General features: G+C 52.9%; 48 protein-coding genes (2 of these 48 only partly in view). 17 read left to right on the top strand and 31 right to left on the bottom strand.

The genetic code is table 11. The annotated features are described in order from the left end of the window. On the bottom strand, window positions 1-658 hold the 5' portion of the coding sequence (gene cysD, locus ETV65_RS18560) for a sulfate adenylyltransferase subunit CysD (protein WP_101078459.1). 251 nt of this gene lie to the left of the window's left edge; 658 of the gene's 909 nt are visible here — the first part of the coding sequence; its start codon is at window positions 656-658; its stop codon lies off the left edge, out of view. A 10-nt stretch (window positions 659-668) separates the two neighbouring features. Further along, window positions 669-2,093 (bottom strand): siroheme synthase CysG, encoded by a 1,425-nt coding sequence (gene cysG / locus ETV65_RS18555; RefSeq protein WP_129954583.1) that lies wholly within the window; start codon window positions 2,091-2,093, stop codon window positions 669-671. A gap of 251 nt (window positions 2,094-2,344) precedes the next feature. On the opposite strand from cysG, the gene ETV65_RS18550 reads away from it, so the two are divergent. Next, window positions 2,345-3,382, top strand: a complete 1,038-nt coding sequence (locus tag ETV65_RS18550; protein WP_129954581.1) for an aminopeptidase — start codon at window positions 2,345-2,347, stop codon at window positions 3,380-3,382. A 299-nt stretch (window positions 3,383-3,681) separates the two neighbouring features. Here the strand turns inward: ETV65_RS18550 and ETV65_RS18545 are convergent, their stop codons facing one another. The 4 genes from ETV65_RS18545 to ETV65_RS18530 form a co-directional block, all read right to left on the bottom strand. After that, on the bottom strand, window positions 3,682-4,419 hold the full coding sequence (locus tag ETV65_RS18545) for a phosphoadenylyl-sulfate reductase (RefSeq protein WP_129954579.1): 738 nt from the start codon (window positions 4,417-4,419) through the stop codon (window positions 3,682-3,684). Between the two features lie 24 nt (window positions 4,420-4,443). Then, complete coding sequence (gene cysI, locus ETV65_RS18540) at window positions 4,444-6,195, bottom strand: assimilatory sulfite reductase (NADPH) hemoprotein subunit (RefSeq protein WP_205951605.1); 1,752 nt, start codon at window positions 6,193-6,195, stop codon at window positions 4,444-4,446. A 130-nt stretch (window positions 6,196-6,325) separates the two neighbouring features. After that, window positions 6,326-8,128: an NADPH-dependent assimilatory sulfite reductase flavoprotein subunit gene (gene cysJ / locus ETV65_RS18535; RefSeq protein ID WP_129954577.1), complete on the bottom strand. Its 1,803-nt coding sequence runs from the start codon at window positions 8,126-8,128 to the stop codon at window positions 6,326-6,328. Window positions 8,129-8,462: 334 nt separating this feature from the next. Further along, window positions 8,463-9,458, bottom strand: a complete 996-nt coding sequence (locus ETV65_RS18530) for a hypothetical protein (RefSeq protein ID WP_129954575.1) — start codon at window positions 9,456-9,458, stop codon at window positions 8,463-8,465. A gap of 168 nt (window positions 9,459-9,626) precedes the next feature. Between ETV65_RS18530 and queD the strand changes: the two genes are divergently transcribed. Further along, on the top strand, window positions 9,627-9,986 hold the full coding sequence (queD, locus tag ETV65_RS18525; RefSeq protein ID WP_113877448.1) for a 6-carboxytetrahydropterin synthase QueD: 360 nt from the start codon (window positions 9,627-9,629) through the stop codon (window positions 9,984-9,986). Between the two features lie 130 nt (window positions 9,987-10,116). Here queD and queE read toward each other — a convergent pair whose 3' ends face one another. The 3 genes from queE to ETV65_RS18510 form a co-directional block, all read right to left on the bottom strand. Then, window positions 10,117-10,788 carry a 7-carboxy-7-deazaguanine synthase QueE gene (queE, locus tag ETV65_RS18520; RefSeq protein WP_129954633.1) on the bottom strand — a complete coding sequence of 224 codons (672 nt, stop codon included), beginning with the start codon at window positions 10,786-10,788 and terminating at the stop codon, window positions 10,117-10,119. A gap of 97 nt (window positions 10,789-10,885) precedes the next feature. Beyond that, window positions 10,886-11,575, bottom strand: a complete 690-nt coding sequence (locus ETV65_RS18515) for an N-acetylmannosamine-6-phosphate 2-epimerase (protein ID WP_205951611.1) — start codon at window positions 11,573-11,575, stop codon at window positions 10,886-10,888. An 8-nt stretch (window positions 11,576-11,583) separates the two neighbouring features. Further along, entirely contained in the window at window positions 11,584-13,137 is a 1,554-nt protein-coding gene (locus ETV65_RS18510; RefSeq protein ID WP_129954571.1) for a PTS transporter subunit EIIC, read from the bottom strand. Between the two features lie 204 nt (window positions 13,138-13,341). Between ETV65_RS18510 and ETV65_RS18505 the strand changes: the two genes are divergently transcribed. Beyond that, window positions 13,342-14,142: a MurR/RpiR family transcriptional regulator gene (locus ETV65_RS18505; protein ID WP_205951610.1), complete on the top strand. Its 801-nt coding sequence runs from the start codon at window positions 13,342-13,344 to the stop codon at window positions 14,140-14,142. 88 nt (window positions 14,143-14,230) lie between these two features. Here the strand turns inward: ETV65_RS18505 and eno are convergent, their stop codons facing one another. The 5 genes from eno to rlmD form a co-directional block, all read right to left on the bottom strand. Continuing rightward, on the bottom strand, window positions 14,231-15,535 hold the full coding sequence (eno, locus tag ETV65_RS18500) for a phosphopyruvate hydratase (RefSeq protein ID WP_129954567.1): 1,305 nt from the start codon (window positions 15,533-15,535) through the stop codon (window positions 14,231-14,233). A gap of 75 nt (window positions 15,536-15,610) precedes the next feature. Next, entirely contained in the window at window positions 15,611-17,248 is a 1,638-nt protein-coding gene (pyrG, locus tag ETV65_RS18495) for a CTP synthase (glutamine hydrolyzing) (RefSeq protein ID WP_013573994.1), read from the bottom strand. 347 nt (window positions 17,249-17,595) lie between these two features. Next, window positions 17,596-18,399 (bottom strand): nucleoside triphosphate pyrophosphohydrolase, encoded by an 804-nt coding sequence (gene mazG, locus ETV65_RS18490; RefSeq protein WP_129954565.1) that lies wholly within the window; start codon window positions 18,397-18,399, stop codon window positions 17,596-17,598. 76 nt (window positions 18,400-18,475) lie between these two features. Then, window positions 18,476-20,713 carry a GTP diphosphokinase gene (gene relA / locus ETV65_RS18485; protein WP_129954563.1) on the bottom strand — a complete coding sequence of 746 codons (2,238 nt, stop codon included), beginning with the start codon at window positions 20,711-20,713 and terminating at the stop codon, window positions 18,476-18,478. Window positions 20,714-20,722: 9 nt separating this feature from the next. Then, a complete protein-coding gene (rlmD, locus tag ETV65_RS18480; protein ID WP_129954561.1) occupies window positions 20,723-22,093 on the bottom strand; it encodes a 23S rRNA (uracil(1939)-C(5))-methyltransferase RlmD in 1,371 nt (456 codons plus the stop codon). Between the two features lie 63 nt (window positions 22,094-22,156). Here rlmD and barA point away from each other — a divergent pair, with 63 nt between their 5' ends. Beyond that, on the top strand, window positions 22,157-24,907 hold the full coding sequence (gene barA / locus ETV65_RS18475) for a two-component sensor histidine kinase BarA (RefSeq protein ID WP_129954559.1): 2,751 nt from the start codon (window positions 22,157-22,159) through the stop codon (window positions 24,905-24,907). A 65-nt stretch (window positions 24,908-24,972) separates the two neighbouring features. Here the strand turns inward: barA and ETV65_RS18470 are convergent, their stop codons facing one another. The 5 genes from ETV65_RS18470 to ETV65_RS18450 all read right to left on the bottom strand — a co-directional run bounded on the left by ETV65_RS18470 (window position 24,973) and on the right by ETV65_RS18450 (window position 30,757). Further along, on the bottom strand, window positions 24,973-26,280 hold the full coding sequence (locus ETV65_RS18470) for an amino acid deaminase (RefSeq protein WP_129954557.1): 1,308 nt from the start codon (window positions 26,278-26,280) through the stop codon (window positions 24,973-24,975). A 117-nt stretch (window positions 26,281-26,397) separates the two neighbouring features. Beyond that, window positions 26,398-27,537 (bottom strand): glycerate kinase, encoded by a 1,140-nt coding sequence (locus ETV65_RS18465; protein WP_129954555.1) that lies wholly within the window; start codon window positions 27,535-27,537, stop codon window positions 26,398-26,400. 118 nt (window positions 27,538-27,655) lie between these two features. Then, complete coding sequence (garR, locus tag ETV65_RS18460; RefSeq protein WP_255466764.1) at window positions 27,656-28,567, bottom strand: 2-hydroxy-3-oxopropionate reductase; 912 nt, start codon at window positions 28,565-28,567, stop codon at window positions 27,656-27,658. A gap of 10 nt (window positions 28,568-28,577) precedes the next feature. Beyond that, window positions 28,578-29,348 carry a 2-dehydro-3-deoxyglucarate aldolase gene (gene garL / locus ETV65_RS18455; RefSeq protein WP_129954551.1) on the bottom strand — a complete coding sequence of 257 codons (771 nt, stop codon included), beginning with the start codon at window positions 29,346-29,348 and terminating at the stop codon, window positions 28,578-28,580. A 62-nt stretch (window positions 29,349-29,410) separates the two neighbouring features. Next, window positions 29,411-30,757: an MFS transporter gene (locus ETV65_RS18450; RefSeq protein ID WP_129954549.1), complete on the bottom strand. Its 1,347-nt coding sequence runs from the start codon at window positions 30,755-30,757 to the stop codon at window positions 29,411-29,413. A gap of 550 nt (window positions 30,758-31,307) precedes the next feature. Between ETV65_RS18450 and garD the strand changes: the two genes are divergently transcribed. After that, window positions 31,308-32,879 (top strand): galactarate dehydratase, encoded by a 1,572-nt coding sequence (gene garD, locus ETV65_RS18445; protein WP_129954547.1) that lies wholly within the window; start codon window positions 31,308-31,310, stop codon window positions 32,877-32,879. Between the two features lie 71 nt (window positions 32,880-32,950). Here the strand turns inward: garD and exbD are convergent, their stop codons facing one another. Together exbD and exbB are read right to left on the bottom strand one after the other, a co-directional pair. Next, window positions 32,951-33,385, bottom strand: coding sequence for a TonB system transport protein ExbD (gene exbD / locus ETV65_RS18440; RefSeq protein ID WP_129954545.1), 435 nt, complete (start codon window positions 33,383-33,385; stop codon window positions 32,951-32,953). 9 nt (window positions 33,386-33,394) lie between these two features. Next, window positions 33,395-34,321, bottom strand: coding sequence for a tol-pal system-associated acyl-CoA thioesterase (exbB, locus tag ETV65_RS18435; RefSeq protein WP_235174233.1), 927 nt, complete (start codon window positions 34,319-34,321; stop codon window positions 33,395-33,397). A 522-nt stretch (window positions 34,322-34,843) separates the two neighbouring features. On the opposite strand from exbB, the gene ETV65_RS18430 reads away from it, so the two are divergent. From ETV65_RS18430 to ETV65_RS18410, 5 genes are all read left to right on the top strand, one after another. Further along, window positions 34,844-35,821: a TRAP transporter substrate-binding protein gene (locus ETV65_RS18430; RefSeq protein WP_129954541.1), complete on the top strand. Its 978-nt coding sequence runs from the start codon at window positions 34,844-34,846 to the stop codon at window positions 35,819-35,821. 56 nt (window positions 35,822-35,877) lie between these two features. Beyond that, entirely contained in the window at window positions 35,878-36,390 is a 513-nt protein-coding gene (locus tag ETV65_RS18425; protein ID WP_129954539.1) for a TRAP transporter small permease, read from the top strand. 12 nt (window positions 36,391-36,402) lie between these two features. Further along, complete coding sequence (locus ETV65_RS18420; protein ID WP_129954537.1) at window positions 36,403-37,695, top strand: TRAP transporter large permease; 1,293 nt, start codon at window positions 36,403-36,405, stop codon at window positions 37,693-37,695. A gap of 178 nt (window positions 37,696-37,873) precedes the next feature. Then, complete coding sequence (metC, locus tag ETV65_RS18415) at window positions 37,874-39,067, top strand: cystathionine beta-lyase (protein WP_129954535.1); 1,194 nt, start codon at window positions 37,874-37,876, stop codon at window positions 39,065-39,067. Window positions 39,068-39,280: 213 nt separating this feature from the next. Beyond that, a complete protein-coding gene (locus ETV65_RS18410) occupies window positions 39,281-39,940 on the top strand; it encodes a DedA family protein (protein ID WP_129954533.1) in 660 nt (219 codons plus the stop codon). Between the two features lie 9 nt (window positions 39,941-39,949). Here the strand turns inward: ETV65_RS18410 and ETV65_RS18405 are convergent, their stop codons facing one another. After that, window positions 39,950-40,885 carry an AraC family transcriptional regulator gene (locus tag ETV65_RS18405; RefSeq protein WP_129954632.1) on the bottom strand — a complete coding sequence of 312 codons (936 nt, stop codon included), beginning with the start codon at window positions 40,883-40,885 and terminating at the stop codon, window positions 39,950-39,952. A 306-nt stretch (window positions 40,886-41,191) separates the two neighbouring features. On the opposite strand from ETV65_RS18405, the gene ETV65_RS18400 reads away from it, so the two are divergent. Continuing rightward, window positions 41,192-42,232: an NAD(P)-dependent alcohol dehydrogenase gene (locus ETV65_RS18400; protein WP_129954531.1), complete on the top strand. Its 1,041-nt coding sequence runs from the start codon at window positions 41,192-41,194 to the stop codon at window positions 42,230-42,232. 126 nt (window positions 42,233-42,358) lie between these two features. Then, window positions 42,359-43,183 carry a 2,5-didehydrogluconate reductase DkgA gene (dkgA, locus tag ETV65_RS18395; protein ID WP_129954529.1) on the top strand — a complete coding sequence of 275 codons (825 nt, stop codon included), beginning with the start codon at window positions 42,359-42,361 and terminating at the stop codon, window positions 43,181-43,183. Between the two features lie 66 nt (window positions 43,184-43,249). Here dkgA and ftsP read toward each other — a convergent pair whose 3' ends face one another. The 3 genes from ftsP to parC form a co-directional block, all read right to left on the bottom strand. Continuing rightward, a complete protein-coding gene (gene ftsP / locus ETV65_RS18390) occupies window positions 43,250-44,665 on the bottom strand; it encodes a cell division protein FtsP (protein ID WP_129954527.1) in 1,416 nt (471 codons plus the stop codon). Window positions 44,666-44,800: 135 nt separating this feature from the next. Next, a complete protein-coding gene (locus ETV65_RS18385; RefSeq protein ID WP_129954525.1) occupies window positions 44,801-45,538 on the bottom strand; it encodes a 1-acylglycerol-3-phosphate O-acyltransferase in 738 nt (245 codons plus the stop codon). 217 nt (window positions 45,539-45,755) lie between these two features. After that, a complete protein-coding gene (gene parC, locus ETV65_RS18380) occupies window positions 45,756-48,029 on the bottom strand; it encodes a DNA topoisomerase IV subunit A (RefSeq protein ID WP_129954524.1) in 2,274 nt (757 codons plus the stop codon). A 330-nt stretch (window positions 48,030-48,359) separates the two neighbouring features. On the opposite strand from parC, the gene ETV65_RS18375 reads away from it, so the two are divergent. Both ETV65_RS18375 and ETV65_RS18370 read left to right on the top strand, forming a co-directional pair. Further along, a complete protein-coding gene (locus ETV65_RS18375) occupies window positions 48,360-48,947 on the top strand; it encodes an NAD(P)H-dependent oxidoreductase (protein WP_129954522.1) in 588 nt (195 codons plus the stop codon). A 30-nt stretch (window positions 48,948-48,977) separates the two neighbouring features. After that, on the top strand, window positions 48,978-49,283 hold the full coding sequence (locus tag ETV65_RS18370) for a putative quinol monooxygenase (protein ID WP_129954520.1): 306 nt from the start codon (window positions 48,978-48,980) through the stop codon (window positions 49,281-49,283). Window positions 49,284-49,367: 84 nt separating this feature from the next. On the opposite strand, the gene ETV65_RS18365 is transcribed toward ETV65_RS18370, so the two are convergent. The 6 genes from ETV65_RS18365 to nudF form a co-directional block, all read right to left on the bottom strand. Next, the gene (locus tag ETV65_RS18365) at window positions 49,368-49,979 is read right to left on the bottom strand and encodes a hypothetical protein (protein ID WP_129954518.1); all 612 of its coding nucleotides are present in this window, start codon (window positions 49,977-49,979) and stop codon (window positions 49,368-49,370) included. A gap of 125 nt (window positions 49,980-50,104) precedes the next feature. Further along, window positions 50,105-52,000 carry a DNA topoisomerase IV subunit B gene (gene parE / locus ETV65_RS18360; protein ID WP_129954516.1) on the bottom strand — a complete coding sequence of 632 codons (1,896 nt, stop codon included), beginning with the start codon at window positions 51,998-52,000 and terminating at the stop codon, window positions 50,105-50,107. Window positions 52,001-52,115: 115 nt separating this feature from the next. Beyond that, window positions 52,116-52,697, bottom strand: a complete 582-nt coding sequence (gene yqiA / locus ETV65_RS18355) for an esterase YqiA (RefSeq protein WP_129954514.1) — start codon at window positions 52,695-52,697, stop codon at window positions 52,116-52,118. Further along, window positions 52,694-53,524, bottom strand: coding sequence for a 3',5'-cyclic-AMP phosphodiesterase (gene cpdA / locus ETV65_RS18350; protein ID WP_129954512.1), 831 nt, complete (start codon window positions 53,522-53,524; stop codon window positions 52,694-52,696). The genes yqiA and cpdA overlap by 4 nt, the downstream gene beginning before the upstream one ends. 27 nt (window positions 53,525-53,551) lie before the next feature. After that, entirely contained in the window at window positions 53,552-53,977 is a 426-nt protein-coding gene (locus ETV65_RS18345) for a DUF1249 family protein (protein ID WP_015695861.1), read from the bottom strand. Further along, window positions 53,977-54,609: an ADP-ribose diphosphatase gene (gene nudF / locus ETV65_RS18340; protein WP_129954510.1), complete on the bottom strand. Its 633-nt coding sequence runs from the start codon at window positions 54,607-54,609 to the stop codon at window positions 53,977-53,979. The genes ETV65_RS18345 and nudF overlap by 1 nt, the downstream gene beginning before the upstream one ends. A 224-nt stretch (window positions 54,610-54,833) precedes the next feature. On the opposite strand from nudF, the gene tolC reads away from it, so the two are divergent. The 3 genes from tolC to ETV65_RS18325 form a co-directional block, all read left to right on the top strand. Continuing rightward, window positions 54,834-56,330 carry an outer membrane channel protein TolC gene (tolC, locus tag ETV65_RS18335; protein WP_269154566.1) on the top strand — a complete coding sequence of 499 codons (1,497 nt, stop codon included), beginning with the start codon at window positions 54,834-54,836 and terminating at the stop codon, window positions 56,328-56,330. Between the two features lie 185 nt (window positions 56,331-56,515). Next, window positions 56,516-57,187 (top strand): DUF1190 family protein, encoded by a 672-nt coding sequence (locus tag ETV65_RS18330; protein WP_129954505.1) that lies wholly within the window; start codon window positions 56,516-56,518, stop codon window positions 57,185-57,187. A 9-nt stretch (window positions 57,188-57,196) separates the two neighbouring features. After that, window positions 57,197-57,671: the 5' end (the start) of a glutathionylspermidine synthase family protein gene (locus ETV65_RS18325; protein WP_129954503.1), read on the top strand. Its footprint extends 686 nt past the window's final position; the window shows 475 of its 1,161 coding nt (coding positions 1-475); the start codon lies at window positions 57,197-57,199; the stop codon falls past the right edge of the window.

The following is a 57,671-nucleotide window of genomic DNA, read 5'->3' as shown; positions in this document are numbered from 1 at the left end:
CACGCTCCAGCACCGGACGTGGCGCGGCCAGATATAACGGAACAATCTCAATATTTTCCAGATAGATGTACTGCCAGATATCCAGCTCAGTCCAGTTGGAGAGCGGAAACACGCGGATGCTTTCACCTTTGTTAATCTGGCCGTTGTAGTTATGCCACAACTCAGGGCGCTGATTTTTGGGATCCCAGCGGTGGAAGCGGTCACGGAACGAATAGATACGTTCTTTGGCACGGGATTTTTCCTCGTCACGGCGCGCGCCGCCGAAAGCGGCATCAAAGCCGTATTTATTCAGCGCCTGTTTCAGACCTTCGGTTTTCATGATATCCGTATGTTTCGCGCTGCCGTGCACGAACGGGTTGATGCCCATCGCCACACCTTCCGGGTTTTTATGCACCAGCAGCTCAAAGCCGTAATTCTTCGCCGTGCGGTCGCGGAATTCATACATTTCGCGGAATTTCCAGCCGGTATCCACATGCAGCAGCGGGAAGGGCAAGGTTCCCGGGAAGAAGGCTTTGCGTGCCAGATGCAGCATCACCGAGGAATCTTTCCCGATGGAATACATCATCACCGGGTTGGCGAATTCAGCAGCCACTTCACGGATGATATGGATACTCTCCGCCTCCAGTTGCCGCAAATGAGTCAGTCGTTTTTCGTCCATAACAGATCCTTTAAGCCAAATTCACAACCGACGGGCGTTGGGTGCCGTCAGTCTCAGGATGATGCCCAAACCAGGCCAGTTGCTGATGAAGTGACACCACTTCACCAATCACCAGTAACGCCGGCGTCGGCGCCTGTTGAGCCAGATGTTCAAGATTATCGAGTGTTCCGGTCAGCACCTGCTGATCAGAACGCGTTCCCCGTCCGATGACCGCAACGGGTGTATGCGCTGCGCGACCATGAGCGATCAATTGCTGGCTGATTTCTGCCGCTTTAAGCGTGCCCATGTAAATCGCCAATGTCTGCTGGCCTTTCGCGAGAGTCTCCCACTGCACGCCGTTATTTTCCGGGCGGCAATGCCCTGTCACGAAGATCACGCTCTGTGCATAATCGCGGTGCGTCAGCGGGATCCCGGCATAAGCTGTCGCGCCGGCAGCAGCGGTTACGCCAGGCACAACCTGGAAAGGAATACCCGCCGCCTGCACTGCCTGTAATTCTTCGCCGCCGCGTCCAAAAATAAACGGATCACCGCCTTTGAGGCGCACGACTTTTTTCCCCTGCTGCGCCAGTTCGACCAGCAGACGGTTGGTTTCTTCCTGCGCAACAGAATGGCTGCCCGCACGTTTACCCACACAAATCTTGTCCGCATCGCGGCGCACTAAATCCAGCACTTCTTCGCTGACCAGGTGGTCGTAAAGCACCACATCTGCCTGCTGCATCACCTGCAGCCCGCGAAGGGTGAGCAATCCTGCATCACCGGGCCCGGCACCGACCAGCGTGACATGTCCGCTATGCGAGATGTCTTCCGCATTTTCTAACTGTTGTTGCAGTGCCCGTTCTGCTTCTGCGAGCTTTCCCGCAGAAGCGAGGCTGGCAAAGCGTCCGGCAAATGCATGCTCCCAAAAACGACGACGTGAACGCATGGAGCTGAACTGCGCTTTCACATTTTCACGCCAGCGTCCGGCGATATCGGCCATTTGCCCCAGGCTGTTCGGCAACAGAGTTTCCAGCTTCTCGCGCAGCATTCTGGCGAGTACCGGTGCTTTACCGCTGGAAGAAATCGCCACCACAATCGGCGAACGGTCGACAATCGAAGGGAAAATGAAAGAGCATTTCGGCTGATCGTCGACCACGTTAGCCAGCACATGTCGCAGATTAGCTTGCTCAAAAACTTCAGCATTCAGCGCAGCGTCGTCTGTAGCGGCAATCACCAGAAAGACATCGTCGAGCTGTTCCGGCAAAAATGCCTGTGCTGACCAGCTAATTTCGGCGGCCTGTCTGCGTTGTTCCAGCTCGGGAGAAAGTGCCTGTGCGACTATCCGTACTTGCGCACCCGCCCGCAGGAGAAGATCGATTTTGCGGGCAGCGACTTCGCCACCCCCAACAACCAGAACAGGGCGTTGTTTTAGGTCGGCAAATATTGGTAGATAGTCCACGAAAGCCTTAAATGATTATCAGGATTAATAAACAAACTATACGTGCAGGCAATAATTGATCTGAAATGACGAAAAAGAATGATTAGTTACTAAATGGAATATAGCCCGGCAAAAAGAGCGGTTTGGGATAACGGGAAATTGTCTAATCGCGCAGACAATCGCATACTGTATGCCCCAGAAAGACCGCCACACGCGGCCTGTTGTTTGATTGCCTTCCGGTCGTATTGACCGGCAAATAAGGATTTTTGGCTATGTTTTCTTTTTCACGCATGAAACAGACGCTGCTGGCGCTGAGCCTGAGTGGTGTCTGTATGGGTCATGCGATGGCGGCACCCGTCCCGCTTCCGGCGATGGGTATGATCGCCAGTCAGCAAATTCGCCATATCGCGACTTATTTCCCCGGGCGCATGGCCGGCAGCCCGGCAGAGCTGATCGCGGCGGATTATCTGAACCAGCAATTCAGCAAATTAGGCTATAAGAGCGATTTACGTGGCTTCGATACCCGTTATCTTTACACCAGCAATACGGGGAAAAAGAACTGGCAAAATATTCACGCCACGTCGGTGATTGCCGCTCGTGCCGGTGAAGTACCACAACAAATCATCGTGATGGCGCATTTCGATACCTATGTGCCGCAAAGTGACAATGATACCAACCACAATCTCGGCGGCCTGACGTTGCAGGGTGTCGATGACAACGCCTCCGGCGTCGGTGTGATGCTTGAGCTGGCCGAACGCATGCAGGCCATCCCGACACACTATAGCCTGCGTTTCGTGGCACTGAGCGCGGAAGAAACCGGCGCTAAAGGTGCGGAAGACTTTGTAAACCGGATGAGCGCTGAAGAGAAGAAAAATACGCTGCTGGTGATCAACATGGATTCGCTGATCACCGGCGACCGGTTGTATTTCAATAGCGGCGAGAATACTTCAGTGGCTGTGGCGAAACTGACCCGGATTAAGGCGCTGAGTATTGCCCGCAGTCTGGGTATTCCGGCACAAAGCCATGAAGGCACACATTGCTGCGATGGCATAAAAGCGCTGGATGACGCGCACCTGCCGCTGCTGAATGTGACGGCGACTAACTTTGCGCTGGGTAAGAAAGACGGCGTGCAGCAACGTGCGATCACCCGCCACTTCCCGCTGGGCAACACCCGTTATCAGAGCCAGTTTGATAGTCTGCAATATCTCGATAAAGCGTTGCCGGGCCGCATTGAGAAGCGCTCGCGCGACACGGTAAAAGTGTTATTCCCGCTGCTGAAGGATCTGGCAAAACCGGCAAAACACGCCTGATTAACTAGGGGGAGTTGAGACGCTAATAACAGGAATCCCTAAATAATTCGGGTTGCAGGCAGGCGGCAAGCGAAGAAGTCCCGATGAGCTGACATGAGTCAGTGATTCGGGCGGCTGAACGCAGCCAACGCATCTGCAACCCGAATAGGGGGAGTTGAGACGCTAATAACAGGAATCCCCTAAATAATTCGGGTTGCAGGCAGGCGGCAAGCGAAGAAGTCCCGATGAGCTGACATGAGTCAGTGATTCGGGCGACTGAACGCAGCCAACGCATCTGCAACCCGAAGTATGACGGGGATTTATTCGTGCAGGCCGCATTCGCGTTTGAGTCCGAAGAATCGCGTATCCTCTTCCTTCATCCCTTCTTCCCATTTTTTCGTCGTATGCGTGTCACCGACGGAAAGATAGCCCTGATCCCACAGCGGGTGATAGCTCAGGCCGTTGTCTTGCAGATAACGGAAAATCTGACGGTTATCCCAGTCAATAATTGGCAGGATTTTAAACACCCCACGTTGTACCGCCAGCACCGGCAGATGCGCACGGCTGCCGGATTGCTCACGACGCAGACCGGCGAACCAGGTCTGCACACCCAGCGTCTGAATCGCCCGATTCATTGGCTCGACTTTGTTGATGTGGTTGTATTTTTCGATACCCTCAACGCCCTGCTCCCACAGTTTGCCGTAACGCGCTTCCTGCCAGGCAGCCGAGTGTTCAGCGCGGAATACCTGCAGGTTCAGGTTTAGCTGTTCAGTTAACGTATCAATAAACTGATACGTCTCCGGAAACAGATAACCGGTATCGGTCAGGATCACCGGAATGTCCGGTTTTTGCTGAGTGACTAAATGCAGACAGACCGCCGCCTGAATGCCGAAGCTGGAAGACAGCGCGAATTCGCCGGGCATGTTTTCCAGCGCCCATTGCACACGCTCCTGCGCGGACAGTTTCTCCAGGCTGACGTTAATTTCCGCCAGCGCCATAGATTGTCCGGACTTCGGCATGTCATTCAGTTCAGCCAGAGTAAGATTCAGCAAACTCATATTGCCTCCAGTCGGTTATCGCGCTTAGTCATAAAAGTCGCGTGCCGGATCCAGCACCGGCTTAATGATCCCGGCGCGGATCACGAAGTCACCAAAGCCTTCACCGGTTTCGCGCTCTTTCGACCAGCGACCAACCAGTTCGTCAATGATGCTCAGGATCTCTGCATCAGAAATATTTTCACGATACATACGCGGAATACGTGTTCCGGCACGGTTACCGCCGAGGTGCAGGTTGTAACGGTTCAACGCCTTCCCTACCAGACCAATTTCCGCCAGCAGCGCACGGCCACAGCCGTTCGGACAACCGGTCACGCGCAGAACGATGTGTTCATCGCCCACACCGTGTCCGTGCATGATGCCTTCCACTTTGGTGACAAATTCCGGCAGGAAACGTTCCGCTTCCGCCATCGCCAGCGGACAGGTCGGATAAGACACACAGGCCATCGAGTTTTTACGTTGCTCAGTGACACTGTCGTCGATCAGGCCGTGATTACGTGCCAGAGTTTCGATCGCATCTTTGTCTTTTTCAGCCACACCGGCCACGATCAGATTCTGATTAGCAGTAAGCCTGAAATCCCCTTTATGGATCTTAGCAATTTCTGCCAGTCCGGTTTTCAGCGGCTTGCCCGGGTAATCGAGAATACGGCCATTTTCGATAAACAGCGTCAGATGCCATTGGTTGTCGATACCTTTTACCCAGCCGATACGGTCGCCGCGACCGGTGAATTCGTAAGGGCGGATATCAGCAAACTGAATACCGGCGCGTTTTTCAACTTCGGCTTTGAATACCGGTACGCCGACGCGTTCCAGCGTGTATTTGGTTTTGGCATTTTTACGGTTGGTGCGGTTACCCCAGTCACGTTGCGTGGTCACCACGGCTTCGGCCACGGCCAGCGTGTGCTCCAGCGGAATAAAGCCCAGTTCGCTGGCCGTACGCGCATAAGTGGCTTTATCACCATGGGCGATAGAAAGCCCGCCGCCGACCAGCACATTGAAACCGACCAGTTTACCGTTATCCGCAATCGCCACGAAGTTCAGGTCGTTGGCGTGCAAATCCACGTCATTTTGTGGCGGGATCACGACCGTTGTTTTGAACTTACGTGGCAGATAAGTCGCACCCAGAATCGGCTCTTCATCGGTGGTTTCAACTTTCTCCTGATCCAGCCACACTTCAGCGTAAGCACGGGTGCGCGGCAGCAGATGCTCGGAAATTTTCTTCGCCCACTGATACGCTTCCTGATGCAGTTCAGATTCCACCGGATTAGACGTACACAATACGTTACGGTTAACGTCATTGGCGGTCGCCAGCGCATCCAGTCCGAGTTTATTGAGCAACTGATGCACCGGTTTAACGTTCGGTTTCAGGATGCCGTGGAACTGGAATGTCTGACGGTTAGTAATACGGATGCTGCCATACAACGTGCTGTCTTCGGCAAATTTGTCGATCCCCAGCCACTGCGCAGGTGTCATCACTCCGCCCGGCAAGCGGCAACGCAGCATCATGGCGTGGCGCGGTTCCAGTTTCTGTTCAGCGCGTTCAGCACGGATATCACGGTCATCCTGCTGATACATGCCGTGGAAGCGGATCAGCAGGAAGTTGTCACCGTTGAAGCCGCCGGTCAGGCCGTCTTTTAAATCATCGGCAATCGTCCCGCGAAGGAAATTACTTTCCTTCTTCAGACGTTCAGCGTCAGCCAGCGGGGCATCGACGATCAGCGGGCCGGGGCCGGGATTGAGTTCACTCCACAACTTATTGCTCATCATTTTTTCACTCATAACATTATGCCCAAAATCATTCGAGTTGCAGGTAGGCGGCAACTGAAGGAATCCCGATGAGCTGACTCAAGTCAGTGATTCGGGTGATTGAAGGAAGCCAACACCCCTGTAATTTGAAGGATGCAGGGCATTAGTACACATCACGCTGATAACGGCGATCAAGGCGCAATTCACTGAGATATTCGTCGGCCGTTTCCAAATCCATTTCGCCATATTGCGCAATGATTTCCAGTAATGCCTGCTCGACGTCCTTCGCCATACGGTTGGCATCGCCACAAACATACACATGCGCGCCTTCCTGCAACCATTGCCAGACTTCGGCTCCCTGCTCACGCAGTTTGTCCTGTACGTATACTTTTTCAGCCTGATCGCGTGACCATGCCAGGGAGATATTCGTCAGCAGGCCGTCCTTGACGTAACGTTGCCATTCAACCTGATAGAGAAAATCATCGGTAAAGTGCGGGTTACCGAAGAATAACCAGTTTTTGCCGGTAGCTCCGTCGTTATCTCGCTGCTGAATGAAAGCGCGGAACGGCGCAATACCGGTGCCCGGCCCGATCATAATGACCGGCTTTTCAGGATCCGCTGGCAGGCGGAAGTTGTCGTTATGCTCGATGAAAACTTTCACTTCGCCGTCTTCTTCCAGGCGATCGGCCAGGAAACCTGAAGCGCCACCGGAGCGTGAACGCCCGTCGATTTCGTAACGCACCACCCCCACGGTAATATGCACTTCTGTTTCGGTTTCAGCCTGCGAGGAGGCAATCGAATACAGGCGCGGTGTCAGCGGACGCAGTAAATCCACCAGTTGCTGTGCATCCAGCTCCGTCGGTGCGCGGCGTACCATGTCAGCAAACGGTACGGTCTGTGCGTATTGCTGAAGCGCAGGTTTATCGGCCAGTAAACCGGTCAGATGTTCGTCGCGGCACAGCGCGGCGTATTTTTCAATAATCGGTGTCGTGTTCTGGGTCAGTTCAATGTGATGTTGCAGGGCCTGTGAAAGCGGCAGTTTTTTATCGTTCACCTCAACGATTTCATCGCCTTTCAGCCACAGCAGTTCAACGATTTCCTGCACCAGTTGCGGATCGTTTTCAAACCAGATCCCCAGCGCATCGCCCGGCTGGTAACGCAGACCGGAATCGCCGAGATCAATTTCCAGATGACGAACGTCTTTGTCAGAATCGCGGCCGGTAATTTTCTGATTAACGGAAAGTGTCGCGGTCAGCGGCGCTTCTTTCGTATAAGGGCTGCTGTCGACCTGATTCACACTGCCTGCCAGCGTCGGAGCCGCCTGCGCCGCAGTGTCAGCCGGTACGCGCTGTTTGAGCACATCGACAATACGTTTACGCCAGTTTTCGGCGGCTTCTTTATATTCAACGTCAGCATCAACGCGGTCTAACAGGCGTTCTGCCCCCAGTTCGCCCAGACGGGTATCAAAGTCTTTACCCGCCTGACAGAAGAATTCATAAGAGGTATCACCCAGCGCAAACACCGCAAAGGCGGTGTCTTTCATGTTTGGCGCTTTTTTGGATTGCAGGAATTTATGCAGCGCGACCGCTTCTTCCGCCTGCTCGCCTTCGCCCTGAGTAGAGGCCACAATCAGCAGCAGCTTTTCCTGGCCGATTTGTTTGAATTTATAGTCACCGGCATTCACCAGATTAACGTTAATTTTCGCGGCGATCAGGTCATCACGCAGTTGCTCGGCAACACGGCGGGCGTTACCCGTTTGCGAGGCGGAAATCAGGGTTACCGACGCGGCAGTCTGTGCCGGAGAAGGCGCTGCAACCGCGCCCGGTTGCTGATTCACCCTGCCCCAGAAATATCCGGACAGCCAGGCCATCTGAGTCGGTGAGTAATCACCAATCGCCGATTGAAGGCGGGCCATTTGCTCGGGGGTCAGCGGGAGCAGTGAAGTTGGAGGAGCCTGAGTCGTCATCGCGGTACGAATTCCCTTATGCAAAAGCAAGTCATCAATCCGGCCCCCTGCGCCTTTTACAGTGTGTTTTCGCGCGGGAAAGACCTTTCAGAGGATGTAGGTTAACGAGGCGGATAATAACAATTAAAGAAGTGATGGAAATAATAAATAACCAAAATGACTAAGAGGATTTAGAGGTAAGGTCTATCTGAAAAAGTGGTAAGCGATGATTTTTATCATACTGAAATCGCTAAAAATTTTCTTCGCTGTTCTCAGGCTCTCTGCAAAGTGCCGGATACATAAAGAAAAACCCCGCCGGAGCGGGGTGATGAATTTTTTTCAGGATTGAAGACTTTTAAAGATGGAAAGCATTGTGCTGCTCAAACCACGCAAACTGACCTGCGGCAAATACCGACATTTTACTGCCGCTGTGACCGATGTCTGACAAATCCATAAAGTGCCAGTTAAACGGCGTGTTGTTCTGTTCAGCGCGTTGCTGGGACGTGGTGAAATAACTCTCGGCGCGTTCCAGCCGGTTAGTGCCTTGCGCCATCGCCTGCTTGGATTTACGCAGCAGATGATTCTCAGGATCATCGTCTTCAGCCCCGACAGCAATCAGCACCGGTTTGGCAAAATAATCATTAAGTTGCTGCTGACTGACCACTACCGGCGCTTCACGTAAACCGTAAGGCCAGCGCTGATCGGTATCCGGCAATGTCCACCAGCCCGCGGCGGCACAGACTGCAGCTTTGACATTCGGCTCAGGCAACAGCGTCAGCATACGGTGGACAAACTGGCAGCCCGCACTGTTACCAAACAAATAGTACTGTTTCTGGCGGGTGATGCCCTGTTTTTGCAGCGTCGTAAACAGATTATCGACAATACTGAACGCCCACTGCGATTTCGGCAGGCGACGATGCGTTTTACTGTCCGTCAGGTTGCCCAGGTTATATCCCGCCGCACCGGGGAAATCCTGCTCGCTGAAATGTGGCACGATGACGCGCAAATGATATTGATCGGCGACGGTCATCCAGTCATTGCGATACGTGGCTGCATTACGGTCAACGCCGGTCATGACCATGACTACCGGCGTCGTCTCATCCGCACCGACCGGTTGATAGGTGAAAACGTCCAGCGGCTTTTTGCCCGGTGCCAGTGCGATATGCATCACCCCGGATCCTGGCGGGAAAATCAGAGGCGCTTTACTGACCGGAGTTTTGACAACCTGAGAGGTTTTCACCACCGGTTTAGCCGCAGCAGACGCGGGCTCCTGAGCAGGCGCCGTGGTTTCTGCCCGTACACCGGCAGAGAACAACAGCGCCAGAACAGCGCAACGAAGCACAGTAATCATTCACTATCTCAACAGGTTAGTTTCTACTGGCTCACTGTAAGCCAGCAATGCGGGTAGAGTAAAGAGAGGAGAAGTCAGGATTTGGTGAAGAAAAGCGCAGTTAAGTCATGGCACGTAAGCGGGTATTCCGGTACTATGCCGCGTTTTTTCGAGCAACGAGACTGCCTTATGACCACCACATTGTTTAAAGATTTTCAGTTTGAAGCCGCCCACCATTTACCCCATGTGCCTGCCGGGCATAAGTGCGGAAGGCTACACGGCCACTCTTTCACCGTCCGTTTAGAAATCACCGGTGAAGTGGATCCGCATACTGGCTGGGTGATGGATTTCGCCGATCTGAAAGCTGCGTTTAATCCGACGCTGGATCGTCTCGATCACTATAATCTGAACGACATTCCGGGTTTAGAAAACCCGACCAGCGAAGTGCTGGCCGCGTGGATCTGGAACGAGATGAAACCTAAGCTGCCACTGCTCAGCGCCGTGCGCGTCAAAGAAACCTGCACAGCAGGCTGCGTTTATAAAGGCTAACGCAGGATACCCACAATCCTTCGTGCGATGTCCGCGCGGCAATTGAATGATTCCCCCGGCGCTGACAATCGTCAGTGACTGGGGTGAATGAAAGCAGCCAGCGCAGAGGTAGCGCGAAGGATGCTGGGTATCAGGCGATATTTAAATATTTGTGCGTTTGCATCGACAGTCGCCAGTTCCTAGCAATACAGGTTGCGATGCAAAGTTTGGTGGCGTCTTCTTTTTGACTGATCGGCTGCAAGGCAATAATACGCGCTTTGCTGTCAGTCAGTGTTTCAAGCAAGGCATCCAGTGCGTCGATATCACGCTGACGCGCCACCGGATGTTTCACTTCATCTGCACGTTTCAGTGCCTGCGGCAGAATGTCGTACCCCCCGCGCATATTCACTTTCGGCGAAACGGTCACCCAGGTATTCACTGAACAACGCACTTCATGCGTGCCACTGGTTTCAATCTGGCAACTGAAACCGTTTTTTTCCAGCAATGACGTCAGTCCGGTGAGATCATAAATGCATGGCTCGCCGCCGGTGATCACCACATGGCGGGCGGTGTAACCTTGCTGTGTGATAACCTCAAGCAATTGTTCTGAGGTAGCATTGCCCCAGGCATCACTTTCTTCGGTTTTGATCAAAATGCGCTGCATATCGACTTCCCGATCGGCAATTTTATCCCAGGTGTGTTTGGTGTCGCACCAGCTGCACCCTACAGGACAGCCTTGCAGGCGCACAAAAATCGCCGGCACACCGGTAAAATAGCCTTCCCCTTGCAGGGTTTCGAACATCTCATTAATCGGGTACTGCATCAGTTTCTCAGCCATCTCAAAAAAGTCAGCACGCATTATCGCAGATCACAGGCGCTGCGCCAAACAGAGGGCGCAGCGGGAGTGTCTGTAAAAATGTTTATCGGCCCGGAGAGTGAATAGCGTCAGTAAAGCGTTGCGTGATCTGCTGCGGGCGGGTGATTGCCCCCCCGACCACAACAGCATGCGCGCCAAGTGCTAAACACCGTGCCGCCATTTCAGGTGTTTCCACGTTTCCCTCGGCAATGACCGGCGTCCTGCACCGCGCCAGCACTTGTCGCAGGAAGGCGAAGTCGTCATGCCAGAGTTTATGACCCTGTGTCTCCTGAGTATAGCCATGCAATGTTGTGCCGATACAATCAAAACCTAAAGTCTGCGCGTTCAGCGCTTCTTCTAAGGTTGAGATATCCGCCATAAGCAATAGCGCCGGGAACTCCTCACGAATACGATGCACCAGCGCCGCAAGTTGCATGTCCCCCGGGCGCTGACGGGTAGTGGCATCCATCGCGATCATATCCGGTGCAACGGCCATCAGCTCGCGCACTTCCGCCAGGGTGGCGGTAATGTAGACATCGCTTGCCGGATAATCACGCTTAATGATGCCGATAACCGGCAGCGGAACAGTGGCGCGAATGGCTTTCACATCCGTGGCACTGTTAGCCCGGATCCCCGCTGCGCCGCCCTGCAGAGCGGCCAGCGCCATGCGGCTCATAATAAAATCGCTGTGCAGCGGTTCGTCATCCAGCGCCTGACAGGACACGATCAACTGTCCCCTGACGGTCGTTAACATTGACTGATTCATACTCCCAACATCTCCTCAATTTCATTTTTAATAATCGTGACATGCGGCCCGTAGATGACCTGAATACCGTTCCCGCGCATCAGCACGGCACGCGCACCGCTGGCCTTCAGCATCTTTTCATCCACTTTAGCGGCCTGACGGACGCTAATGCGTAAACGCGTTGCACAACAATCCAGCTCCGCGATGTTGGACGCGCCGCCAAGTGCTTCAATAATGATCCCGGCGCGATCGGTCACGACGTTGTCCTGCTGAATTTCAGCCTCATCACGCCCCGGTGTTTTCAAGTTGAAGCGCCTGATGAGATAGCGGAAAGAGAAGTAGTAAAGGGCAAACCACGGCACGCCGACCAGCGGGACATACATCCAGTGAGTTTTGCTTTCCCCCTGTAAGACCCCGAACAGAATGAAATCGATAAAGCCACCGGAAAAAGTCTGTCCGATGGTGATCTGCAAAATGTGGGCAATCATAAATGCCAGACCATCGAACACCGCGTGCAGGACATACAGCATTGGTGCGACAAACAGGAACGAAAACTCGATAGGTTCGGTGATCCCGGTCAGGAATGAGGTCAGTGCCGCCGAAAGCAGCAACCCGGCGACGCGCTTTTTATTCTCAGGCCGCGCCGTGTGATACATCGCCAGACAGGCACCCACCAGGCCAAACATCATGGTAATGAAGCGCCCGGACATAAACCGTGAAGTACCGATATAAAACTGCTGCGTATTGGGGTCTGCCAGCTGGGCAAAGAAGATCCGCTGCGTGCCTTCCACCAGATGTCCGTTGACCACTTCGGTGCCACCAAGTGCGGTGGTCCAGAAAGGCAGATAGAAAATATGATGCAGGCCGAACGGGCCAAGCATACGCAGCACAAAACCGTAAATGAAGGTGCCGAGGTAGCCCGTCGCATCCACCAGCCCGCCCATGCCAAAAATCACTTTCTGGAAGTGTGGCCAGATGAAGAACATTACCGCTCCGACGACAATAGCCGCGACGGAGCTGATGATCGGCACAAAGCGGGAACCGCCAAAAAAGCCGAGAAACTGCGGTAATTCGATTTTGTTATAGCGCTGATGCAACCACCACGTCACGAGACCAATCACCACACCGCCAAACACGCCGGTTTCCAGCGTCTGGATACCGAGCGCCATCCCCTGCCCTGCCGCACTCAGATTGCTGGTCGCGAGTTGCCCCCTGAGGATCAAAATGGCGTTGATGGTCGCGTTCATCACCAGATACCCCAGCAGTGCGGACAAACCGGCAGTTCCTTTATCACTGCGGGCCAGTCCGACGGCGACACCGACGGCAAACAACACAGCCAGATTGGCAAAGACTATCGATCCGGCACTGGCCATGACGGTGAAAATCGCCTGCAAGGCCGGGATATTCAAAAACGGATACGCCGTTAACGTATTGGGATTAGAAAGTGCCCCGCCAATCCCCAACAGCAATCCGGCAGCGGGCAAAATAGCGATAGGCAACATGAAAGACTTGCCAAACTTTTGGGCTCTTTCGAACCAGGCCCCGCCCCCTGAACCATTGAATATTGCCATGAGATGACTCCGCGTTGTGTTGTTGTGATAATTATTTTCACCACACTATACAAATAAAATAATAATTACCACCTAATGTACCCGGTGATCAATACGGAATTCTTCTGGCGTTAACGGCGTCACATCAGCCAAACTAGTCAGGTCAATTATTCTGAGGAGAACACAGTGAGTCAGACCAAGGAAACAGGCACGCTGTTACTGCGCATGCGTCAGGGGCTGGAGAATTACAGCCCCACACTGCACAAGCTGGGCAGTTTTGTGCTGGAACAGCCGCAGCGCGTGCTTTACCTGACCATCACTGAACTGGCGCGGGAGAGTGATACCAGTGAAGCCAGTGTCACGCGGCTTTGCCGCCAGCTGGGTTGCAAAGGGTTTACTGAATTTAAGATGGGTCTCGCGCTTGAGACGCGCCAAACTCCGGCATTGCACCCGGCTGAAGGCAATGACGATATTCAGACACTTATCGAAGACAGCATCACCGCCCTGCGTGATACCGGAAAGCTGCTCGATCGTCAGGTGGTGGCGGGCGCCGCATCGCACATTCATCATGCACGCTCCGTGCAGGTGTATGGTGTCGCCGCCAGCGCTATCGTGGCCGACTATCTGGGTTACAAACTGCTGCGCCTGGGCAAAGCGTCGCAATGTTTCGCCGATATGCACCGCGCTGCGATGAATGCGGTGAGTCTGGACGGTCAGGATGTTGTGGTGGTCATTTCCAGCTCAGGTTCAACGAAAGATGTCTTGCACGCCGCCGCGCTGGCGAAGCGTCAGGGCACCACGGTCATCGGCATCAGCAATACGCTGCACAGCCCGCTTTCCTCGCTGGCCGATATATTACTGGTGGCCGCCAAACCTGAAGGCCCGCTGACAGCGGGATTATTAACATCAAAAGTCGGCGGAATGTTGCTGGTGGAAATACTGATAAATCAGCTGTTAACCCTCTCCCCGGATTACCTGCAGGCCAGCGAACACAGTGCGAGTGCCACGCTTTCCTTATTGCTCTAAGCCAGCGATTTCCGCACTTTCCCCCTGAATTACAGGCATAAAAAAACCCGCCGGAGCGGGTTTTAAGAAAGCGTTACAGGCGCAGTAATTACTGACCTTTCACTTCTTTCAGACCGTTGAACGGAGCAGGAGTACCCGCAGCCGCCAGCGCTTCTTCGATACGGATCAGCTGGTTGTATTTAGCAACACGGTCAGAACGGCTCATAGAACCGGTTTTGATCTGGCCTGCAGCAGTACCCACCGCGAGATCGGCGATGGTAGCATCTTCAGTTTCGCCTGAACGGTGAGAGATAACGGCAGTGTAGCCAGCGTCTTTCGCCATTTTGATCGCAGCCAGAGTTTCGGTCAGAGAACCGATCTGGTTGAATTTGATCAGGATGGAGTTAGCGATGCCTTTATCGATACCTTCTTTCAGGATCTTGGTGTTGGTTACGAACAAATCGTCGCCCACCAGCTGGATTTTGTCGCCCAGAACTTTAGTCTGGTAAGCGAAACCATCCCAGTCAGATTCGTCCAGACCGTCTTCGATAGACACGATTGGATACTGTTTGGTCAGCTCTTCCAGGAAGTGAGTGAATTCTTCAGAGGTGAAAGCTTTGTTGCCTTCGCCGGCCAGAACGTATTTACCGTCTTTGTAGAATTCAGATGCCGCACAGTCCATTGCCAGAGTCACGTCTTTACCCAGCTCGTAACCTGCTTGTTTTACCGCTTCAGCGATAACAGCCAGAGCTTCGGCGTTAGAACCCAGGTTTGGCGCATAGCCACCTTCGTCACCTACAGCAGTACCCATGCCTTTAGATTTCAGCACTTTAGCCAGAGTGTGGAACACTTCTGAACCCATGCGGATAGCTTCTTTCAGCGTTTTGGCGCCAACAGGCTGGATCATGAACTCTTGAATATCAACGTTGTTGTCAGCGTGTTCGCCGCCATTGATGATGTTCATCATAGGCAGTGGCATAGAATATTTGCCCGGAGTGCCGTTCAGTTCTGCAATGTGTGCGTACAGTGGCAGACCTTTAGAAGCAGCAGCAGCTTTAGCAGCAGCCAGGGAAACAGCCAGAATCGCGTTAGCACCGAACTTAGATTTATTCTCGGTACCGTCCAGATCAATCATGATCTTGTCGATGTTAGCCTGGTCTTTAGCGTCTTTACCGGTTACAGCCTGAGCGATAGGACCGTTTACAGCAGCAACGGCTTTCAGTACGCCTTTGCCCAGGAAACGGGATTTGTCACCGTCACGCAGTTCCAGCGCTTCGCGGGAACCGGTAGAAGCACCAGATGGCGCAGCAGCCAGACCAACAAAACCGCCTTCCAGATGAACTTCAGCTTCTACGGTCGGGTTACCACGGGAGTCGATGATTTCACGACCGATGACTTTAACGATTTTGGACATTAGGATTTCCTCAGTACAAGTTAACTAAAGCTTCAGTTAAACGACGTGCCTGAGACACGTCGTTTCCCCGGTATTTTATTTTACCTGACGCTTCTGATACTCACCGGCAGCCTTCACAAAGCCTGCAAACAACGGATGACCATCACGCGGCGTTGACGTAAATTCTGGATGGAACTGGCAAGCGACAAACCATGGATGATTCGGCAGCTCAATGATTTCCACCAGTTGCTTATCGCCAGAGCGACCGGCTACGCGTAAACCTGCGGCTTCGATTTGTTTCAGCAGCATATTGTTCACTTCGTAACGGTGACGATGGCGTTCAACTATTGTCGGCTCGCCGTACATCTCACGAACCAGGCTACCGTCGTTCAGGTGACATTGCTGCCCACCTACACGCATGGTACCGCCTAAATCACTGTCTTCGGAACGCACTTCAACGTTACCTTCTTCATCGCGCCATTCGGTGATGAGAGCAACCACCGGGAACTTACAGTCTGGCACAAATTCGGTAGAGTTGGCATTCTCCATACCCGCGACATTACGGGCGAATTCAATCAGTGCAACCTGCATACCCAGACAAATGCCCAGATAAGGAATGTTATTTTCACGTGCATAACGCGCTGTGGCTACTTTTCCTTCAACACCACGGTAACCAAAGCCACCCGGGATAAGGATAGCATCCAGACCTTTCAGCACTTCGACGCCACGGGTTTCGACATCTTGTGAATCAATAAGTTTGATATTCACGGTCAGTCGATTTTTCAGGCCGCCGTGTTTGAGCGCTTCAATCACAGATTTATACGCATCTGGCAGCTCAATGTACTTACCCACCATACCGATAGTGACTTCACCGCCCGGATTGGCCTCTTCGTAAACCACCTGTTCCCATTCGGACAAGTTGGCTTCCGGCGCATTGATGCTGAAACGTTTACAAATATAATCGTCCAGCCCCTGAGATTTCAAGAGCGCCGGTATTTTATAAATAGAATCAACATCTTTAAGAGAAATAACCGCTTTTTCCGGCACGTTACAGAACAACGCGATTTTTGCACGTTCGTTGGCAGGCACAGCGCGATCAGAGCGGCAGATCAGCACGTCTGGCTGAATACCAATAGACAGCAATTCTTTCACTGAGTGCTGAGTCGGTTTGGTTTTCACTTCACCGGCAGCGGCCATGTAAGGCACCAGCGTCAGGTGCATATACAATGTGTGCTCACGGCCGACTTCAACCGCCATCTGACGAATCGCTTCCAGGAACGGCAGGGATTCGATATCACCGACAGTACCGCCAATTTCAACCAACACAACATCGTGGCCTTCGCCACCTTCAATGATACGTTCTTTGATGTTGTTGGTGATGTGCGGGATAACCTGAATGGTTGCGCCGAGATAATCGCCGCGGCGCTCTTTGCGCAGCACGTCAGAATAAATACGGCCCGTGGTGAAGTTGTTGCGGCGAGTCATCTTGGTACGGATGAAACGCTCGTAGTGACCCAGATCGAGATCGGTTTCAGCGCCATCTTCGGTAACAAAGACTTCGCCGTGTTGAGTTGGGCTCATCGTACCCGGATCCACGTTGATATACGGGTCCAGTTTCATGATGGTCACGTTGAGGCCACGGGCTTCGAGAATAGCCGCCAGAGAGGCTGCGGCAATGCCTTTACCCAGAGAGGATACGACCCCGCCGGTCACAAAAATATAATTAGTTGTCATGCTGAACCTGAGAGGTTAGGTTTAAAGATGATGGAGTAACCAAGACGGGAAAACAGTATACCGGAACCTTGTGTGCGCCACAAATAAACGTTTTGCTGTCCATCATCGTTTTCCTTACCGTCCGTTCACCAGGGTTAACCCTGCCGGCCCTGTTCTTTCATTCTTTCAAAAACAACCAGTTACCTTATTAAAAGTGCTGTGTTGCTCGCATGACATGCTAAAACATCTTAGATTTCAATTTGTTGGACTTTACTGCCGCAGATCAGCCGGTTAAGCCGTCCAGAGTACTGAGCTTAACCGTTTCAGCTTGTGCAGATATTGTTTCCGATCAAAGTCCCTTGTGGAACTCAGCCTTCCCGCTTTTTCACCTGTTGCCAGGCGGCTTCCATCTGTTCAAGCGTCGCCTCCTCCATGTTTAAGCCTTTTTCACGGATAATTTCCTCGACCTGCCTGAAACGGCGCTCAAACTTGCGGTTGGCCGCCTGCAATGCATCTTCCGCTTTATGACCTAAATGGCGTGAGAGATTAACGGTCGCAAACAGCAAATCCCCGATTTCCTCGCCGAGCTTTTCTTCATCAATCACCACCTGACGCGCTTCGAACATCACTTCATCGATTTCTTCGTACACTTTGTCGAGAACCGGTCCGAGCGTCGTCCAGTCGAAGCCGACATTCGAACAGCGCTTCTGGATTTTGTGCGCTTTCATCAGCGCAGGGAGGGCGGAAGGAATATCATCGAGCGCTGAATGCAGGGATTTCTCCGCCCGCTCCTGCGCCTTGCGCGCCTCCCATTTGACCAGTACGTCTTTGCTGCTGGCGTCTTTCGACCAGGCTGCTTCCTGCCCAAAAATTTGCGGATGACGGCGCTCTAATTTATCTGAAATGGCATTGCAGATATCGTCAAATTCAAACAACCCCTGTTCACTGCCCATCTGTGCGTAAAACACCACCTGAAACAGTAAATCGCCCAGTTCGTCGCGCACATCGTCGTAATCTTTGCGGGCAATGGCATCCAGCACTTCGTAGGTTTCTTCCAGCGTGTACGGGGCGATCGTCTCGAAAGTTTGCTCTTTATCCCATGGACAACCCGCTTGCGGGTCGCGCAGGGTTTTCATAATGGTGAGCAGGCGTTGCAAAGAAGATTCGGTCATAAGATCTGTCCGTTTTTAAAAGGTTGTCAGAAGCAAAAAAGAAAAGGCCCGTCGAACGGGCCTTAGAAGCAGGTAATCAACTGCCATGAAGTCGTTTGGCTTCAATCACATCCGGCAACTGGTTCAGTTTGGCAATCACACGCCCCAGAACCTGCGGGTTGTAGATCTCGATATCCATATCGATAGTTGCCAGTTGCTGACGGGTATCGCTGCGGCTGGCCACGCCGAGAACATTCACTTTTTCATTGGCCAGAATGGTGGTGATATCGCGCAGCAAACCGCTGCGGTCATTGGCGACGACACGCACGACCAGTGAATACCCGCTGGAATAGCTTTCGCCCCACACTGCATCAACCACGCGTTCCGGGGCATTTGAGCGTAAATCTTCCAGTTGATCACAATCGGCACGGTGGATTGAAATTCCGCGTCCCTGAGTAATGTAACCCACGATTTCGTCGCCCGGTATCGGCTGGCAGCAGCGTGCAATGTGGTGCATCAGATTGCCCACACCTTCAACCACCACGCGGCCATTGTCTTTGCTGCGGGTCGGTGGCGGCGTGGTTTTCTGCGTCAGCTGGCGCAGCGCTTCTTTGTCCAGTTCTTCCGCACTCGGCTTTTTCAGCTGCGATTGCAGGAAATTGACCATCTGATTCAGGCGGATATCGCCGTTCCCGATCGCCGCCAACACTTCATCGAGCGAGTTAACGTTATAGCGTGGCAGCAGCAGTTTCTCGGCATCTTTGATGCTGATATCCAGCCGGTCCAGTTCGTCATCGAGGATTTGCTTACCGGCAATAATATTCTTATCGCGATCCTGTTTACGGAACCAGTTTTGAATTTTCGAACGTCCGCGGCTGGTCGTAACGTAACCGAGGCTCGGATTCAGCCAGTCACGGCTTGGGTTCGCATGCTTCTGGGTGATGATTTCAATCTGATCGCCCATTTGCAACTGATAGGTAAACGGCACGATGCGGCCGCCAATTTTCGCCCCGATACACCGGTGACCGACATCGCTGTGGATGTGGTAGGCGAAGTCGAGCGGCGTGGAACCCATCGGCAGATCGATGACGTCGCCTTTTGGCGTAAACACGTACACACGGTCGTCGAAGACCTGGCTGCGCACTTCATCGAGCATTTCGCCCGAATCGGCCATCTCTTCCTGCCACGCAATCAGTTTACGCAGCCAGGCAATACGACCTTCGTAGCCCCCGCTGCGACCACCGACGACGGCGGTGCCTTCTTTGTATTTCCAGTGCGCCGCGACGCCCAGTTCAGCATCTTCATGCATCTGACGGGTGCGGATCTGCACTTCCAGCGTTTTCCCGCGCGGCCCTAACACCACGGTGTGAATCGACTGATAACCGTTCGGTTTCGGGTTGGCGACGTAATCGTCGAACTCATCCGGCAGATGGCGGAAATGGGTGTGTACAATCCCTAACGCGGCATAGCAATCCTGTAAGCGCTCCACCACGATACGCACGGCGCGCACGTCGAAGAGTTCGTCAAAGGACAGGGATTTTTTCTGCATCTTGCGCCAGATGCTGTAGATATGCTTGGGGCGTCCGTAAACATCGACTTTAATGCCCTCTTCGGCCATCGCGTTTTTAACGGTCGACACAAAATCGTCGATATACTGCTCACGATCAATACGACGCTCGTGCAGCAGTTTGGCAATACGCTTGTATTCGTCAGGGTGCAGATAACGGAAGCAAAAGTCTTCCAGCTCCCACTTTAGCTGACCGATACCCAGACGGTTGGCCAGGGGCGCATAAATATTGGTACATTCTTTGGCCGCCAGTACGCGCTCTTCTTCCGGTGCATCTTTCACTTCGCGCAGATGGGCGATACGCTCAGCCAGTTTCAGCACCACGCAGCGGAAATCTTCCACCATCGCCAGCAGCATGCGGCGGACATTATCCACCTGCTCGGAGGCCATAGAGTCGTTTTGCGTGGCTTTCAGCTGGCGGATGGCGTCCATGTCACGTACGCCGTGTACCAGATCAGTAATGCCCTTGCCGAACTGTTGAGTCAGAGTATCTTCGTCGATGATGCCGTCATCAACCAGCGGGAACAGAAGCGCCGCGCGCATACTGTCGTTATCCATACTGAGGGTCGAGAGGATTTCAACCATCTCCAGACCGCGCCACAGCAGCAACGAGGCGTCAGGATGGCCCTGCGTTTGTTGCTCGCAGTAGCGCCAGGTTTCGGCTAAACGCTCACATGATTGCTGGCTGGACAGTCCTAAACTGCTGATCCAGTCGTCGAGCGCGAACTCGCCAGCCGTATTCAGATGTGCACTTCTTACCGCAACCATACCCTCTCCCTACGTTTCTGACACAACACCTGTGTCAGACGGGTTGATAAACAGAGCCATCGATTCAAGATGCCCGGTGTGCGGGAACATATCCAGCATACGCACCTGAGCCAAGCGATAACCCGCCTCCAACAAAATTTTACTGTCCCGCGCCAATGTTGTGGGATTGCATGACACATACACCACACGCGCCGGGGCAAGCTTAACGATATGCGTCATGACGCCAGCAGCGCCACCACGGGCAGGATCCAGCAAGATTTTATTGAAACCTTGTGCCGCCCAGGGTTGTTTACTGACATCATCTTCCAGATTCTCATGAAAGAAGGACGCATTAAGTAATCCATTATTCCGGGCATTATCTTGCCCATTCGCCACCAGTGTAGCAACACCTTCGACGCCGACAACCTGCTTAGCTCTTTTTGCCAGCGGAAGGGTGAAATTCCCCATCCCGCAGAACAAATCCAGCACGCGATCTTCCGGCGTCAGTTCCAGCCACGCCAGGGCCTGCGCCACCATTTGCTGGTTAACGGCGTCATTTACCTGAATAAAATCGCGCGGGCCAAATTTCAGATCCAGACCCTCAATCTGATAATAAGGTGTCTCCCCGCACAAAAGCTCCAGCCTCTCACTGTCAGGGGCCAGAAAAATCGTTAACTGATGTTGCACCGCAAACGTCGTCAGGCGCGCGCGATCGGCCTCACTGAGCGGATCAAGATGACGCAGCACCAGCAGCGGGCCGTTATCCGCCAGCACCATTTCCAGATGTCCGAGACGCTTCGCCGCCGATAATGACGACAAACATGCCTGCACCGGTATCAGCAGTTGCTCCAGTTCAGGCCGCAGCACCGGACAACGGGTCACCGCCACCAGATCGTTTGAGCCTTCCTGACGAAACCCCATTATCAGCGTGCCATTTGCCGGACCCGCTTTACGCCCGGGCTTAACGCCCGCGATTTGCAATCCGAGACGCGCACGGCGGCGATAACCGTATTGCGGGCCCGCAATCACCGGTTGCGGTTGTGCCTCAATACCGGTTTCCCGTGAAATCAGACGTAATAACGCCGCCGATTTACTGCGCTGTTGCAGCGCTTCGCTGGCATGCTGTTGCTGACATCCGCCACAGGTAGCATAGTGCGGACACACCGGTTTTACCCGATCATCGCTGGTGGTCAGCAAACGCTTCAGCTTACCTTTGGCGTACTTACTTTTATCTTCTGTTAAAGTGACGTCTGCCTGTTCACCGGGCAGTAAGCCACTGACAAATACGGCTTTGCCATTGTGACGCGCCACACCTTGCCCGAAAGCATCAAGGTCGGTAGCGGTCACAGTTATCGTTTGCCGGGTCGTCACACGACGGTTCGGAGAGTAGAATTGAGCCATTATTGTCGATTACACGCTGGTTTATTAAGCTTACTTTAGCTAATTCTCCCACATTGGAACCTCATGACCAAATATAGCCTTCGCGCACGGATGATGATCCTGATCCTGGCACCGACCTTAATGATCGGTTTGCTGCTCAGCACCTTCTTCGTGGTGCACCGCTACAACGAGTTGCAAAACCAGCTGACAGAAGCCGGAGCCAGCATTATCGAGCCTCTGGCGGTCGCAAGCGAATATGGCATGACGTTCCGGGAACGCGAACCGGTCAAACGGCTGATCAGCCGCCTGCACCGCAATCATTCTGATATTGTACGCAGCATCAGTGTATTTGATGGCGCGAACAAACTGTTTGCCAGTTCGACCAGCCAGCATGACGGCAGTCCGTTGCAGGTAAAACGCGTCGAAGACATTCCCCGTGAGCTGACGAAAACCCGCTCAGGCGATGTACTGATCCTGCGCACGCCTATTCAGGCCGAAAATCATACAGAAGCCGATGATGAGACGTTCAGCGCCTCGCCGGACAACCGTCTGGGTTACATTGCTATTGAACTGGATTTACGTTCGGTAAAACTGGCGCAATATCAGGAAGCGTTCGTTTCCACCATGCTGTTGTTGCTGTGTCTGGGTATCGCCACGCTGTTCGCTTACCGCCTGATGCGCGACGTGACAGGGCCGATCCGTAATATGGTGAATACCGTTGACCGTATCCGCCGTGGGCAACTCGACAGCCGCGTGGAAGGCAACATGCCGGGCGAACTGAGTATGCTGAAAAACGGCATTAACTCGATGGCGATGTCACTGACGGCCTATCATGAAGAAGTACAACAGAATATCGATCAGGCTACGTCAGACCTGCGCGAAACGCTGGAGCAGATGGAAATACAGAACGTCGAGTTGGATCTGGCGAAGAAACGCGCACAGGAAGCGGCGCGTATCAAATCTGAATTCCTGGCGAACATGTCCCACGAGTTGCGTACACCGCTTAATGGCGTGATCGGTTTTACCCGCCAGACACTGAAAACACCGCTTTCGCCAACACAGGCAGACTATCTGCAAACCATTGAGCGTTCCGCGAATCATCTGCTAACCATCATTAATGACGTGCTGGATTTCTCCAAGCTGGAAGCCGGCAAACTGGTGCTGGAACATATTCCGTTCTCGCTGCGTGAAATGCTCGATGAAGTGGTTATTTTGCTGGCGCATACCGCGCATGATAAAGGTCTGGAACTGACGCTGAACGTCCACAACAACGTGCCGGAAAACGTGCTGGGCGATCCGATGCGCATGCAGCAAGTTGTGACTAACTTGCTGGGAAATGCCATTAAATTTACCGAAACCGGCAACATCGACATTAATGTCGAACTGCGTTCGCAGAACAATTTGCAGGTGGAACTGGAAGTGCAAATCCACGACACCGGCATCGGGATTTCCGAACGTCAGCAGTCACAACTGTTCCAGGCTTTCCGTCAGGCAGATGCCAGCATTTCGCGCCGGCATGGCGGCACCGGATTAGGGCTGGTGATCACCCAGCGTCTGGTGAAAGAAATGGGCGGAGACATCAGTTTCTATAGCCAGATAAACCGCGGTTCGACCTTCTGGTTCCATGTGACACTTGAGCTGAATGAAAACCGTCATATCACGCCGGTCTCCATGAGTCATCTTGAAGGCAAACGTCTGGCCTATGTTGAAGCCAACCCGGCGGCGGCGAAAGCCACGATGGAAATCCTGCAGGCCACCCCCCTGGACGTTACGCATCGCACCACGCTGACTGCGCTCCCTGATCCGTGGTATGACATCATGTTGTGCAGCATTCCGGTCAAACAGGATCAGGTTCCCGCAGACTACGACGGTAAATTACAGAAAGTGCTGGGCATGACACAGCATCTTCTGCTGGCGTTGCCGAGTCAGTTCCAGGTGAATGCCGAAGAATTGAAAAGACGTGGCGTTCAGGCCTGTCTGATTAAACCGATGTCGAGCATCCGCCTGCTGCCGTTGTTGCTGCACCAACAGCAGCCTTCCGTCAGGGTGATCGGCAATGACGAAGACAAGACCTCGCGCCTGCCGCTGACCGCCATGGCGGTGGATGACAATCCGGCAAACCTTAAACTGATTGGCGCCTTGCTGGAAGAACTGGTGGAAACCACCGTGCTTTGCCACAGTGGTGAAGAAGCCATCGAGGTTGCCCGTCATACCGATCTCGACATTATTCTGATGGATATTCAGATGCCGGATATCGACGGCATCCGTGCCAGCGAAATCATCCACCAGATGGCAAGACATACCAACACACCGGTCGTGGCAGTCACTGCGCACTCGCTGAGCGGCGAACGTGAACAGTTACTGAAACTGGGCATGGACGATTATCTGTCTAAACCCATTGATGAAAGCATGCTGAAAAATGTCCTGTCACGCCACCATCAGCATCAGACACAACTGGATTCACCGTTACAGGCCAGCGAGTCACTCGCGCCGATCAGCACGCTCGACTGGCAACTGGCGCTGAGTCAGTCAGCCAATAAAGTTGCGCTGGCTCAGGATTTGTTGCAAATGTTGGTGGAATTCCTGCCCCAGGTGGCAGAACGGGTGGAAGCCGTCACCCGCGGCGAACCGGACAACGATATTCTGGCGCTGATCCATAAGCTTCATGGCAGTTGCAGCTACAGCGGTGTGCCGCGCCTTAAGCAACTGTGTTTCTACATTGAACAACAGCTGCGTCAGGGTGTCAGCGTGGAAATACTCGAACCGGAATGGTTTGAACTGCTTGATGAAATTGACAACGTCAAGCGTGCGGCAGTGGCCTATTTACCCCGGTAGCAATACGACAGTAACAAGATTAACGCCCGGCCCGGGCGTTTTTACAGACTGTCAGATGATGTTCCTCAGAACCAGGTCGTTACCGCGCCCGTGACATCCCACTGTTCGTTCACCAGCAGCAGATGACGCCATTTGTCAAAAGTCAGGCACGGATGGCAGATATCAAACACCAGCATATCGCCGACTTTCAAATCTGCCCCTTCCGGGATCGACATAAACGCATGCTGATCCATCATCGCGAACACTTTCCAGTCGTCAGGTGCCGGCACTACCGTGGTGTATCCTGCCTGCGTGGCACTACGCGGACGAAAATGTCCGGCGGCTTTCGGGTATCCGGCGTCATAACCGGCATCACGTTTGCCGAGCGCGATAATCGCCCTGCCCGGTTCCGGCAAAGACTGCACGGCCGCCCAGACCTGCAACGCCGGCTGTAAGCTGCTGTTCATTTCACGCGCGACAGGATTGCTGGTTTGCATGCGTTCCAGCGCGGCCTGATACGCGCCAACATCGTGCGTCACATAACAGCCTGAGCGAAGAATAATATCCAGCGTGTAGCGTTTTTCAGCATCCAGATGCGTTTCTTTTCGTGTCAGTTCCTCCGCCACCACATCAAACCAGGCAGAACCTGCGCCGGTTAAAATAACCCGTGGCTCGGCAAATTCTCCGGCCTCTGCCAGCGCTTCGGTGCGCGCCATCACGTGACGCAGGAAGCCGCGGATCACCGCTTCATCATTGCTCACGCCTTCATAAAGCTCGACGCCCACCAGCGCCAGCGATTGCGGCCAGCGTTTTACCGCCGCCAGCACGTCGGCTTCCTGCTGTTCTGTCCGGATACCGGTACGCCCGCCCGCGATACCGTATTCAAACATCACCCGCAGTTTCAACTGCCTGCTGGAGAAGTAATGCCCGAGCGCGTCGGCATTTTCGGCCGAATCCACAATACAGGTAAAATCAAAGGCAGTGTCTGCACGCATCAGACCGGCGATTATCGCCATGTTGCCTTTCCCCACCAGCTGATTCGCCATAATGATTTTACGCACGCCGTGAGCAAACGCCGCGCTGACCTGGGGAGGTGTCGCCAGCGTAATACCCCAAGCGCCGAATTCCAGCTGCATCTGATACAGTTCAGGGCTCATGGTCGTTTTGCCATGAGGTGCCAGTTTCAACTGATAGCGCTGGATAAACTCACGCATCCAGGCAAGGTTGTGTTCGATTCGTTCTTCGAGCAGTACGGCCACCGGCAGGCTGACATCTTCACGCAGGATATTCCAGCCCTGTTCACGGATATCGCCCATACGTGCACCGGCGCGCAACGGCCCCAGACCTTTCGTGTGTGTATTAACCGGCTGCTGTGAAAAATCAGTCTCTGACATACGTGTTTTCTCATTGGCGAATGTCTTTAAAACCTAACGTAAAACTGCTGCAAATAAAATACAAAAACCGGCGCAGGCGGAGCCTGAACACCGGTTTTTTATCCTGACAGCTGTCGGTTAAAGCTTTTGCGATAGCTTAACCGTCGCGGCAATATTTCGTGCAGATTTACGCAGGTTGTCTGCGGCGTTTTTCAGGGCATCATCAAGCGTACAAATGCTGTAGAGCACGCTGAAAACAGCATCCAGCCCATGGTCATAAACAATATCAACATCTTTTGTCAGACTGCCGGCGATGCCAATCACCGGTTTATTGTAACGTTTAGCCACCCGCGCCACACCGATCGGCACTTTGCCGTTGATGCTCTGGCTGTCAATCCGCCCTTCGCCGGTGATCACCAGCGTGGCGTCTTTCACCAGTTCATCCAGCCCCAGCGCGTCGGTGACAATCTCAATACCCTGGCGCAGCTCAGCATGACAGAACCCGTAAAGTGCAGCACCCATGCCTCCGGCCGCACCGGCTCCGGGAACATACTCAACGTCAATACCCAGATCTTGTTTGATCACCCGGGCGTAATGGTGCAGATAGCCGTCAAGCTGTTGGATCATCTCCGGTGTCGCGCCTTTTTGCGGCCCGAAGATGGCAGAAGCGCCATCCTTACCGGTCAGCGGATTCGTGACGTCGCAGGCCACTTCGAAGCGGCATGTTTTAATTCTCGGATCCAGCCCGCTGATATCAATGCGATGGAGTTTTTCCAGCTCGCCGCCGCCCTGGCCAATCGGCTTGCCCTCTTTGGTCAGCAGCTTCGCGCCCAGTGCCTGCATCATGCCTGCTCCGCCATCATTGGTGGCACTGCCCCCGATCCCGATAATGCAGTGTTTTACGCCGTGGCCAAGGGCAGAATGGATCAGTTCACCTGTGCCGTACGACGTGGTTTTCAGCGGATTGCGTTGCGCAGGGGGAACACTTTCCAGCCCGCTGGCCGCCGCCATCTCGATGAAAGCGATTTTCTCATCACCTGAAAGCCCGAAGAATGCTTCCAGCGGCGTGCCCAGTGGTCCGGTCACATTCACCTTCACCACCCGTCCGCCGGTGGCTGCAACCATCGCTTCCACCGTGCCTTCGCCGCCATCGGCAACCGGTAACTTGACGTACTCCGCGTCGGGAAAAATTTCACGGAACCCGCTCTCAATGGCTTTTGCCACATCCAAAGCTGACAAACTTTCTTTGTATGAATCCGGTGCGATCACTATTTTCATAAAGTCATTACCTTCATAAACTGCGTGCGCCGATGTGGGAAAGCGCCCTGTCAGTTTTGCATCCTGCCTGAAGGGTCGCGCGCCACCGTGTTCATTAGCGCCGCGCGTCCGCCGCAGACTAACGGGTAACTTCAACCTTCGCTAAGGTTTCATAATAGCGCGCAATGGCGCTATGGTCAGATTGCCCGTGACCATCCGCTTTCAGAGCCTGCATCATTTCCATGACCAGCGAGGTCAGAGGCAGTTGTGCGCCGACGCTGTGGGAGGTATCAAGTGCGTTTGCTAAATCTTTGATGTGTAAATCAATACGGAAGCCCGGTTTGAAGTTGCGATCCATCACCATCGGCGCTTTCGCTTCCAGCACGGTACTGCCCGCCAGACCACCACGGATAGCCTGGAAAACCAGATCCGGATCGACGCCCGCTTTGGTTGCCAGCACCAGCGCTTCTGACATCGCAGCAATGTTCAGCGCCACGATCACCTGGTTCGCCAGTTTGGTCACGTTGCCCGCCCCGATATCCCCGGTATGCACAACGGAACCGGCCATAGACTTCATGATTTCATAGCATTTATCGAACACCGCTTTGTCGCCGCCGACCATTACGGACAGCGTACCGTCGATGGCTTTAGGTTCTCCGCCTGAGACCGGAGCATCCAGCATCGCGATGTGTTTAGCGGCCAGTGCTTCACTGATTTCACGGCTTGCCAGCGGGGCGATTGAACTCATGTCGATGAGAATGCTACCCGGACGCACACCCTCAATCAGACCGTTTTCACCCAGCGCCACTTCTCTCACCTGCGGTGAGTTTGGCAACATGGTGATAATCACATCGGAAACGGCAGCAACCGCTTTTGGCGTGTCGGCGGCCGTTGCGCCGAGTTTTACGATTTCACTTACGTTATCCAGATTGCGGTCCATGACGACCAGCTCATAACCTGCTTTCAGCAGATTTTTGCTCATAGGCTTGCCCATGATGCCTAAACCAATAAAGCCAATTTTCATTCGGGTATCCTCTTTATAATGATGTATTGAGAGCAGATCACTGGGTGAAGCGATCGCACAGCGCCTGTGTACCTGCGCGGAAAACGCCTAAATCACTGCCGACCGCCACAAAGGTCGCGCCCCATTCCAGATAACGGCGGGCATCGGCTTCAACCGGAGCCAGAATACCGCTGGGTTTGCCATGCGCTTTTGCACGCGCAAAAATGTGACGGATAGCGGCCTGCACGTCCGGGTGCCCGGCGTTGCCAAGATGTCCCATGCCGGCGGCCAGATCACTCGGGCCGACGAAAATGCCGTCGATGCCATCAACAGCAGCAATGGCATCCAGATTGTCGACGCCTTGCTGGCTTTCGATTTGCACCATCACCGCAATGTTGTCATTGATGCGGGTGAAGTAATCCGGCACGGTGCCGAACATATTGCTGCGGTGTGAAACGGAAACGCCACGGATCCCGGCGGGCGGATAACGGGTTGATGCTACGGCCAGTTCTGCCTGTTCCTGTGTTTCTACAAACGGGATCAGAAAATTATAAAAACCGATGTCCAGCAGGCGTTTAATCACCACCGGATCATTAAATTGCGGACGGACCACCGGTGCGCTGCGGCTGCCTTTCAGCGCCATCAGCTGCGGCACAAAAGTACCGACATCGTTGGGTGCATGCTCACCATCAAGCAACAGCCAGTCAAAACCCGCCACACCCAGCACCTCGGTTGAAATCGGGCTGGATAATGCTGACCAACATCCAATCAGGGTTTTCCCTTGCAACAAATCCTGACGAAACTGATTTGGAATCATTTGATTACTCATATCTGATATCTGACCTCATCAAAGGGGCAGAGCCGGATATCCGGAATGCCCCGCATCACAATTTACTGTTTCTTAAGTTCCAGCCGTTTGATATCGCCGACCACCAGCAGATAGCAAAGCATTGCCATCAGTGCTGAACAACCCACAAAAATTAATGCCATATTGAAAGAGTGCAGACCTTTCACGATGTAGCCGATCACCAGCGGCGTCACGATAGAGGCGACATTACCGAATACGTTGAAAATGCCGCCGCACAAGCCGATGACTTCTTTCGGTGCGGTATCGGCAATCACCGGCCAGCCGAGCGCCCCGAAGCCTTTACCGAAGAAGGCCAGCGCCATCAGGGTAACGACCAGCGCATTATTGTCGGTGTAATTGCACAAGATGATGCTGGTGGCTAATAACATGCCCAGTACGATAGGAATTTTACGGGCCACGGTCAGCGAGTAACCACGTCTGATCAGAAAATCCGAGAACACGCCACCCAGCACACCGCCCGCAAAACCACACAGCGCAGGGATGGCGGCAATCATCCCGACTTTAAGAATAGACATACCCTTTTCCTGAACCAGATAAATCGGGAACCAGGTCAGGAAGAACCACGTAATGCTGTTAATGAAGTACTGACCGAAGAAGATCCCGAGCATCATGCGGCTGCTCAGCATCTGACGAACGTAACTCCATTTCGGACCACTTTTCGCGCTGCCGGTTTTCTTGTGGTCGATGTCCACCACCGCACCGCCGTCTTTCAGATACTCCAGCTCGCTTTTAGAAATATGCGGATGTTCCGGCGGGTTGTGAATGAATGTGATCCACACCAGTGTCAGCACAAAACCAATCACACCCATGACGATGAAAACATGTTCCCAGCCCCAGGCGTAGGTCAGCCAGCCCAGCAACGGTGAGAACAGTGCCAGGGAGAAATACTGGGCGGAGTTAAAAATTGCGGAAGCCGTGCCGCGTTCAGTGGTCGGAAACCAGGCTGCCACGATACGGGCATTTGCCGGAAAAGACGGCGCTTCTGAAAAGCCGAGCATGAAGCGCAGCATGAACAGTGTCAGTGCACCGTAAGCCAGCGGAAACCAGCCCACAAACCCCTGAAACAGGGTGAACAGCGACCAGAAGAACAAACTGTAGGTATACACTCTTTTGGAGCCAAATCTGTCCAGCAGCCAGCCGCCGGGTAATTGCATAATCAGGTAAGCCCAGCCGAATGCTGCAAAGATTTGTCCCATGTCGGCAGCATCCAGACCCAGCTCACGCGCGACCTCAGTACCCGCGATAGAAAGCGTTGCGCGGTCAGCGTAATTGACCGCCGTGATTAAAAAGATAATCAGCAAAATATAGTAACGTATGTGCGTACGTACCTTACTTTGCACGACTGTCCTGGACTGAGATTCAATGTTCATGGTGACCCTCATTATCATAATGCGAAAAATTTCAGGGAAATTACCGTTATCGAAATAACGTTTTGCATTCACCTGTGGTTATTCGCCGTACAGTTTCTTCATTCGAAACAGGCAACAAACGTTTTATTTATGATCGCCTGACATTTACCTGTATTACTTTCAACATCACCTTCAGAGGGCCAATACAGTATAAAAAAGAGGTTCCAAAATAACATTGTGCATTCGCCCAAGAATACCCCCGCTGATTGTGACTATTCTTTTGCATACACACATCGGTGTGGGAGGAGACTCACAGATTGTGCAAAGGCGATAACCGCGCCAACAAAAGGGTGATTAGCATCACATTGATTCTGTCACCTGCCACACAGAATGACATCCAACAGGCAAAAAGCTGGTCAGTTGCACAATGAGGTTCCCTGAAGACTGCCTTATAATGGATTCCATATCCTGTATTACCCGAGTATGTTTACAAGAGTCTTATTGAGCGTCAACTTCAGAGAATTAACCGGGATATATTATTCCGGGATGTTTAATAAACGCGGAGACAGTTATGTCACGTAATAAAGATAAAGAACACGCTACCGAAGCGCTTTTTATTAAAGTTCATGAAAGCGATAACGTAGCAATTATTGTGAATGACAACGGCTTAAAGGCCGGCACCCGATTTGCTAATGGTCTGGAATTAATTGAGCATATTCCGCAAGGCCATAAAGTGGCACTAGAGCCGATTGCCAAAGGCGGCGATATTATCCGTTACGGAGAAGTCATTGGTTATGCAGTACGGGATATTGCGCAGGGCGGATGGATCGACGAATCACTGGTTGAATTACCGGTCGCGCCTGAACTCGACAGCCTGCCGCTGGCCACCCGTGTACCGCCGGAACTGCCACCGCTGGAAGGTTATACCTTTGAAGGTTACCGTAATGCCGACGGCAGCGTCGGCACCAAAAACCTGCTCGGTATAACCACCAGCGTGCATTGTGTGGCGGGCGTGGTGGATTACGTGGTCAAAATCATCGAGCGTGATTTACTGCCGAAATTCCCCAATGTCGATGGCGTCGTGGCGCTGAACCATCTCTACGGTTGCGGCGTGGCAATTAACGCCCCCGCGGCGGTGGTGCCGATCCGCACTATCCACAATCTGGCGCTGAACCCGAACTTTGGCGGCGAAGTGATGGTGGTCGGTCTGGGCTGTGAAAAGCTGCAACCCGAGCGCCTGCTGGAAGGTACCCCGGACGTGCAGGCGATTTCCCTCGACGACACGCATATCGTCCGTTTGCAGGATGAACAGCATGTCGGTTTCCAGTCGATGGTGGACGATATCCTGACCGTCGCACAATTTCATCTGGAACGTCTGAACCGCCGTCAGCGCGAAACCTGCCCGGCTTCAGATCTGGTGGTGGGCACGCAGTGTGGCGGCAGTGATGCTTTCTCAGGCGTAACCGCCAACCCGGCGGTAGGTTATGCATCAGACCTTCTGGTGCGCTGCGGCGCAACGGTGATGTTCTCGGAAGTGACAGAAGTACGCGACGCCATCCATTTGCTGACGCCTCGCGCTGCGGACGTCGACGTGGGTAAGCGTCTGCTGGAAGAAATGGCCTGGTACGATAATTATTTGTCGATGGGCCAGACTGACCGCAGCGCTAATCCGTCTCCGGGCAACAAAAAAGGGGGGCTGGCTAATGTGGTTGAAAAAGCGCTGGGCTCCATTGCTAAATCCGGTACCAGTGCGATTTCTGAAGTGTTGTCACCCGGACAGCGTCCGACCAAAAAAGGCCTGATTTACGCCGCCACACCTGCCAGTGATTTTGTCTGCGGAACCCAGCAGTTGGCTTCGGGGATTACCGTTCAGGTATTCACTACCGGACGCGGTACGCCATACGGTCTGCTCGCCGTGCCTGTGATTAAAATGGCCACACGCACCACACTGGCAAACCGCTGGCATGACCTGATGGACATCAACGCCGGGACAATCGCAACGGGTGATGCCACTATTGAGGATGTGGGCTGGGAACTGTTCCATTTCATTCTGGACATCGCCAGCGGGCGCAAGAAAACCTGGTCAGATACCTGGGGCATCCACAATGCACTGGCGGTGTTTAACCCCGCCCCCGTGACCTGAGTCACCGATCCTCCGATAAACCAAAGGCCAGCAAATGCTGGCCTTTTGATGTTTCTGCACTGAAGAAAAACCTACTGCGCCGCTGCGGCACCGGCTTGTTCTGCACCGACCAGCCCGACTTTCAGATAACCGGCTTTACGCAGGTTATCCATCACACTCATCAGCGTTTCGTAATCCACACTCTTATCCGCACGGAAGAAAATCGTACTCTGTTTATTGCCCTGAGTACGCTCATCCAGCATGGCGGTCAGATTACTGCTGTTGACCGGTGTATCACCGAGAAACAGTTGCTTATCAGCTTTTACCGACAGGAAAATCGGTTTCTCCGGACGCGGCTGTTGTTTTGCCGTCGAAGCCGGTAAATCTACCCGCACATCTACGGTAGCCAGCGGCGCTGCCACCATGAAAATGATCAGCAATACCAGCATGACGTCGATAAAAGGCGTGACGTTGATGTCATGCATTTCACCACTTTCGTCGATATCATCGTTTAACCGAATAGCCATAATCTGTTCTTACCCTACACGTAACTGACCTGTCTGACCGCGTGGCGTATTGCTTTTGCTGGCAGCCAGATCCAAATCACGGCCCTGTAACAGGATTATCTGCGCCGCCACATCGCCGACCTGATGACGATAAGAGGTGATAGTACGGGCGAAAATATTGTAGATCACCACCGCAGGGATGGCCGCAATCAGGCCCACAGCCGTCGCCAGTAAGGCTTCGGCAATACCCGGTGCCACGACCGCCAGATTGGTGGTCTGCGTCTGTGCGATACCGATGAAACTGTTCATGATGCCCCATACAGTACCGAACAGGCCGACGAACGGAGAGATTGCCCCGATGGTCGCCAGAATACCATTGCCACGGCCCATGTGGCGGCCGGCAGCGCTGACGCGGCGCTCAAGGCGGAAACCCGTCCGCTCCTTAATACCGTTGTTGTCAGTTGATCCTGCAGAGAGTTCAAGCTCGTTTTGGGCATCACGGATCATCTGCGCGCTGATGCTGCTGGCGGCAAAACTTTCAGCCTGCTCGGCAGCTTCATCCAGCGTACGAACAGAAGACAACGCGTCAAATTCACGGCGCATACGGCGTTTGCCGGTGAAGACGTCTGCCCCCTTGCTGAATAACAACGCCCAGGTGACCACAGAAGCCAGCAACAGACCGATCATGACGGTTTTCACCACCACATCAGCATGATGGTACATGCCCATAACAGACAAATCGGTTGGAATGACAGGTGCGGTATCCGTTGGTGCGGGTTGCATCACCGGAGCCGCCGTTGCGTCACGGGTTGCCGGTGCTGGGGTATCCGCCGTTGCAGGTTGAGTTGCAGCAGAACTGACGGCTTGTCCAGCCGGCGTCGCCGGTGCCGCCATCGCGTTGCCACTCAGGCCAGCAACCAACATTAACGACATCAGTAATGAGGTCGCCTCTTTCATCTTATTGCGAGCCGTTTTCACGCGTCGCCTCCAGCCAGAATCAGTATGTAGAAAGAATGAATAACGTCGGATGATATCAAAAAAAAACACCTAATTGATAGTCGTTCTCATTATTATTTACATTATCCCGCCTGGCGACCTGCGTGTCATTGACTGATCACAAGGTTTTTCCTTTTTGCACAAAGGATGAACAATTTAATCTCCGTCACATTTTCCGGAAGAATTACACCATTAATCAATCATCTGACGCTTATTAACCAAGTCAAAACAACGTTTTAAATATTAAGCAACGGCTTTTTATATTTGTTATAAGTTTGTGATAACGCTCAAATACCGCGCAACAAAAAATAAGGTAATGTGCTTCTACTGGGGAAGACCACACACCGGCACCCTATGTATCCTTTTAATTTACAAGCTTATTTAGTCATTTTTAACATGGACAGGTTGCACCCCCCGGGTACACCGTGTTCGACGCTTGCTCTCATTTATCTTTCCCTTACTGAGTACCCTGGAGACAAACTGATGAAAATGCAAAAAGCACTTCTCAGCCTTTGCCTGAGTTCCGCGACCCTCTTATTTACCCATGGCGTGGCAGCACAAACGCTCAAAGCCGCTGATGTACATCCGCAAGGCTATCCCAACGTAGTCGCTGTCCAGCACATGGGCGAAAAACTGCAAAAGCAAACGGACGGACGCCTCGAGATTAAAACGTTCCCGGGTGGCGTACTGGGTGATGAAAAGCAGGAAATTGAACAGGCACAGCTTGGTGCGCTGGATATTATCCGTGTGTCAATGACACCGGTTGCCTCGATTTTGCCGGAAATTAATGTTTTCACCCTGCCCTACATTTTCCGCGACGAAAATCATATGCATAAAGTACTCGACGGTCAGATCGGTAAAGAGATCGGCGATAAGATCACTAACAACCCGAATTCACGGCTGGTCTTTCTTGGATGGATGGATGGCGGAACACGTAACCTGATCACCAAACAACCGGTGGTGAAACCGGAAGATTTGCATGGCATGAAAATCCGCGTACAGGGCAGCCCTATTGCACTGGCAACGCTGAAAGCGATGGGCGCAAATCCGGTGGCGATGGGTGTCAGTGAAGTGTTCAGCGGTATGCAGACCGGCGTCATCGACGGCACTGAAAACAACCCGCCCACTTTTGTCGCCCATAATTACCTGCCGGTTGTGAAAAACTACACCTACAGCCGCCATTTCATCATCCCTGAACTGTTCCTGTATTCAAAAGTGAAATGGGACAAGCTGAAACCGGAAGACCAGCAGTTAATCCTCAAACTGGCAAAAGAGGCGCAGGATGAACAACGCGAACTGTGGAAAACCTATAACGAGAAAGCCCTCGCCACCATGAAAGCAGGCGGCGTGAAATTCTATGAAATTGACCCTGCAACCTACGTCAAAGCCACACAATCCGTGCGCGATGAATTCGGTAAAGATCATCAGGATCTGATGCAGCAAATCGCTGACGTGAAGTAAACCCTGACACTGGCAGTCTGCGGACTGCCTCTTTCTGATCATTCACCGGGGGATTTATGGTTTCGAGTTATCACACCCTGATGGACATTCTTTACCGCTGCGCGATGTGGCTGGCGGGTATCGCTTTGCTGCTGATGGTAGCGGTGATCCCCATTGGGATCTTTGCCCGCTACGTCATGAACAACGCCCTGTCGTGGCCGGAACCGATCGCGATTATGTGCATGGTGACCTTCACGTTTATTGGTGCCGCCGTCAGTTACCGTGCCGGTTCGCACATTGTCGTCGCCATGGTCACTGACCGGCTGCCGCCCGTGCTGAAAAAATTTGCCGCATTGCTTTCTGATCTGATGATGCTGGCGATCAGCGTATTTATTTTCTGGTACAGCCTGCAATTATGCAGCGAACTCTGGCAGCAGCCGGTGGCGGAATTTCCGTTGCTGACTGCCGGGCAAACCTATCTGCCTCTGCCTCTCGGTTCTGCGCTGACGCTGTTATTCATCATTGAGCAGATCATTGCCGGCCCGCAACATCAGCGGCCTGTAGTGATACTGGGCAATTCTGACGCCTGACCGGAGCCTGTTATGGACGCGATAATCTTGTTGTTAACGCTGGCGGTAATGCTGGCGATTGGCGTGCCGGTCGCCTACGCCGTCGGTCTGAGCGCACTGGTCGGTGCCTGGTGGATTGACCTGCCGTTTGAAGCCCTGATGATCCAGCTCACCAACGGCGTGAACAAATTTTCCCTGCTGGCGATCCCGTTTTTCATTCTGGCGGGCGCGATCATGGCCGAGGGAGGGATCGCCCGCAGGCTGGTCAGTTTTGCCTACATCTTTGTCGGGTTTATCCGCGGCGGGCTGTCGCTGGTGAATATCGTGGCCTCGACATTTTTCGGTGCGATCTCTGGTTCCTCAGTGGCCGATACTGCCTCGATCGGATCGGTGATGATCCCGGAAATGGAAAAAAAGGGCTATCCGCGTGACTTTGCGGCGGCCGTCACTGCCAGCGGCTCGGTACAGGCGATCCTGACGCCACCCAGCCATAACTCGGTGATTTACTCGCTGGCGACCGGCGGTACGGTGTCGATTGCCGCGCTGTTCATTGCCGGTATTCTGCCCGGTTTACTGCTCAGCCTGACGCTGATGGTGATGTGCGTAATGTTCGCGCACAAGCGCGGCTATCCGAAAGGCGAACGTGTGCCGTTCCGCCAGGCGCTGAAGATTTTTATCGACACGCTGTGGGGGCTGATGACCGTAGTCATCATCATGGGCGGTATTCTCAGCGGAATATTTACCGCGACGGAATCCGCAGCGATTGCGTGTTTGTGGTCGTTCTTCGTCACCATGTTTATCTATCGCGATTACAAATGGAATGAGCTGCCCAAGCTGCTGTATCGCACGGTGAAAACCGTCAGTATCGTGATGATCCTGATAGGGTTTGCTGCCAGCTTTGGCGCGGTCATGACCTACATGCAATTGCCGATGCGCATCACCGAATTCTTCACTTCGATCTCCGACAACAAGTACGTGATCCTCATGTGGATCAATATCATGCTGCTGGTGATCGGCACGCTGATGGACATGGCACCGATCATTCTGATCCTGACGCCGGTGCTGTTACCTGTGGTGTTATCGCTCGGCATCGACCCGGTGCATTTTGGCATGATCATGCTGGTGAACCTGGGCATTGGCCTGATCACCCCGCCGGTCGGCTCGGTATTGTTTGTCGCCAGCGCGGTGAGCAAGCAAAGCATTGAGCATGTCGTCAAAGCCATGATGCCGTTCTATTGCATGCTGTTTATGGTGCTGATGCTGGTGACGTACATCCCCACTATTTCTCTGTTCCTGCCCAAACTGTTTGGCGTCTATACCGGCTGACGCCAAACCGGTTTCTCCCTTGCCCGTCGTCATGACGGGCTTTTTTTTTGCACAGTTGGCTGAAATTTTCTCATCCATCTGCCAAAAGCCTGACCCCATAAATTCATCATGTTAAGTTAATTGCATATCCGCGGATGCCAGAGCACACCGCGCAACAAAACAGGGTGAAATACGGATTATGTCGTCAAAAAAAATTGAAACCACACTGGTCAGCGCCGGACGGAACAAGAAATTTACACAGGGTTCAGTGAATGCCGTGATACAACGCGCCTCATCACTGGTGTTTGAAACCGTGGCGGATAAAAAACATGCCACTGCTAACCGCGCCAATGGCGAGTTGTTTTACGGACGCCGGGGCACCCTGACGCATTTCTCCTTCCAGGAAGCGATGGTGGAACTGGAAGGGGGCGAGGGTTGTGCGCTGTATCCGTGTGGCGCAGCGGCAGTCAGTAACGCGGTACTTTCATTTGTCAGCAGCGGCGACCACATTCTGGTTGCGGGTTCGGCTTACGAACCCACCCAGGATTTCTGTGAAAAAGTACTGAAAAAACTTGGCGTATCCACGACCTATTTTCCAGCCAATATCGGCGCGGGGTTAGGTTCGCTGATGCAGCCCGACACTAAAGTAGTATTTCTGGAATCACCAGGCTCAATCACCCTGGAAGTCCCCGATATTCCGGCAATGGTGAAAGCCGTGCGGGCAGTGAACCCGGAGGTTGTCATCATGATCGACAATACCTGGGCGGCAGGTATTTTGTTTAAAGCGCTGGAATTCGATATCGATATTTCAATTCAGGCAGGCACCAAATATATCGTCGGTCATTCTGATGCCATGATCGGCACCGCTGTATCGAACGCACGCTGCTGGGAGCAACTGCGGGAGCAGTCGTATCTGATGGGGCAGATGGCGGATGCTGATACCGCTTACGTCGCGAGTCGCGGTTTGCGCACCCTGAGTGTGCGGCTTAAACAACATGCAGAAAGCAGTATCCGCATTGCGCAATGGCTGGCAGAACGGCCCGAAGTGGCGGTAGTTAATCATCCCGCATTACCCGGCAGCAAAGGCCATGAATTCTGGAAACGTGATTTCACCGGCAGCTGTGGCCTGTTCTCTTTTGTACTGAAACAGCGCCTGAGCAAACAGCAACTTTCCGATTATCTCGATCACTTCGAGCATTTCAGTATGGCCTATTCCTGGGGTGGGTTTGAATCGTTGGTTTTAGCCAACCAGCCGGAAGAAATCCAGGCGATACGCCCGGCAGAAACCGTCGATTTCACCGGTACGCTGGTACGGTTGCATATCGGGCTGGAAAATTGTGACGACCTGATCGCCGATCTTTCAACAGCCTTTGAACGGATTGCGACATCCTGATCCGCAGAGATTGCGACACACCGCGCAGATCGGTAAGGTGTCTGACGTATTTTCGTTCGCAAAATGAGAATAATCTGTAAGCTCTCAGGAGTCCCGGTCACCTCTGCCGGGGCATTCTGTCTTTTTCCCAGGAGCCTCAGATCAACGTCTTCTGGCGTAAATCGCGATACACTGGTAAGCGACAGTTTTTAATGAACAGAAACAGGACAGAATATGGCCGTTATTTGCGACATTTTTCATGCGCTCTGGCAGCATGATTTCAGTATGCTCGCCGACCCGAAACTTCTCTGGGTGATTTACGCTGTTCTGTTCGCCACGCTTTTTCTTGAAAACGGGCTGCTTCCCGCCTCTTTCCTGCCCGGTGACAGCCTGCTGCTGCTGACCGGCGCGCTGATTGCCAAAGGTGTCATGAGCTTCGTGCCGACCCTGATTATTCTGGTCACCGCTGCCAGTCTGGGCTGCTGGCTGAGCTATATTCAGGGGCGCTGGCTCGGTCATACCCGCCTGGTGAAAGGCTGGCTGCTGCAACTTCCTGCGCACTATCATCAGCGCGCACATCATATGTTTACTCAACACGGGCTGATGGCACTGCTGGTTGGCCGTTTTCTGGCGTTTGTCCGCACCCTGCTGCCTACCATGGCGGGCATCTCCGGACTGAACAATGCCCGCTTCCAGTTCTTTAACTGGCTGAGCGCCATTCTGTGGGTCGGTGTGGTGATCACTCTCGGGTTCGCGCTGAGCCACATTCCGCTGGTCAAACGCCATGAAGATCAGGTCATGGCGGGATTGATGATTTTACCGCTTCTGTTGCTGGTGATGGGGCTGGTTGGTGGGCTGGTGGTTGTATGGAAGAAACGCAAATGTCGTGCCTGAGCGTACTGCTCAGGCTTTAAACGCCACATCCGCTAACGCCAGCACTCCGGAACTCCCTTCACGCAGACGCGCCATCTCATCACTCGGCGTGACGCCAAAGTAACGCTTAAATTCACGACTGAATTGTGAGGCGCTTTCATACCCGACCTGTAATGCCGCTACGCTGGCTTTCACGCCATCAAAAATCATCAGCGTCCGCGCCCGGTGCAAACGATAGGTTTTCAGGTACTGCAACGGCGAGGTGCTGGTCACGGCTTTGAAGTTATGGTGAAACGCAGAAACACTCATGTTCACTTCGCTGGCCAGCGCTTCCACACTCAGATTATCGGCGTACTGCGCTTCTATCCGGCGCAGGGATTTGGCTATCTGGCTGAAATGTGTGTGGCGGTTAACCAGCGCCTGTAACGCCCCGCCATTCTCACTGGTCAGAATAAAGAACAGGATCTCGCGAATAATCTTTGGCCCGAGAATGCGGGCATGCAACGGCTTATCCATTACATCCAGCAGTCGCTCTGTGGCACATAAAATATCGCCATCCAGTACGCCGGAATTGATACCGGTGGAAGGCTCTTTCTGACGCACCACGCTTTCGTCGCCCATATCCATCAGTAAATCCTGCAACATCAGGTTATCAATACTGATCTGAATACCGGCCAGCGGCTCCCCGGGACTGCTGAAGGTTTCACATTCGAAAGGCAGCGGTACGGTCAGCATCAGATAATTGTGCGGGTCGTAAGAAAAGGTTTTCTTGCCCAGATATCCGACTTTCCGCCCCTGAAAAAGGATCACGATACCAGGATTATAGAGAACCGGCTGACGCGGATGGTAACGCGTGGTGTACATCAGCGTTACCTGCGGTACTGCCGACGGCGTCAGGTTTTTATCACCGCTGAGTTGCGCAACTCTGGCTGCCATGCGGGCGCACAGACTGTTCACGTTTTCCATCATTCTGCTTCCCCATATTCAATAAACTGGCAGTGATTCTGCCATAACACCCTAATTTCCTACAGAGACAAGCAGAATCAGGCAAGACTCCGGCAGAAATGGGCATCTTGCTGCCGCCAATTTTCTCTTACAGTTAATGTCGCCTTCCACAGCGGGATACCCCTGCATAAATGCGATGAACTGCTAGTCTGTATGAACGCACTTTTCATTCGCTGATTGTGAGCGACCTTCGGTCACCGGCTCTTTTTTCTGATAACTTCTTATTTCAATTCACTATTCATCTAACCCGAGACTTCGGAGGATATTATGTCTGCACCTACCGCTGCTGAGAATACCTTTAACGCCTGGGCCGCTGCAGGCCCGAATCAGCCACTTGAAGCTTTCCCGTTCGATGCCGGCCCGATTGGCGATGAAGAAATTGAAGTCGCCATTGATTACTGCGGTGTTTGCCATTCGGATTTGTCGATGCTCAACAACGACTGGGGAATCACGCAGTATCCGTTCGTACCGGGCCATGAAGTGGTCGGCAAAATCGTCAAAATAGGTAACCATGCGCAAAACAAAGGGCTGAAAGTCGGCCAGATTGTCGGCGTGGGCTGGAACCGTGGCAGTTGTATGCATTGCCACCCTTGCATGTCCGGCGATCAGCACCTTTGTCATGACGTGGAAGCCACCATCATCGGCCATCACGGCGGCTTTGCTGACCGCATCCGCAGCCACTGGGCGTGGGCGATCCCGCTGCCGGAAGGCGTGGATATCACCAGCGCCGGTCCGTTGTTCTGTGGAGGTATTACCGTCTTCAACCCGCTGCTGCAATTTGGCGTACTGCCTACTCACCGCGTCGGCGTGATTGGTATCGGCGGTTTAGGCCACATGGCGCTGCGCTTCCTGAATGCATGGGGCTGCGAAGTCACCGCGTTTACGTCATCACTGGCCAAACGTGATGAAGCATTGTCACTCGGTGCGCACCGCGTTATCGCCACCCGTGACAGCGAAGAACTGAAGAAAATCGCCGGTCAGCTGGACTTTATTATGGTGACTGCCAATGCTTCGCTGGACTGGGACGCCATTATCGGCGCGCTGGCACCGAAAGGCCGTCTGCATTTTGTGGGCGTGGTGCCGGAAGCTGTACCGCTGCATGTCATGGCGCTTATCAGCAAACAGGCAGAAATCTCCGGTTCACCGACCGGTTCTCCTTCCCGTCTCGCCGACATGCTGGCGTTCTGCGCCCGTCATGAAATCACGCCGCAGGTTGAGCACTTCCCGCTGAGTAAAATTAATGATGCCATCGAACATCTGCATGAAGGGAAAGCGCGCTACCGCGTGGTACTGGATATGCATGCTTAGGCATTTTTTTCACATAAAATAGCTAGCCTGCTCAGCAAGATGCCGTTTCGTTAACTAGACTTAACGGCAATCCCTACACGGTGCCCGCGCATTCCGGCCGGCACTCTGCCCTGAAAGGAGAAACTCATGGCAACGCAACCCATCATCAAACTTCACGATGGCAACCTGATGCCTCAGTTAGGACTTGGCGTATGGAAAGCCAGTAATCAGGAAGCCACCAGCGCGGTGAAAACGGCGATTGAAACCGGCTATCGCCACATTGACACCGCCGCCATTTACAAAAATGAGGAAGGCGTCGGCGAAGCGATTGCCGCTAACCTTGTTCCGCGTGAAGAGCTGTTTATCACCACCAAACTGTGGAATGACGATCAGCTAAACGCGCCACAGGCGCTGGAAACCAGCCTTAAAAAGCTGAAAACCGATTATGTCGATTTGTATCTGATCCACTGGCCACAACCGGCACAGGGTCATTACGTCGATGCCTGGAAAGCCCTGCTGAAACTGAAAGAACAAGGGTTAGCAAAAAGTGTCGGCGTGTGTAATTTCCCGCTGCAACACTTGCAGAAGCTGAAAGACGAAACCGGTATTTTCCCTGTGGTCAATCAGATTGAGTTACACCCGCTGATGCAACAGCGCCAGTTGCACGCCTGGAATGCCACCCACACCATCGCTACTGAGTCCTGGAGCCCGCTGGCGCAGGGTGGCGAAGGCGTATTCGATCAGCCCCTGATCCAGAAACTGGCGGAAAAATACGACAAAACCCCCGCGCAGATAGTCATCCGCTGGCATCTGGATAACGGGCTGATTGTTATTCCGAAATCGGTGACGCCAAAACGTATCCGTGAAAACTTCGACGTGTTTGATTTTAAACTGGAGAAGGAGGAACTGGCGGAAGTGACCAAACTGGATAAAGCACACCGTCTGGGGCCGGATCCGGAAAAAGGGCTGTAAATCGTTCCTTTCATGCTTTAAAACTAAAAACCCGCCACGGCGGGTTTTTTATTAGACAAAACAGGGTTACACCGATGGCTGAACCAGCATATTTCCCGCTGAGCCGCGGTCAGCCAGTTCCAGCGCGCCGCTGCGGTAAACAAACGGAAAATGATCGTACGAAGGCTGGTTGAAATACACCAGCAGTTCGACATCGCCATCCACCCAGACCGTGTCTTTGAAACCGGCATCTTCAACCAGCGGAGCAGCACCGTTGACGCTTTTCACCAGGAAAGACACACCTTCTGCATGGAAGGTCTGCGGCATATCCGCATGAACAGTCCAGCGTTCCCATGTCCCCTGCTGCGCGGTCAGATCGATACGGTTGATATCCCACATCGCGCCGTTGATCCCCGGTTCACTGTCACCGAGACGCAAATCCCGGGTACGGACAACGTTACCGGAAAGGATCTGATCGGCCAGCAAACGCATCGGCAGATTATCTGTCACCAGAGGCAACAGGCCTGTGGGTTTCAGCGTCAGAACAATAGTTGACACCAGAATGCTCGAGGGCTCAAACAGGCCACGTAATCGGTCCATCATCCCCGCGGCTTCACCGGCAGTAATCGAGACATCCTCGCCCTGCGACATATCCACCAGCACTTCGCGGCGTTCTCCCGGCCCGAGCGACAAACGTTTAACGGTCATTGGCGCAGGCAGGAAACCCAGATCAGAAGCCACGACGTGAAACGCACGGTTGTCAGTCATGCTCAGTTCGTAACGACGGGCATTGGATGCATTCAGCAAGCGCAAACGCACCCAACCCCGCGAAACCTCGACGTAAGGACTTTGCACACCGTTTACCAGCATGGTGTCACCGAAGAATCCGCCTGATGCCGGCGTATCATATTGCGGTACGCCGAAACCATCCAGACGCTTGTCCTGAATAATCAGCGGAAAATCATCTACACCGTAATGATTCGGTAATGGCAGGTTCTTACTGACTTCATCTTCGACAATCCACATGCCCGCCAGACCGTTGTAAACATGCGGCGCCATACGGTCAGGCGTATTGGCATGATACCAGCAGGTCGCGGCAGCCTGACGGATTGGCAACACCGGTGACCAGTCGACACCCGGTTGCATCAGACGCGCTGCGCCACCGGTTAAGGTTCCAGGCTCAAGCAAACCGCTCACGGTCATGGAAACCGGTTCGGCCAGACGGTTGCTGTAAATGAGTTTAACGTCATCGCCGCTGTGCACTTTAACTGTCGGACCGAGGTACATTCCATTAATGCCCCAGACCGGTGCCTTTGCGCCGCCAAGGAATGACCAGTGCGCTGCCTGCAACGTCAGAAACAGCGGTTGCCCACGGCGCGATTCAAGCAGCGGGGGAACAGGTAATGCCGGTTGCGAACCACTCGCTTCTGCTTTTAAAGGCAGAGCACCTGCGGCAAGAGCTACGCCGGAGGCCTGCAGGAACGAGCGACGACTGAGTGACATATCTTCTCCATGAAAACAAAAACATAAACTGTATTGAACGCCGCCGCCATCAATGGCAGCGGGAATAATCCGCATCGTAATTCACATGACAGATCCGTTGACTGCCCGGAATATTTTGCGGATTTATAGGTAGTGTTATTTTTTTGCGGCGGCTTCGCGCTGCGCAACTTCAGCATCCAGCTCGGCGATTTTATCCGCCATGATCTGACGGCAATGTTCGGACAATTCACGCAAACGATCTTTGGTGTAACCGCTGGTGTCGATCGGTGGCAGAATTTCGACAATCACCAGCCCGTTAGACCAGCGGTTTAGCTTCACCTTATTGCTGGTGTTCGATACGCAAATCGGCACTATGGGCACACCGGCCGCTATCGCCGCGTGGAATGCGCCGGTTTTGAACGGCATCAGACCGCGTCCACGGCTGCGGGTACCTTCCGGAAACATCCAGATCGACAGGTTCTTTTTCTTAATCTGACTCACGACCTGCGCAATGGTGCCGTGCGCTTTAGCGCGGTTATCACGGTCAATCAGCAGATTACCGGTAAGCCAGTACAACTGACCAAAGAACGGGATCCAGGCCAGGCTTTTTTTGCCCACGGTGACGGTGCCAGGCATGACGACCGATGATGCCGTCACCATATCGTAATTGTTTTGATGGTTGGCAATATAAATACAGTTGCCATTATTCACGGCATCTGCCGGAATACGTTTTTCAACACGCAGGCCTAATACCGGGGCGAGACGGCCAAACAACTTACCAAATGTCGCCACATGTTTCGGATTACGCGGGCTGAAAAGACAGTAGATGCAACCAAAGACAGAGACCAGAATCGAGTAAACTACCACGATAATCAGACGCAAAATAAATAACATAACATCCTCTTAAAACTACAGCCGAAGCCGGTAAGAAACCTGTGCAGTTTCGCTCCCTGTGCGGTGAACTATTCTCAAGCCTCATTCAACACCGCACAACGGTTTTATTAATACAAATGTAAAATTTTTGCACTGCACGACAGTCTCAGACCACTGAATCCTATCAAAAGATTTCAGGGCACCAATGTGCCCTGATTTTTGCCGGTCAGTGGCAGACTTATTCTTCGCTTCCACCGCCACTGGCGCGTACAGGGGAATCGACTTCAACACGATCGATACGTTGCAGCCCGCGCGGCAGAAGCGTGCCTTTACGACCACGTTCAGCACGGAATTTCTGCAGGTCTTCCGGACGGAGAACCAGCTTACGTTTACCGACATGCAGCGTGACCGAAGTTTGCGGTGGCAGAACCAGTAACCATGCCAGTTTATCTTCGCCACTGGCCGCCTGTGCAGCCGGTATTGAGACAATTTTGTTACCCTTGCCTTTCGACAACTGCGGCAGATCCGCCACCGGGAACAGCAACATCCGTCCTGCGGCCGTAATCGACAACAGCATATCCTCATCGCCATGAAGTTCCATTGGCGGGAAGGCTTTGGCGTTATCAGGCAAAGTGATCATCGCTTTGCCTGCACGGTTACGAGCCACTAAATCGTTGAAGGTACAAACGAAACCATAACCGGCATCCGATGCCATCAGCAGTTTCTGGTCGTCCGCCGCCATCAGTACATGCTCGATGGTTGCGCCCGGCGGTGGTGTCAGTTTGCCGGTCAGCGGTTCACCCTGTCCGCGTGCGGACGGCAGCGTGGTCGGATCAAGCGCATAACTGCGACCGGTGGAGTCCATAAACACCACGGGCTGATTACTTTTGCCTTTGGCCGCAGCGCGGAAACTGTCACCGGCTTTGTAACTCAGGCCGGAAGCATCAATGTCATGGCCTTTAGCGCTGCGTACCCAACCTGATTCTGACAACACAATGGTCACCGGCTCAGACGGAATAAAATCGTGCTCGCTCATCGCCCGCGCTTCTTCGCGCTCAGTGATCGGTGAGCGGCGCTCATCACCAAAAGCTTCGGCATCCGCCTGTATCTCTTTGCGGATCAGCGTGCTCAGTTTCCGCTCAGACGCCAGTAATGCCTGCAATTGATCCCGCTCTTTCGCCAGTTCATCCTGTTCACCGCGGATTTTGGTTTCTTCGAGTTTCGCCAAATGGCGTAATTTCAACTCCAGAATAGCTTCAGCCTGCGTGTCTGACAGTTCAAAACGCTGCATCAGTACCGGTTTCGGCTCATCTTCAGTACGGATGATGTGGATCACCTCATCGATATTGAGAAACGCGATCAGCAAACCTTCCAGGATATGCAGACGTTTCAGCACTTTATCGAGACGGAAATTCAGACGACGACGAACGGTATCGCGGCGATAATCCAGCCATTCTTTCAGGATCTCAACCAGTCCTTTGACCTGCGGACGGTGATCAAGACCGATCATGTTCATGTTAATGCGGTAGCTGCGTTCCAGATCGGTGGTCGCAAACAGGTGATTCATCACCTGATCCAGATCGATACGGTTGGAGCGCGGCACGACCACCAGACGGGTCGGGTTTTCGTGATCGGATTCATCACGCAGATCTTCAACCATTGGCAGCTTTTTAGCACGCATCTGGCTGGCGATTTGCTCCAGCACTTTCGCGCCGGAAACCTGATGCGGTAACGCAGTGATCACGGCACTGCCATCTTCTTTGTGCCAGACCGCACGCATACGCACCGAGCCTTTACCCGATTCGTACATTTTGCGGATTTCATGACGCGGCGTGATGATCTCTGCTTCTGTCGGGAAATCAGGCCCCTGCACGAATTCCAGCAGGTCTTCGAGCGAGCTGTTCGGTTTCTCAAGCAATGCCACCGCAGCAGCGGCCACTTCGCGAATATTGTGCGGCGGAATATCGGTCGCCATCCCGACTGCAATGCCAGTGGTTCCGTTAAGCAGAATATTCGGCAGACGCGCAGGCAGCATTTTCGGCTCCTGCATCGTGCCGTCAAAGTTCGGCACATAATCGACTGTGCCCTGACCTAATTCACGCAGCAACACTTCGGCATATTTGGACAGACGCGATTCGGTATAACGCATCGCGGCGAAGGACTTCGGATCATCCGGCGCCCCCCAGTTCCCCTGGCCGTCAACCAGCGGATAGCGGTAAGAAAACGGCTGCGCCATCAGTACCATGGCTTCGTAGCAGGCACTGTCACCATGCGGATGATATTTACCCAGCACGTCACCAACGGTACGCGCGGATTTTTTGAATTTGGCGTTATTACTCAGGCCCAGCTCTGACATCGCGTAAATGATACGGCGCTGCACCGGCTTGAGCCCGTCACCGATAAACGGCAGCGCGCGGTCCATGATGACGTACATGGAATAGTTGAGATAGGCGTTCTCAGTAAACGTATGCAGGGCTAAACGCTCTGTTCCGTCATGAGTCATTTCGCTCATTGATGTTTAATCCTCAGACCCGTGGCGTTATCGTTTTGGAAATTAAGGAAGCTTGCATCCGCAGGCGCGCGATGTCCGCTGCCGCGAGGCAATGATGTCCGCGATAGTACATCATCTGCCGTATGACTGTCACAGTTGCTGTGTTTCTGCCTTATTTTTAAACAATTATTTCCTCACAAAATGGTTAAATTACCGCGTTGTCCCTTCGATTATTGCATTTGAGTCAATAGTATTGTGCGTAATCTCACATTTTTCTGTCATGCAGAGTTGAGTACACTACGTGATAACAGCCTGACCATCAGAATTGAAGAATTCCCGATAAGGAAAAACATGAGCAATATCCTGATTATCAATGCCGGTAAGACCTTTGCCCATTCCAAAGGCGCGTTGAACAATAGCCTGACCGATGTCGCGACCTCTTTTCTGCGCGATAAAGGTCATGAAGTGCGTGTGACCGTGCTGGAAGACGGTTATGACGTGCAGACTGAAATCGAAAGCTATCTGTGGGCTGACGCCATCATTTATCAGCAACCGGGCTGGTGGATGGGCATGCCATGGACGTTGAAAAAATACATTGATGAAGTGTTCACCGAAGGCCATGGCAAACTGTACGCCAGCGATGGCCGTACACGCTCCGATGCCTCGAAAAAATACGGTTCAGGCGGTCTGCTGCACGGTAAATGTTATATGTTGTCCGTAACCTGGAACGCACCTTTAGAGGCGTTCGAAGATAAAGAACAATTTTTCCATGGCGTCGGCGTTGACGGCGTGTACATGGCACAGCACAAAGCCAACCAGTTCATCGGCCTTGATACATTGCCGACGTTTATGTGTAACGATGTGATCAAACAGCCTGATGTAGAAGGTGATTTTGCGCGCTACCGTGCCCATCTTGAAAATGTTTTCGGCCAGGCTTAAGGTTGAGGGTCACCCGGGAAAGAGGTTTTTATGATCACTGTTATTGCTGAAATCAAAGTCAAACCAGGCCGTCGCGATTCGGTCATGGAAAAAATCACCGCCCTGCTGCCGAGCGTTCTGGCAGAGAAGGGCTGTCACCGTTATGAACCTTATGTTGATTTCAACGGCCAGATCCCCTGGCGTAAAACAGTACCTGACTCCATTTTCATGCTGGAAGACTGGGAAAGTCTGGCGCATCTCGAAGCGCATCAGCAGGCTGATCATATGGATAAGCACCGCGAAAATATTAAAGCAGACGTTCTGGATGTGGTGATCCACATTATTGAGAAAGCCTGAGTTTACTGCCTGATGAAAATCGCCGGAATGTAACCCGGCAATTTTCATCGCATCGTTATAAGACACGTTATAGCGCGACGTAACCTAGCGATTTCGGCTAAGCCCCACCGTTGCATTATAAGCGGCCCACACTTCTTTACGATGAACGACAGTGCTCAATTGTAGCCGTCTGTTTTTCTTTATCAGGGTGTCCATGACAATGTCCTGCTCCCAAGGGGGAGAAACAGGCGTCTGCTCAAACCAGAAATAAACGTTATTTTTAAATTTTTGCCAGTTCCGGTAAATATGCCGTAATTCAGATCCCGTAATTGAACGGTTTTTTTCAGGTTTATTTTCATCCGGATTAATACCACGGTATGATTTATTCGCGACAGCAGTAATATCCAATTCATCCAGCACGAAATGAATATTTCGCCCTTTCGACACGGCCCATTCTACGATGGCCTTGCATTTCCTGCGTAAATTTTCATTATTTCGCTCACCGTTTAATGCTGAGCAATACTTTATGTGTGATGAAATGAAATGCTCAAGCGAGGCCTGTTCCGCAAGTCGGCAAGGCTGGTCATGCCTGAGGACTTTAAAAACATCTGCGGTGATTACCCCGTTTTGAAATCCCTTAACAGAGTACATATAACGCTTTCTTCCAAAATCTGTATGCAGACCGTAAATAAGATCGCCGGTTTTAGGTAATGGCATTGCTCCTCCTGAGCTTCACTTACGGGACTATTCAGCCCTCAACAATCAAAACCACATGGTAAAACGCCCGGCAGGAAGATGAATCATTCCTCTCCGGGCTTACAGAGACTTCTTACAATGAATGCTTAAACGTCCAGTTCGGCGGTATCGCCTTTTTCCTGTAACCAGTTACGGCGATCTTCAGACCGTTTCTTCGCCAGCAGCATATCCATCATGCGCAGCGTCTGATCGATATCCTCCTCATCGATGGTCAGTTGCACCAGACGACGGGTATTCGGATCGAGCGTGGTTTCACGCAGTTGCAGCGGGTTCATTTCACCCAGACCTTTAAACCGCTGTACGTTCGGCTTACCTTTCTTACGTTTCAGTTGCTCCAGCACGCCTTCTTTTTCCTGCTCGTCCAGCGCATAGAACACTTCTTTACCCAGATCGATACGGTATAACGGCGGCATTGCCACATAAACATGGCCGCCACGCACCAGGGATCGGAAGTGACGGACAAACAGCGCGCACAGCAAGGTGGCAATGTGTAGACCGTCGGAGTCCGCATCCGCCAGGATACAGATTTTGCCGTAACGCAGCTGGCTCAGATCTTCGCTGTCCGGATCAATACCGATTGCCACAGAAATATCGTGCACTTCCTGCGAGGCCAGGACCTCATCGGAAGAGACCTCCCAGGTATTGAGGATCTTACCTTTGAGCGGCATGATCGCCTGATATTCCCGATCGCGCGCCTGTTTGGCAGAACCGCCCGCTGAATCCCCTTCCACCAGGAACAGTTCGGTCATGTTCAGATCCTGTGATGTACAGTCAGCCAGTTTGCCCGGCAGCGCAGGGCCGCTGGTCAGTTTCTTACGCACCACTTTTTTCGCTGCACGCAAACGACGCTGGGCACTGGAAATGCACAGTTCCGCCAGTTGTTCTGCGGCCTGAACGTTCTGGTTCAGCCACAGACTGAAGGCATCTTTCACCACGCCGGAAACAAAGGCCGCACACTGACGCGAGGACAGGCGTTCTTTGGTCTGACCGGCGAACTGCGGATCCTGCATTTTTACTGACAGCACATAGGCGCAGCGTTCCCAGATATCTTCCGCAGACAGCTTCACGCCGCGCGGCAGAATATTGCGAAATTCGCAGAACTCGCGCATGGCCTCAAGCAGCCCCTGACGCAGACCGTTAACATGCGTACCGCCCTGCATGGTCGGGATCAGGTTGACGTAGCTTTCGGTCAGCAATTCGCCGCCTTCCGGCAGCCACAACAGTGCCCAGTCAACCGCTTCGGTATCACCGGCAAAATTCCCGACAAAGGCTTTTTCTGGCAGCGTAATCAGGCCATTGACTGCTTCCATCAGGTAATCGGTCAGACCGTCTTCATAACACCAGCGTTGTTCGGTGTTATTCACTTTGTCTTTAAACAGGATTTCTACGCCAGGACACAGTACGGCTTTGGCTTTCAGCAAGTGGCTGAGGCGGCTGACCGAAAAACGCGGACTGTCGAAGAAACTGCCATCAGGCCAGAAATGAACGCTGGTACCGGTGTTGCGCTTACCGCAGGTGCCGGTAACGTGCAGGTCCTGCACTTTATCGCCATTTTCAAATGCCATCTCATACACTTCGCCGCCGCGTTTTACCGCCACTTCGACGCGTTTGGATAAGGCGTTAACCACTGAAATCCCTACGCCATGCAGGCCGCCGGAAAACTGGTAATTTTTGTTGGAGAATTTACCGCCCGCGTGCAGACGGCAGAAGATCAGTTCGACCGCCGGAACACCTTCTTCGGCGTGGATATCCACCGGCATGCCGCGACCGTCATCAATGACTTCGAGAGACTGATCTTCGTGAAGGATGACTTCAATGCGTTTGGCGTGGCCTGCTAATGCTTCATCCACGCTGTTATCAATCACTTCCTGACCGAGATGATTTGGCCGGGTCGTATCGGTGTACATGCCCGGACGGCGGCGCACCGGTTCGAGTCCGCTGAGGACCTCTATGGAATCCGCGTTATAAGTTGATTGGCTCATCGTTGATTATTCGTGGCTCATAGGTTTGTGGGCTAACGATACAGTATGTGGGCGGGTGGAAGCACTGGCAGCAAGCAGAGGCTATAAATCCGGGGTAAAAGTCACCCTGACGATGTTAGTCTGCGGCCAGTTCCAGGAAATCTACAATCGGCGAAAAATAACGTTCAAAGCCGACAAATGCATGATTTCCTTCGGGTTCGACCGTCTGGCGACAGGTGGTGTAGTACGCCACAGCCTGACGGTAATCGAGAATTTCATCGCCCGTTTGCTGCAGCAACCAGAGTAAATCCGGTGACTCCAGCGGTTCGACCTGCATGACTTTCAGATCATAAACGTGGCGTGACTCTAACACATATTGCTGGCCGGTGTAGGGGTTCTCGTTTTGTCCGAGGAAGTCGATCAGCAGCTCATACGGCTTCACCGCCGGGTTCACCACCACGGCCGGCACGGCAAAACATTGCGACAGCCACGTGGCGTAATACCCCCCCAGCGAGGAGCCAACAATACCCAGTTTTTTACCCGCATTGCTAATGACCAGACTTTCAAGTTCTTCCGCGGCATCAGCCGGATAAGGCGGTAATTGCGGGATAATCATATCGATATGGGGATGATTAACCGCCAGCCAGTTTTTTAATGACGTGGCTTTCGCTGAGTGCGGAGAACTGTTGAATCCGTGCAGGTAAAGTAAGGTGTTCATTCGTAGCCGTCCGACTCCGTGTCAGGATGAAACTCGCTGGTTTCCAGACGGAAGACTTCAGTCTCTACACGGCCGTCCGGATATAAATCAAGGTAACGCCAGCCCGGTGCAACCGTATCAATCGTGAAATTGGTGCAATGCGGTTTAAACTGTACGCAGGTTGACGGCGTCGCATAAAGACGGCGTCCGTACCAGTCAAGATCAAGCTCCTGATGAATATGTCCGCACAACAGCGTATTCACTTTCGGGTAATTCACCAGGGTATTCGCCAGCATATGCGCATTGCGCAGGCTGTGCTGATCAAGCCAGGTGCAGCCTGAAGGCAGCGGATGATGATGTAACATCAACAAAGTAAAACGATCAGGGTACGCGTTCAGACAGCGTTCCATCCATTCCAGCTGATATTCGCTCAGCTCGCCGTGCGGCACACCGAATACCTGTGTATCCAGCAGGATAATTTGCCAATGTTCACCAAGCAGAACGTGTTTCGAAGGGTTGATCCCCGCATCCTGCAAGGCATTGACCATCGCAGGCTGGAAATCATGATTGCCCGGCAGCCAGACGCAGGGCGCGGTCAGCTCGCCGATACCGCGGGCAAACTGATGGTAGGCTTCCACCGACTGATCCTGTGCCAGGTCCCCTGTTGCCGCGATAATATCGACTTCACGCTGCTGCGCTTTGATGGCGTCCAGCACTGCGCGATAGCTGTTAAACGTATTTACGCCTAACAACGTTTCATCTTCACCGGCAAAAAGATGGGTATCAGTAATCTGTAGAATCCTGACTTTGGCCCCATTCACCAAAGGCAGTGTAAACAGGCTTTCCAAATCGTTTCCTTTGTTGTTGAAGTCTGTCTAACAAACCGGAATTGCCATCGCTCCGTGCGCAAGGCAATAACGCAGCCAATCCGCAAGGAACTGGTTAATTTGATGCTTTTCATCACGCTGATGCAACTTTTTATTCGGATAATCATAACGTGCTTTGAAGCGAAAGATCTGCTGACTCGCACACACTTCGGCCACCATCGCATCATGATACAGGCGAACGGTGAGCGAAGGCAGGCTCCAGTAACTCACGGCCGGCGCAGTCTGTTTGATTTCTATCAGGGATGTATAACGTGTTGATTCAAGGATCGTCAGGCAATACGTTGCGCTACTCACCTGATATGTCACCGTTTCACCAGGTTCATCGGTGCGTGGCATCAAACGGCGCAATTGTGCAAAATTTGTTTCACACAATCTCATCATTTCAGGGAAGTCAGGGGTATAGCGCTTAATCATTAGTTAGCCCACTCTTTTTTCAGGGATTCATGGTGCAGCTGCAGCCATTGCAGGGCAATCACTGACGCCGCATTGTCTATCGCTCCTTCTTCCACCCACCGGTAAGCCTGCTCACGGCTGACCACATGTACCCGGATGTCTTCATTTTCTGCTTCCAGACCGTGAATTCCTTCTGCCGTCGTGGCATCAACTTCACCGACCATAATGGAAAGACGCTCGCTGGTTCCGCCCGGACTTGCCAGGTAATTCACAGCCGGTTTGCAGCGTTTCACCACAATGTTCGCTTCCTCGAGTGCTTCGCGGCGGGCAACATCTTCCACTGTCTCGCCCTCTTCAATGATACCGGCGACCATCTCCAGAAGCCAAGGAGTATCACTGGAATCCAAAGCAGGGATGCGGATTTGTTCTATCAGCACCACTTCATCCCTTTTCGCATCATAAGGTAAGAGTACCGCAGCGTGGCCGCGCTCAAAAACTTCACGGACGACTTCTGCGCTCATTTCTCCATTAAACAGCCGATGGCGAAACCGATATGCAATAATAGAAAAAAAACCTTTATATCGTGTCTCGCGTGCAATAATTTCTACATCATCTTTGCCGAAAGTAACCGGTGACCGTTTAAATGAAGACATGGAATGTTTCCTTATCCCTCACAGAGGTAATTTATTGCCCTTTGAGGTCAGTTTGATGAAAATGCGTTAATAATAATCAAGGTTGTTTGTGATAGATTTAGGCTCATTCACTCGGGAAGGCACGTTAAGCCAACCGCCCCGCTAGCCTGACTCTGCTAGAATCCGCGTCTATGGGTTAATTTGACTGCGCCACCATACATAACAACATTGCTGCACAACAAGGAATGCAAATGAAGAAACTGCTCCCCCTTCTCATCGGACTCAGCCTGGGCGGCTTCAGTACGATAAGCCAGGCCGAAAACCTGATGCAGGTCTATCAGCAAGCCAGGACAAGTAACCCGGACCTGCGCAAATCTGCTGCTGACCGGGATGCTGCATTCGAAAAAATTAACGAAAGCCGCAGTCCTTTATTACCGCAACTCGGATTGGGTGCGGATTACAATTACACCAATGGGTACCGTGATGCGAATGGCGTTAACAGCGACGTTGGCAGTGCCAGCCTGCAATTAACGCAGACCATCTTTGATATGTCAAAATGGCGCGCCCTGACACTGCAGGAAAAAACTGCCGGTATTCAGGATGTGTCTTACCAGACGGATCAACAATCTTTGATCCTCAATACTGCAACGGCTTATTTCAACGTATTGAGTGCAATCGATTCGCTCTCGTATACCGAAGCACAGAAACAGGCTATTTACCGTCAGTTAGATCAAACCACTCAGCGCTTTAACGTGGGGCTGGTTGCGATTACCGACGTGCAGAACGCCCGTTCACAATACGACACCGTACTGGCTAACGAAGTGACTGCGCGTAATAACCTGGATAATGCGCTGGAGTCCCTGCGTCAGGTTACCGGTATGTATTACCCGCAACTGTCTTCGCTGAATGTCGATAACTTCAACACCACGCGCCCGCAACCGGTCGCCACGCTGTTGAAAGAAGCAGAAAGCCGTAACCTGAGCTTGCTGTCTGCCCGTCTGTCACAGGATCTGGCACGTGAGCAAATTCGTTATGCGGAAACCGGCCATATGCCTACGGTTGATCTGACTGCCTCAACCGGTATCAGCAATACCAAATATCACGGCGACAAAACGGGTGGTTCTTCCAGTTATCAGGACGCCGATGCTGGTCAGAACAAGATTGGGCTGAGCTTCTCCCTGCCATTGTACAGTGGCGGTTCAGTCACCTCTCAGGTGAAACAGGCACAGTACAGTTTTGTCGGGGCCAGCGAGCAGCTTGAAAGCGCGCACCGCAGCGTCGTGCAGACCGTTCGTTCTTCTTTCAATAACATCTCTGCCTCGATCAGTAGCATCAACGCGTATAAACAAGCCGTTGTTTCTGCTCAGAGTTCTTTAGATGCGATGGAAGCCGGTTATCAGGTCGGTACCCGTACTATTGTGGATGTTCTGGATGCCACCACCACGCTGTATAACGCCAAACAGCAACTTTCCAGTGCGCGTTATACGTACCTGATTAATCAGCTGAACATCAAATCAGCACTGGGTACACTGAACGAAAGCGATCTGCTGGCACTCAACGGTGCCCTGGGTAAACCCATCCCAACCGCACCGGATCAGGTGGCACCAGAAACACCTGATCAGGATGCTGCGGCAGACGGTTACGGCAAAAGCACCCCGGCAGCTGCGCCTCGTGCTCAGAAAGCCAGCGCAACAACAGCAACCGCAACACCGAAGAAAAGTGGCAATCCTTTCCAGAATTGATTCTGAAAAGTCCCCCGCATTTCCATCAAGGCAGCCTGAAAAGGCTGCTTTTTTTTGCCTGAGTCACGCCGCTCTGTAAAGTCTCGTAACAATTGCCTGTCGCTGCTTTAACAATCACCCGCTTTCCCCTATTCTTAGACCCTACTGGGAAAGGGCAAAAAAGCCCTAAACATGGGATAAGAACGATGAAACGGACACAACACGTTAACCTGGCTACCTTCCGTAAATCATGGCGTAGCTCTAGAATTACTCCTGTCGCCCTAGCGATAAGCGCAGTCTTTATGCTTGCCGGCTGCGAGAAAACCGACGAAACCGTTTCGCTGTATCAGAATGCGGATGACTGCTCGAAAGCCAACCCTTCCGGCAGTGCGCAATGTGTTGCAGCGTATGATGCAGCGAAAAAGGAAGCGGCAAAAACCGCACCTAAATATGCCAGCCGAGAAGACTGTATCGCTGAATTTGGTGAAGGCCAGTGTACTCAGGCTCCGGCACAGTCAGGCGTCGCCACGGCCGAAAACCAGAGCAGCGGCGGCAGCATGTGGATGCCGCTGATGGCAGGTTACATGATGGGCCGGATGATGAGCGGTGGCGGTTACGCGCAACAGCCATTGTTCAGCTCAAAAAACCCGGCCAGCCCGGCTAACGGTAAGTTCGTGGATGCGACCGGTAAAAACTACGGCCCCGCAACAGCGGGCGGTCGTACCATGAACGTTCCGAGAACAGCGATGGCGCCGAAACCTGCCGTGACCAACACCATCACCCGTGGCGGTTTTGGCGACAGTGTGGCAAAACAAACCTCAATGCAACGCAGCTCCTCTGCGGCGCCACGCAGCCCTGGCCGCAGCATGGGTGGCTAAGAGATACCGATGAAACGTTTAGCCATTAATGAGCGCCCGGACTGGCGCGAAAAAGCCACGGAGTTTGGCTTCAACTTCCACACCATGTATGGCGAACCGTACTGGTGTGAAGATGCTTATTACCAGTTCACGCTGGCGCAGATTGAAGAGATCGAAGAGGCGACGGCGGACATTCATCAGATGTGCCTGAAGGTCGTTGAGCGCGTAGTGAATGACGACAAACTGATGGCGAAATTCCAGATCCCGAAACACGTCTGGGAATTTGTCCGCAGTTCATGGCGCACGCAACAGCCTTCCCTGTATTCACGTCTGGATCTGGCTTACGACGGCGTGAATCCGCCGAAATTACTGGAAAACAATGCCGATACGCCGACCTCTTTGTATGAAGCGGCGTTTTTCCAGTGGTTGTGGCTTGAAGATCAAATTGCGGCAGGCAATTTGTCGCAGGATGCTGATCAGTACAACAGTCTGCAGGAAAAGCTGA

This window comes from Rahnella sp. RFA10(1/100) (assembly GCF_004195115.1).
Lineage (GTDB): Bacteria > Pseudomonadota > Gammaproteobacteria > Enterobacterales > Enterobacteriaceae > Rahnella > Rahnella perminowiae.
The sequence above is the reverse complement of the archived record's forward strand: the minus strand, read 5'-3'. Positions and strand labels throughout refer to the sequence as shown.

Bases quoted from the DNA above. Each gene is read 5' to 3' on its own strand.
- garL (WP_129954551.1), bottom strand. From the start codon at position 29,348: ATGAGTAATCAAATGATTCCAAATCAGTTTCGTCAGGATTTGTTGCAA.
- ETV65_RS18375 (WP_129954522.1), top strand. From the start codon at position 48,360: ATGAGCAATATCCTGATTATCAATGCCGGTAAGACCTTTGCCCATTCC.
- rlmD (WP_129954561.1), bottom strand. From the start codon at position 22,093: ATGGCTCAATTCTACTCTCCGAACCGTCGTGTGACGACCCGGCAAACG.
- ftsP (WP_129954527.1), bottom strand. From the start codon at position 44,665: ATGTCACTCAGTCGTCGCTCGTTCCTGCAGGCCTCCGGCGTAGCTCTT.
- ETV65_RS18345 (WP_015695861.1), bottom strand. From the start codon at position 53,977: ATGATTAAGCGCTATACCCCTGACTTCCCTGAAATGATGAGATTGTGT.
- ETV65_RS18365 (WP_129954518.1), bottom strand. From the start codon at position 49,979: ATGCCATTACCTAAAACCGGCGATCTTATTTACGGTCTGCATACAGAT.
- tolC (WP_269154566.1), top strand. From the start codon at position 54,834: ATGCAAATGAAGAAACTGCTCCCCCTTCTCATCGGACTCAGCCTGGGC.
- ETV65_RS18465 (WP_129954555.1), bottom strand. From the start codon at position 27,537: ATGAAAATAGTGATCGCACCGGATTCATACAAAGAAAGTTTGTCAGCT.
- queD (WP_113877448.1), top strand. From the start codon at position 9,627: ATGACCACCACATTGTTTAAAGATTTTCAGTTTGAAGCCGCCCACCAT.
- ETV65_RS18470 (WP_129954557.1), bottom strand. From the start codon at position 26,280: ATGTCAGAGACTGATTTTTCACAGCAGCCGGTTAATACACACACGAAA.
- ETV65_RS18385 (WP_129954525.1), bottom strand. From the start codon at position 45,538: ATGTTATTTATTTTGCGTCTGATTATCGTGGTAGTTTACTCGATTCTG.
- pyrG (WP_013573994.1), bottom strand. From the start codon at position 17,248: ATGACAACTAATTATATTTTTGTGACCGGCGGGGTCGTATCCTCTCTG.
- ETV65_RS18425 (WP_129954539.1), top strand. From the start codon at position 35,878: ATGGTTTCGAGTTATCACACCCTGATGGACATTCTTTACCGCTGCGCG.
- ETV65_RS18430 (WP_129954541.1), top strand. From the start codon at position 34,844: ATGAAAATGCAAAAAGCACTTCTCAGCCTTTGCCTGAGTTCCGCGACC.
- queE (WP_129954633.1), bottom strand. From the start codon at position 10,788: ATGCAGTACCCGATTAATGAGATGTTCGAAACCCTGCAAGGGGAAGGC.
- mazG (WP_129954565.1), bottom strand. From the start codon at position 18,399: ATGACCGAATCTTCTTTGCAACGCCTGCTCACCATTATGAAAACCCTG.
- ETV65_RS18530 (WP_129954575.1), bottom strand. From the start codon at position 9,458: ATGATTACTGTGCTTCGTTGCGCTGTTCTGGCGCTGTTGTTCTCTGCC.
- exbD (WP_129954545.1), bottom strand. From the start codon at position 33,385: ATGGCTATTCGGTTAAACGATGATATCGACGAAAGTGGTGAAATGCAT.
- cysI (WP_205951605.1), bottom strand. From the start codon at position 6,195: ATGAGTGAAAAAATGATGAGCAATAAGTTGTGGAGTGAACTCAATCCC.
- yqiA (WP_129954514.1), bottom strand. From the start codon at position 52,697: ATGAACACCTTACTTTACCTGCACGGATTCAACAGTTCTCCGCACTCA.
- ETV65_RS18330 (WP_129954505.1), top strand. From the start codon at position 56,516: ATGAAACGGACACAACACGTTAACCTGGCTACCTTCCGTAAATCATGG.
- parE (WP_129954516.1), bottom strand. From the start codon at position 52,000: ATGAGCCAATCAACTTATAACGCGGATTCCATAGAGGTCCTCAGCGGA.
- ETV65_RS18550 (WP_129954581.1), top strand. From the start codon at position 2,345: ATGTTTTCTTTTTCACGCATGAAACAGACGCTGCTGGCGCTGAGCCTG.
- ETV65_RS18420 (WP_129954537.1), top strand. From the start codon at position 36,403: ATGGACGCGATAATCTTGTTGTTAACGCTGGCGGTAATGCTGGCGATT.
- relA (WP_129954563.1), bottom strand. From the start codon at position 20,713: ATGGTTGCGGTAAGAAGTGCACATCTGAATACGGCTGGCGAGTTCGCG.
- ETV65_RS18450 (WP_129954549.1), bottom strand. From the start codon at position 30,757: ATGAACATTGAATCTCAGTCCAGGACAGTCGTGCAAAGTAAGGTACGT.
- garD (WP_129954547.1), top strand. From the start codon at position 31,308: ATGTCACGTAATAAAGATAAAGAACACGCTACCGAAGCGCTTTTTATT.
- ETV65_RS18370 (WP_129954520.1), top strand. From the start codon at position 48,978: ATGATCACTGTTATTGCTGAAATCAAAGTCAAACCAGGCCGTCGCGAT.
- ETV65_RS18510 (WP_129954571.1), bottom strand. From the start codon at position 13,137: ATGGCAATATTCAATGGTTCAGGGGGCGGGGCCTGGTTCGAAAGAGCC.
- metC (WP_129954535.1), top strand. From the start codon at position 37,874: ATGTCGTCAAAAAAAATTGAAACCACACTGGTCAGCGCCGGACGGAAC.
- nudF (WP_129954510.1), bottom strand. From the start codon at position 54,609: ATGTCTTCATTTAAACGGTCACCGGTTACTTTCGGCAAAGATGATGTA.
- ETV65_RS18405 (WP_129954632.1), bottom strand. From the start codon at position 40,885: ATGGAAAACGTGAACAGTCTGTGCGCCCGCATGGCAGCCAGAGTTGCG.
- cysJ (WP_129954577.1), bottom strand. From the start codon at position 8,128: ATGACGACTCAGGCTCCTCCAACTTCACTGCTCCCGCTGACCCCCGAG.
- ETV65_RS18545 (WP_129954579.1), bottom strand. From the start codon at position 4,419: ATGAGTTTGCTGAATCTTACTCTGGCTGAACTGAATGACATGCCGAAG.
- ETV65_RS18410 (WP_129954533.1), top strand. From the start codon at position 39,281: ATGGCCGTTATTTGCGACATTTTTCATGCGCTCTGGCAGCATGATTTC.
- eno (WP_129954567.1), bottom strand. From the start codon at position 15,535: ATGTCCAAAATCGTTAAAGTCATCGGTCGTGAAATCATCGACTCCCGT.
- dkgA (WP_129954529.1), top strand. From the start codon at position 42,359: ATGGCAACGCAACCCATCATCAAACTTCACGATGGCAACCTGATGCCT.
- barA (WP_129954559.1), top strand. From the start codon at position 22,157: ATGACCAAATATAGCCTTCGCGCACGGATGATGATCCTGATCCTGGCA.
- ETV65_RS18505 (WP_205951610.1), top strand. From the start codon at position 13,342: ATGCGTCAGGGGCTGGAGAATTACAGCCCCACACTGCACAAGCTGGGC.
- exbB (WP_235174233.1), bottom strand. From the start codon at position 34,321: ATGAAAGAGGCGACCTCATTACTGATGTCGTTAATGTTGGTTGCTGGC.
- ETV65_RS18515 (WP_205951611.1), bottom strand. From the start codon at position 11,575: ATGTTAACGACCGTCAGGGGACAGTTGATCGTGTCCTGTCAGGCGCTG.
- ETV65_RS18400 (WP_129954531.1), top strand. From the start codon at position 41,192: ATGTCTGCACCTACCGCTGCTGAGAATACCTTTAACGCCTGGGCCGCT.
- parC (WP_129954524.1), bottom strand. From the start codon at position 48,029: ATGAGCGAAATGACTCATGACGGAACAGAGCGTTTAGCCCTGCATACG.